Origin of the sequence: Nostoc sp. LEGE 06077, assembly GCF_015207705.1 — a bacterium.
Classification (GTDB): Bacteria; Cyanobacteriota; Cyanobacteriia; order Cyanobacteriales; family Nostocaceae; genus Nostoc_B.
On record NZ_JADEWI010000015.1, the window covers coordinates 57,672 to 115,342 of the forward strand.

General features: G+C 41.0%; 47 protein-coding genes. 27 read left to right on the forward strand and 20 right to left on the reverse strand.

The features are described from left to right. Positions 1-195: 195 nt before the first annotated feature. Positions 196-885: an S-layer homology domain-containing protein gene (locus IQ244_RS12760; protein WP_193894501.1), complete on the reverse strand. Its 690-nt coding sequence runs from the start codon at positions 883-885 to the stop codon at positions 196-198. Positions 886-1,080: 195 nt separating this feature from the next. Between IQ244_RS12760 and IQ244_RS12765 the strand changes: the two genes are divergently transcribed. After that, positions 1,081-2,139, forward strand: a complete 1,059-nt coding sequence (locus tag IQ244_RS12765; RefSeq protein ID WP_193894503.1) for a glycosyl hydrolase — start codon at positions 1,081-1,083, stop codon at positions 2,137-2,139. Between the two features lie 175 nt (positions 2,140-2,314). Beyond that, positions 2,315-3,175: a TauD/TfdA dioxygenase family protein gene (locus IQ244_RS12770; RefSeq protein WP_193894505.1), complete on the forward strand. Its 861-nt coding sequence runs from the start codon at positions 2,315-2,317 to the stop codon at positions 3,173-3,175. A 111-nt stretch (positions 3,176-3,286) separates the two neighbouring features. Here the strand turns inward: IQ244_RS12770 and IQ244_RS12775 are convergent, their stop codons facing one another. From IQ244_RS12775 to IQ244_RS12790, 4 genes are all read right to left on the reverse strand, one after another. Beyond that, the gene (locus tag IQ244_RS12775; protein WP_193894507.1) at positions 3,287-4,546 is read right to left on the reverse strand and encodes an alkaline phosphatase PhoX; all 1,260 of its coding nucleotides are present in this window, start codon (positions 4,544-4,546) and stop codon (positions 3,287-3,289) included. A gap of 175 nt (positions 4,547-4,721) precedes the next feature. Beyond that, a complete protein-coding gene (locus tag IQ244_RS12780; protein WP_193894509.1) occupies positions 4,722-6,056 on the reverse strand; it encodes a hypothetical protein in 1,335 nt (444 codons plus the stop codon). Between the two features lie 456 nt (positions 6,057-6,512). After that, on the reverse strand, positions 6,513-7,247 hold the full coding sequence (locus IQ244_RS12785; RefSeq protein ID WP_228058893.1) for a hypothetical protein: 735 nt from the start codon (positions 7,245-7,247) through the stop codon (positions 6,513-6,515). A gap of 128 nt (positions 7,248-7,375) precedes the next feature. Beyond that, positions 7,376-9,463 (reverse strand): S-layer homology domain-containing protein, encoded by a 2,088-nt coding sequence (locus IQ244_RS12790; RefSeq protein ID WP_193894513.1) that lies wholly within the window; start codon positions 9,461-9,463, stop codon positions 7,376-7,378. Positions 9,464-9,763: 300 nt separating this feature from the next. Here IQ244_RS12790 and IQ244_RS12795 point away from each other — a divergent pair, with 300 nt between their 5' ends. From IQ244_RS12795 to IQ244_RS12820, 6 genes are all read left to right on the forward strand, one after another. After that, positions 9,764-10,114 (forward strand): type I restriction-modification system subunit M N-terminal domain-containing protein, encoded by a 351-nt coding sequence (locus IQ244_RS12795; protein ID WP_228058894.1) that lies wholly within the window; start codon positions 9,764-9,766, stop codon positions 10,112-10,114. A 62-nt stretch (positions 10,115-10,176) separates the two neighbouring features. Then, positions 10,177-11,421, forward strand: a complete 1,245-nt coding sequence (locus IQ244_RS12800; RefSeq protein WP_228058895.1) for a type I restriction enzyme subunit R domain-containing protein — start codon at positions 10,177-10,179, stop codon at positions 11,419-11,421. A gap of 312 nt (positions 11,422-11,733) precedes the next feature. After that, positions 11,734-12,381: a histidine phosphatase family protein gene (locus tag IQ244_RS12805; RefSeq protein ID WP_193894515.1), complete on the forward strand. Its 648-nt coding sequence runs from the start codon at positions 11,734-11,736 to the stop codon at positions 12,379-12,381. Positions 12,382-12,515: 134 nt separating this feature from the next. Further along, complete coding sequence (locus tag IQ244_RS12810) at positions 12,516-13,541, forward strand: glucokinase (RefSeq protein ID WP_193894517.1); 1,026 nt, start codon at positions 12,516-12,518, stop codon at positions 13,539-13,541. Positions 13,542-13,584: 43 nt separating this feature from the next. Continuing rightward, on the forward strand, positions 13,585-14,184 hold the full coding sequence (locus tag IQ244_RS12815; RefSeq protein ID WP_193894607.1) for a hypothetical protein: 600 nt from the start codon (positions 13,585-13,587) through the stop codon (positions 14,182-14,184). Positions 14,185-14,335: 151 nt separating this feature from the next. After that, positions 14,336-14,704 (forward strand): DUF6464 family protein, encoded by a 369-nt coding sequence (locus IQ244_RS12820; RefSeq protein WP_193894519.1) that lies wholly within the window; start codon positions 14,336-14,338, stop codon positions 14,702-14,704. Between the two features lie 7 nt (positions 14,705-14,711). Here the strand turns inward: IQ244_RS12820 and fmt are convergent, their stop codons facing one another. Further along, positions 14,712-15,707 (reverse strand): methionyl-tRNA formyltransferase, encoded by a 996-nt coding sequence (gene fmt / locus IQ244_RS12825; RefSeq protein WP_193894521.1) that lies wholly within the window; start codon positions 15,705-15,707, stop codon positions 14,712-14,714. Between the two features lie 865 nt (positions 15,708-16,572). Here fmt and IQ244_RS12830 point away from each other — a divergent pair. Then, positions 16,573-17,913 carry a hypothetical protein gene (locus IQ244_RS12830; RefSeq protein ID WP_193894523.1) on the forward strand — a complete coding sequence of 447 codons (1,341 nt, stop codon included), beginning with the start codon at positions 16,573-16,575 and terminating at the stop codon, positions 17,911-17,913. 122 nt (positions 17,914-18,035) lie between these two features. Here the strand turns inward: IQ244_RS12830 and IQ244_RS12835 are convergent, their stop codons facing one another. Together IQ244_RS12835 and IQ244_RS12840 are read right to left on the reverse strand one after the other, a co-directional pair. Beyond that, positions 18,036-18,332 carry a hypothetical protein gene (locus IQ244_RS12835; protein ID WP_193894525.1) on the reverse strand — a complete coding sequence of 99 codons (297 nt, stop codon included), beginning with the start codon at positions 18,330-18,332 and terminating at the stop codon, positions 18,036-18,038. A gap of 119 nt (positions 18,333-18,451) precedes the next feature. Next, positions 18,452-20,179, reverse strand: a complete 1,728-nt coding sequence (locus IQ244_RS12840) for a S8 family peptidase (RefSeq protein WP_193894527.1) — start codon at positions 20,177-20,179, stop codon at positions 18,452-18,454. A 656-nt stretch (positions 20,180-20,835) separates the two neighbouring features. Here IQ244_RS12840 and IQ244_RS12845 point away from each other — a divergent pair. Together IQ244_RS12845 and IQ244_RS12850 are read left to right on the forward strand one after the other, a co-directional pair. Next, positions 20,836-21,360 (forward strand): hypothetical protein, encoded by a 525-nt coding sequence (locus IQ244_RS12845; RefSeq protein WP_193894529.1) that lies wholly within the window; start codon positions 20,836-20,838, stop codon positions 21,358-21,360. A gap of 60 nt (positions 21,361-21,420) precedes the next feature. After that, entirely contained in the window at positions 21,421-21,978 is a 558-nt protein-coding gene (locus tag IQ244_RS12850; protein ID WP_193894531.1) for a DUF3124 domain-containing protein, read from the forward strand. Positions 21,979-22,204: 226 nt separating this feature from the next. Here IQ244_RS12850 and IQ244_RS12855 read toward each other — a convergent pair whose 3' ends face one another. Beyond that, the gene (locus IQ244_RS12855) at positions 22,205-22,882 is read right to left on the reverse strand and encodes a Mo-dependent nitrogenase C-terminal domain-containing protein (protein ID WP_193894533.1); all 678 of its coding nucleotides are present in this window, start codon (positions 22,880-22,882) and stop codon (positions 22,205-22,207) included. A gap of 197 nt (positions 22,883-23,079) precedes the next feature. Between IQ244_RS12855 and IQ244_RS12860 the strand changes: the two genes are divergently transcribed. Beyond that, positions 23,080-24,180 (forward strand): glutamate--cysteine ligase, encoded by a 1,101-nt coding sequence (locus tag IQ244_RS12860; RefSeq protein ID WP_193894535.1) that lies wholly within the window; start codon positions 23,080-23,082, stop codon positions 24,178-24,180. Positions 24,181-24,347: 167 nt separating this feature from the next. Here IQ244_RS12860 and IQ244_RS12865 read toward each other — a convergent pair whose 3' ends face one another. Then, positions 24,348-25,178 carry a D-alanyl-D-alanine carboxypeptidase family protein gene (locus IQ244_RS12865; protein ID WP_193894609.1) on the reverse strand — a complete coding sequence of 277 codons (831 nt, stop codon included), beginning with the start codon at positions 25,176-25,178 and terminating at the stop codon, positions 24,348-24,350. Between the two features lie 261 nt (positions 25,179-25,439). Here IQ244_RS12865 and mnmG point away from each other — a divergent pair, with 261 nt between their 5' ends. Both mnmG and IQ244_RS12875 read left to right on the forward strand, forming a co-directional pair. Beyond that, positions 25,440-27,362 (forward strand): tRNA uridine-5-carboxymethylaminomethyl(34) synthesis enzyme MnmG, encoded by a 1,923-nt coding sequence (gene mnmG, locus IQ244_RS12870; RefSeq protein ID WP_193894537.1) that lies wholly within the window; start codon positions 25,440-25,442, stop codon positions 27,360-27,362. A gap of 225 nt (positions 27,363-27,587) precedes the next feature. Next, complete coding sequence (locus tag IQ244_RS12875; RefSeq protein WP_322746063.1) at positions 27,588-28,925, forward strand: hypothetical protein; 1,338 nt, start codon at positions 27,588-27,590, stop codon at positions 28,923-28,925. Between the two features lie 314 nt (positions 28,926-29,239). On the opposite strand, the gene IQ244_RS12880 is transcribed toward IQ244_RS12875, so the two are convergent. Beyond that, positions 29,240-29,926 (reverse strand): hypothetical protein, encoded by a 687-nt coding sequence (locus IQ244_RS12880; protein WP_228058896.1) that lies wholly within the window; start codon positions 29,924-29,926, stop codon positions 29,240-29,242. Positions 29,927-30,314: 388 nt separating this feature from the next. Here IQ244_RS12880 and IQ244_RS12885 point away from each other — a divergent pair, with 388 nt between their 5' ends. The 7 genes from IQ244_RS12885 (at position 30,315) to IQ244_RS12915 (ending at position 36,638) form a co-directional block, all read left to right on the forward strand. Further along, the gene (locus IQ244_RS12885) at positions 30,315-31,295 is read left to right on the forward strand and encodes an aldo/keto reductase (RefSeq protein WP_193894539.1); all 981 of its coding nucleotides are present in this window, start codon (positions 30,315-30,317) and stop codon (positions 31,293-31,295) included. A gap of 360 nt (positions 31,296-31,655) precedes the next feature. Continuing rightward, on the forward strand, positions 31,656-32,246 hold the full coding sequence (locus IQ244_RS12890) for a TetR/AcrR family transcriptional regulator (protein ID WP_193894540.1): 591 nt from the start codon (positions 31,656-31,658) through the stop codon (positions 32,244-32,246). A 24-nt stretch (positions 32,247-32,270) separates the two neighbouring features. Further along, entirely contained in the window at positions 32,271-33,557 is a 1,287-nt protein-coding gene (locus tag IQ244_RS12895) for an ABC exporter membrane fusion protein (protein ID WP_193894542.1), read from the forward strand. A 64-nt stretch (positions 33,558-33,621) separates the two neighbouring features. After that, positions 33,622-33,957 carry a DUF2834 domain-containing protein gene (locus IQ244_RS12900; RefSeq protein WP_193894544.1) on the forward strand — a complete coding sequence of 112 codons (336 nt, stop codon included), beginning with the start codon at positions 33,622-33,624 and terminating at the stop codon, positions 33,955-33,957. Between the two features lie 19 nt (positions 33,958-33,976). Beyond that, positions 33,977-35,143 (forward strand): ABC transporter permease DevC, encoded by a 1,167-nt coding sequence (devC, locus tag IQ244_RS12905; protein WP_193894546.1) that lies wholly within the window; start codon positions 33,977-33,979, stop codon positions 35,141-35,143. 13 nt (positions 35,144-35,156) lie between these two features. Then, on the forward strand, positions 35,157-35,909 hold the full coding sequence (locus tag IQ244_RS12910; protein WP_193894548.1) for a DevA family ABC transporter ATP-binding protein: 753 nt from the start codon (positions 35,157-35,159) through the stop codon (positions 35,907-35,909). Positions 35,910-35,999: 90 nt separating this feature from the next. Next, positions 36,000-36,638 carry a MotA/TolQ/ExbB proton channel family protein gene (locus tag IQ244_RS12915; RefSeq protein WP_193894550.1) on the forward strand — a complete coding sequence of 213 codons (639 nt, stop codon included), beginning with the start codon at positions 36,000-36,002 and terminating at the stop codon, positions 36,636-36,638. A gap of 14 nt (positions 36,639-36,652) precedes the next feature. On the opposite strand, the gene IQ244_RS12920 is transcribed toward IQ244_RS12915, so the two are convergent. The 6 genes from IQ244_RS12920 to IQ244_RS12945 form a co-directional block, all read right to left on the reverse strand. Next, positions 36,653-37,147, reverse strand: a complete 495-nt coding sequence (locus tag IQ244_RS12920; RefSeq protein WP_193894551.1) for a DUF3368 domain-containing protein — start codon at positions 37,145-37,147, stop codon at positions 36,653-36,655. Beyond that, positions 37,140-37,391 carry a UPF0175 family protein gene (locus IQ244_RS12925; protein ID WP_193894553.1) on the reverse strand — a complete coding sequence of 84 codons (252 nt, stop codon included), beginning with the start codon at positions 37,389-37,391 and terminating at the stop codon, positions 37,140-37,142. The genes IQ244_RS12920 and IQ244_RS12925 overlap by 8 nt, the downstream gene beginning before the upstream one ends. Positions 37,392-37,432: 41 nt before the next feature. Then, positions 37,433-38,329, reverse strand: a complete 897-nt coding sequence (gene rsmH / locus IQ244_RS12930) for a 16S rRNA (cytosine(1402)-N(4))-methyltransferase RsmH (RefSeq protein WP_193894558.1) — start codon at positions 38,327-38,329, stop codon at positions 37,433-37,435. 181 nt (positions 38,330-38,510) lie between these two features. Beyond that, the gene (locus IQ244_RS12935; RefSeq protein ID WP_193894560.1) at positions 38,511-40,424 is read right to left on the reverse strand and encodes a M48 family metallopeptidase; all 1,914 of its coding nucleotides are present in this window, start codon (positions 40,422-40,424) and stop codon (positions 38,511-38,513) included. A 225-nt stretch (positions 40,425-40,649) separates the two neighbouring features. Continuing rightward, positions 40,650-41,348 (reverse strand): nuclear transport factor 2 family protein, encoded by a 699-nt coding sequence (locus IQ244_RS12940; RefSeq protein WP_193894562.1) that lies wholly within the window; start codon positions 41,346-41,348, stop codon positions 40,650-40,652. A gap of 380 nt (positions 41,349-41,728) precedes the next feature. Further along, on the reverse strand, positions 41,729-47,158 hold the full coding sequence (locus tag IQ244_RS12945) for an ATP-binding sensor histidine kinase (protein ID WP_193894564.1): 5,430 nt from the start codon (positions 47,156-47,158) through the stop codon (positions 41,729-41,731). A 628-nt stretch (positions 47,159-47,786) separates the two neighbouring features. On the opposite strand from IQ244_RS12945, the gene IQ244_RS12950 reads away from it, so the two are divergent. From IQ244_RS12950 to IQ244_RS12975, 6 genes are all read left to right on the forward strand, one after another. Beyond that, entirely contained in the window at positions 47,787-48,971 is a 1,185-nt protein-coding gene (locus IQ244_RS12950; RefSeq protein WP_193894566.1) for an NAD(P)H-quinone oxidoreductase subunit H, read from the forward strand. Positions 48,972-49,129: 158 nt separating this feature from the next. Continuing rightward, positions 49,130-49,375 carry a hypothetical protein gene (locus tag IQ244_RS12955; RefSeq protein ID WP_193894568.1) on the forward strand — a complete coding sequence of 82 codons (246 nt, stop codon included), beginning with the start codon at positions 49,130-49,132 and terminating at the stop codon, positions 49,373-49,375. A gap of 457 nt (positions 49,376-49,832) precedes the next feature. Beyond that, positions 49,833-51,134 carry a cytochrome P450 gene (locus tag IQ244_RS12960; protein WP_193894570.1) on the forward strand — a complete coding sequence of 434 codons (1,302 nt, stop codon included), beginning with the start codon at positions 49,833-49,835 and terminating at the stop codon, positions 51,132-51,134. Beyond that, positions 51,112-51,432 carry a hypothetical protein gene (locus IQ244_RS12965; protein WP_228058897.1) on the forward strand — a complete coding sequence of 107 codons (321 nt, stop codon included), beginning with the start codon at positions 51,112-51,114 and terminating at the stop codon, positions 51,430-51,432. The genes IQ244_RS12960 and IQ244_RS12965 overlap by 23 nt, the downstream gene beginning before the upstream one ends. Before the next feature lie 75 nt (positions 51,433-51,507). Next, positions 51,508-53,862, forward strand: a complete 2,355-nt coding sequence (locus IQ244_RS12970; protein ID WP_193894572.1) for an arylsulfatase — start codon at positions 51,508-51,510, stop codon at positions 53,860-53,862. A 121-nt stretch (positions 53,863-53,983) separates the two neighbouring features. Beyond that, entirely contained in the window at positions 53,984-54,844 is an 861-nt protein-coding gene (locus IQ244_RS12975) for a bile acid:sodium symporter family protein (protein WP_193894574.1), read from the forward strand. Positions 54,845-55,045: 201 nt separating this feature from the next. Here the strand turns inward: IQ244_RS12975 and IQ244_RS12980 are convergent, their stop codons facing one another. The 3 genes from IQ244_RS12980 to tyrS are packed head-to-tail and all read right to left on the reverse strand — an operon-like array spanning position 55,046 to position 57,638. Next, on the reverse strand, positions 55,046-55,672 hold the full coding sequence (locus IQ244_RS12980; RefSeq protein ID WP_193894576.1) for a hypothetical protein: 627 nt from the start codon (positions 55,670-55,672) through the stop codon (positions 55,046-55,048). 31 nt (positions 55,673-55,703) lie between these two features. Continuing rightward, positions 55,704-56,414: an orotidine-5'-phosphate decarboxylase gene (gene pyrF / locus IQ244_RS12985; protein ID WP_193894578.1), complete on the reverse strand. Its 711-nt coding sequence runs from the start codon at positions 56,412-56,414 to the stop codon at positions 55,704-55,706. A gap of 27 nt (positions 56,415-56,441) precedes the next feature. Beyond that, complete coding sequence (gene tyrS, locus IQ244_RS12990; RefSeq protein WP_193894615.1) at positions 56,442-57,638, reverse strand: tyrosine--tRNA ligase; 1,197 nt, start codon at positions 57,636-57,638, stop codon at positions 56,442-56,444. Positions 57,639-57,671: the final 33 nt, after the last annotated feature.

The window sequence follows — 57,671 nt, forward strand, 5'->3', positions numbered from 1 at the left end:
AAGAATTAGAACTTACGTAATCAAACTCTCTCAGAACTTACTTACACAGATAGCTGTTGAAATTTGGGTGTAAGGGTGGAAGGGTATAGGGTGTAAGAGTTGTACATACCTATATGCCCCGGCACCATTGCCCAAAGCCTTGATTTTGCGTTGAATTGTGTCAGCCCTACGAATATGGGTAAGTTACCTTGGTTACTAAGGGGAAACTGTATTATCAGGCACACTTGGAACTTCTGGTGTATCTGGTAGTTGTCTTTGACGTTGCAAATATTTACTCAACACGTAGGCCATATCTCCGCGTGTCATAGGTTGTAATGGAGAAATATTGCCTTGGCTATCTGTGTTGATCAATCCTTCGGAGACGACTGTGGCGATCGCTTTTCTCGCCCAGGTGGGAATTGATGTAGCATCAGGATGAGATGAAAGAATTTCATTAACAGAATCATCATCAAATTGAAATACACCGTAAGCCTGGGCAAATATCGCTAAAGCTTCTGCCCTGGTTACTCTTTGGTTGGGAAAAAACAAATTCCCCCGATAGCCTTTCATAATGTCTGTTTTTAAGACTACCTGAATATCGTTAAATGCTGGATTAGATTTGGGGACATCTGGAGTGGGAAGGTTTTCTTGACTAACAGTTTGTCGTTTATCAAGTCGAAATACTTTGACCATAATTGAGGCTAGTTCTGCCCGACTCAGCAATCTTTCAGGATAAAAATTGCCATCGGCAGAATTTGTCATCCATTGGGCTTTAATTACCTGTTGAATGGAATCTGGGCTTGTCTGAGAAGGAGTTTCTGTTGATTGTGCCTGAACAGTTAGGGGAACACTTTGGAGTAGCACAACTAAAGAAATAGCACTGAAGCACTGGCTGATATTTCTCATTATTTTCAGATACTCATTTATGAATACAACAAACTGTCAAACAATTTTAGATTTTGGATTTTACCCATCGGATGATGACGCAGAATAGTTAAGAAATGTTGCGAAGCTGAGTTGAAGATTACAGCATTATGGAGCGATCGCTAATCTAAGTACCAGCAAACTGTAGGAGTTGAGATTTCAAACTAAATTATATATATGAATCAAGCAACAACACCGCTCAATCAACCCGGATTAGTACTAACACCAGGCCCAGAAGGCTGGTGGGACTCTGAACGAATTTCTTCGCCACAGGTCTTGCGCTGTCTTGATGGGATTTGGAGGATGTGGTACTACGGTCGAGACGCTTCTTTTGACCGACAAATCAATTTGCCAACAGGTCGCTGTGGTTTAGCAATTTCTGCTGATGGAATTCATTGGCAACGTGTTCAAGGTTCTTTAACTGGAGGGGCTGTCTTTGAACCGCATCTAGATTCCAATCGGTTTGATTCAGCCCATGTTGGTGTTAGCAATGTTTACTTTCGAGATAATCTTTATTGGATGTGGTACTTTGGGGGCGATCGCACAATAGTCGAGATGGGAAAATTTCAAGCAAAGGGCTTAAATATGCGCCCCGGCTGTGCGATTTCTCGTGATGGCATCAATTGGGTACGCTTAGAAGGTAATTATCAAGGCGCTTTTCTCGGTTTAGGCAAGCCTGGAGAATTTGATGCTTTATTCTGCGCCTGGCCGCAAGTGCTGCCTGATGATGATGGCACTTGGAAAATGTACTACCACACCCTCAACCCTGACAAAGGATTTTTAGTTGGTTTAGCTGTATCTACTGACGGTTTACATTGGGAAAAGGTAGGTCAAATTTTAGCAGCAGGTGAGTCTGGGAGTTTTGATGACAGAGGTATTGGGACTCGCCATGTGCTGAAAATTGAGGGACAGTACGTCATGTTTTACGAAGGTGTCAATACCAGTGGTTATCACTCCATTGGTTTAGCTATTTCGGACGATGGAATTCATTGGCAAAAAGAAACAGGAGACCAACCAGGAGGTTCTGTCTTTTCTCATGCCCAAAAGAATTCTGGTCTTTGGGATGCAAGGGCGATAGGTACGCCTTGTATCGTACCAATGGATGATGGCAGTTTTTGGATGTACTATATTGGCGCGAATGAAGGTGGCTACGATGAACTATCTTCACAGCATCAAATTGGTTTAGCTGTTAGTGACGGAACTAATTTTCGCCAGTGGCATCGCTGGGGCGAATAAATATTATGCAGCAGATCTATCGCCACGCCGATAGAGTGATTATCACGTCTGCTGTTTGGGAGATGGATTCTTATAAGACAGTTAGGCAATATGGAATTAATTCTGATTAAATAAAAAGAATTTTGGTGGAGGAGTAAGGTATTCAAATCTATATGTATAAAAAGGATTATTTAAAATGCAGCAGCAGATAGTTAAGCAGCATCCTAGACTAGGTACAGAAGTATTGCCAGGTTGTAATCTGACGCAACTAACAAACCAACAAATACAGGAATTTAAACAGTCACTTTGGGAGAATGGTGTGATTGTCGTCAGAAACCAACATTTGACGGCATCGCAATTGAAGGAATTTACCGATAAAACTTTTGGTGACTTAGGTTTTAAATATCTACCTAAACCCCTAGACCCAGATATTGATCCAGATTTACAAAGTTATGGTGTATCTATTTTAGGGAATCCTAAAGAAAATACGCAAGAAATCATCGGACAGTTTGCTTGGCAATGGCATCATGACAAAGACTTTCTACCGAGAACAGAAGGTCTAGATATGAATTCTTTATATGTGGTGATGTTGTATGGCGTAGAAATACCAGCACAAGGAGTTGATGGTCAACCCCACACAACTGAATTCTTAGACATGGTAGAAGCCTATAACAATTTTGACCCTGAATATCGGCAGCAATTAGAGCAAATGTCTATGTATCATCTGCCGCCAAGAACCTATCAGCCAGGGCCGGATGTGCCGATGAAAAAGCATCCTATCGTTTCAACTCACAAGGTAACGGGGCAGAGAGGATTATATCTTGGTTCAGATACATCAATACCTGTGGGGATGGAAGATGAACTAGATTTGGCAAAACAGTTTTGGCGAGAACTATTTCAAAGGATTTTAGAACATACACCCGTTTACGCTCATGTTTGGCAGCCGGGAGATTTGGTGGTTTGGGATAATTCCCAAGTTATGCACGCTGGCATTCCTTATGATGCCAGTAAGTATAAGCGTGTCGCATTACGTGTAGCAGCTGTAGATAAAACCTAAAGGACAAGGGTGCAAGGGTGTGTAGAGATGTAGATATTCAAAACCTTACACCCTATACCTTTATACCCTTACACCTAGTCTCAATAGATAATCTTTGTGCGTAAGTTCTGTTTACCAGGGGCCCCAAATAGCAAAAGTAATTCCTGGTGTTTGAATATTCGCAAACATGGTTTGTCCATCAGGTGAGAAACAAACTCCAGCAAATTCATTGCTATTCAAGCGATTACGAGCAAATTTATAGAGGGAACCGGTTGGCGTGATACCCACGATGAAATCAGTACCATCGCCATCTTCACAAAGAAAGATGTCTCGATTGGGAAAAACGACAATATTGTCTGGATTGTCTAGCACACCAGAATTATTAGGTTCAATATATAGCTCAACAGTATTGTTAGTGGGTGAATAACGCCAGATTTGCCCATCTCCAGAACTACCTCCACTTTTACAAGTGAAGTAGACATAACCACTGCCATAAAATATGCCTTCCCCACCGGAAAATCTGGCAGCACCGCTGTTATATCCTGCTGTTCTGACGGTATCAGAGGTGGGATCAGGATTAATAATCTGTACCCAATCCACTGCCCTAGGCGTATTTTTTGGGAAACCAGTAGCAGTGTTGATTCCAGATGACCCGATAATTCTTAAGGCGTATAACGTACCACCAGAACTTAGATTGTTAATGTTATTGGGAATGAAGCGATAGAACAGTCCATTTGGCTGGTCTTCCGTCATGTAAATATACCCGGTGTTGGGATCTACAGCGGCAGCCTCATGATTAAAACGCCCCATAGCAGTTAGAGGAACGGGGGTAACAAAAGTATTGGCACTACTGGGAACTTCAAACACATAACCATGCTTCTTGCTGTTATTGGTTTCAAAGGTTTCCTCGCAACTTAACCAAGACCCTGAAGGTGTAGGGCCACCAGCACAATTACGAATAGTTCCGGCAAGGACTCCCCGATGTTCTACCAAGTTGCGGGAGGAATTAACAACCAATTTAGTACAACCGCCCCTCGCACTAGAGTTGTATTTGCTGCCAGTGGGAGCATTCAAACCATTGCTAGAAGTTGGAGTGAGTTCATGGTTACGAATGAGAATTGTATTACCATTGGCTCCAGGAAAAGCTGCCATACCATCGTGTCCACCGGGAACTCTGTAGCCGTCGGTCATTGTTTGTCCTGTTTCTGATAATCTCCTGTAAGAGAATCCAGCAGGTAAATCTAGCACACCTAGAGGGTCGGTTTGCAAAGCACCGTAAGGCCCGGCAGCTAATGTGCGCTTGGCGTAAAAAGCTTGTAATGGTGATAAAAGTACAGCACCAGCTGTTCCAGTTCCAGCTAGGGTGAAAAATTTCCGCCTTGATAAAGTCACTGTGTTCTCCTGAATTTTGAATGAAATTTACTAACTGCTTAATTGCTAGTCGTTACTCAGGAGTTTTAAGTGATTAATGTTAAGAGACAGCTAAGATAACCTTATAAAAGCTAGATAAAATACTGTGAGATATTATCAGCCCGCGACAGACGGGCTGATTGGATATTTTGAAGATTTATACGGTCACGAAATAGCTGGCACTCAGGCTGAGGCTGGTTGAGCCTTGAATTATAGCCACTAGTTCTAGACTACTTTCATTGAAGAATAGGGCTGTACCTGTAGCTAAACCAGTGGGTACAGATCCCAAGCTATAGCTAGATCTGGCGCCAGATAATTGGATTGTGTCTTCTAAGGCATTGAAATCAGTAATTAGGGCGTAGTCGCCTAGACCAGAAGTGCTGGTATTACCATCGCTGTAGAAAACTCCTGTGGTAGTACCAACGACAAAGCGATCGCCTCCAACATTGCCAGTTAAGCGGTCAATTTCGCCAAAACCCCTACCTACTGAAGCATCAGCGCCTGTTAGCACGTCGCTACCATCATCACCAAACAAGCGATCGCTCCCAGTCCCACCAAAGACAGAATCATTACCTCGTCCACCATTGAGGCGATCGCTCCCACTATCTCCATACAGGAAATCATTGCCATCACCACCTGTAATCCGGTCATTGCCGGCATTACCTCGGATGGTATCACTGGCTGCACTACCAGACAAAACATCATTACCAGTAGTACCTAAAAGATTGAGGGCAACAATTACCTGATTATTTTTAGTGCTGTTATAGTTCTCACCCAGAAACCCACCATTGAGGATTGTATTTAAGTTCAAGAGAGTGCCGTTAGACTGAGTAAAGCTATTGCCTTGAAGTAATTGTGTATACAAAGTGTGGGCATAGCTATGATTGCCCACAAAACTAATTTGTCCTGGTTGGAAAAGGTCATTCCAGTTGATATAGAGGTCTAAAGTGGCTAACCGCGCATCATAACCGAGGGTTTCACTGGTATGTATAGCTGTCACGCGAGTCGCATCTGTGGGATCTAAGCGATCGCCTGTTGCGGCGCTTTCAAATTCTGGCCCGGCTGGATCTAGCCCGACTATTTGTCCTAGAGAACGCCCTGTAGAAGCACGATAAGCAGAGCCAGCAAACCCCGCTACGTGCGCCCCTAAACTGTGACCGATGAGATTAATATCAGTTGCATCTACGCCACTATTTCTTAAGTAGGTAGCTAATTGATTACCTACATCTCGCGTGTTGGCAGCAGCAGTTGGATAATACAAGGAACTAGCGCCTGCTTCCCAATCTACCAAAATGATGTTTGCATTCGACTCGCGTTGTCGAATGGTTTGGGCAATGTTTACTACCCAATCTGCGGGTGTATAGTTATTACCAGCATTACCAGCAGTGCTTTGATAGCCATGAATAATCGTGTATGTGGGTGCATCGGCATTAATCCGCCCTGAACGGTTAATCGCACCGTTACCCCAAATATTAAAACTGACTTGAACCATAAGAAAAATGTTTGTTTTTTGGGCATAAATTTTTTCACAGCAAAAAATCACTTATTTTTATTGCGGAGATATCTGCAATAAAATAAATGTCAGATCACAAATTATTTAGTGCTACTGAATTTATTGATAAAAAGGATTTTACTTATGATGAAAATCTTTGTAGAGACGTGATGGCGCAACGTCTCTACACGGATTCATATCTCAATTCAGCAATATTCAGAAATTTAAATAATTGAAAAACTGATTTTGCTATAGCCAAACTAAACTGATTACTTAATTTTTTAGTAAAAATCAGTATAAGTTTAATTTAAAAATAAATAAAATTTTATTTATGGTTACAGATGCGATCGCCTGTTGAATATTCAAAATCACACAAAAAACTTATACCCACAATTTTATCTATGCAGGTTCACAAGCACAGGAGAGACACAAATTGAAAATCTCCTAGTGTGAGATTTACCAACTTTGTTCAAGTTGTCTGTGAGGAGAAACGTTTTGGGGCTTTTCGTGAGAAATCGCTTTGAGTTTGGAGGTGAATGACTCGGAGCGATCGCTAGTTTCGGGAGTAAAGCGCCCAATTGGAGGATGATTGACTGTAGATGCCAGTAACTTTGGCTGTTTGTCAGGGTTTGGTGATGAAAGATTGCTGGGTAGCATCGGTTGTGAATTCAGCCTGGGTTTAACATCAGCTGGCGGAAGACTCAATGTCGAAGATGCCAAAATGTTTTTGACGCGTTGACTATCTACTCTCCTCGATAGTGTCTCTGTGCGTTTGTGGCTTTGCTGATATTCAGCATTCACCGTAGATGATGAATTTGTTGCTGCCAAATTGGCAACATTCGCTACATTTTCTGAGCTAACATCTTCCTGAGCAGGTGGTAAGGCTGGTGTAGTCAGTGCCGTTAATATTTCCGGGAATTTACTACAAACTAGCCGTTCAAATTCCATATTGAAATGATATATCGGCTGCTCTCGCCGTTGCCAAAATGCGAGGATTTGCTGTACGGAAATGGCTTTATAGCGACCTTGATACAAGGCTTCTATGACTGCTAGGTGCAGCCAATCGAGAGGATATTTATTTTGCCAACGGTTAACAAGCTCAGTGGCATTATAGCCAGTGAGATCGAAACTGTAATGAATTAGTAGAGCAGCTGCCAATTCGGCAGAAGTTTCTGGCGTTTTAGTGAACATGGGACTATTGGCTTGAGGCAACAGGTATAAATTTTCGACCCATCGCCTATAGCCTAGCGTGTTTTTAGCTATAGGGTTGATAACCAAGAGTTTCCAAGTTTATAAGCAGTGTTTTTCATTTTACTTGTTCAACTGTTGGCTGTCGAAACAATATAGGGCGAATTAATATTTGGTGTGCGATTAATTGCTACTAAAGCTTGATAAACCATTGCTGCGACTTCCGCCCTTGTGGCTTCTCGCGTTGGGGCGAGTAAATTGGGCTTTGGATAGTTGACAACGATTTTTTGTTGTGTAGCAGTTGCCACTGCTTTTTGGGCATAGTCAGGAATAGTATTACTGTCAGTATAGGGCAGTGATATATTGCTTTGGGCTGCGGGTAAGCCGAGTCCATTGACTAGAGAAACAATCACCTGTAGTCTTTGCACATTTTGATCAGGGCGAAAGGTGCGATCGCTAAATCCACTCACAAAACCACCACTGGCGGCAATTTGTAAAGCTTTGTATGCCCAAAAATTCTGGGGAACATCAATAAATTCAATGGCTGGGCGTTTGGGTGCGGGGTTAAAAGCCGCCGCCACTAAAGCTGCATATTGGGCGCGAGTCATAGGTTTATCTGGCTGGTAGCTACCATCAGCAAAACCGTGGGTTAAATTCAGGCTGGCTAAGGTGCGGATAAATGGTTCAGCCCAGTGTCGGTTTAAGTCGGCGAAGGTGGGAACTTCGGCATCGGGACTGACTATATAAGGTGAAGCGATCGCTTTTTCTTTGCTGTTGGCGACTAATGCTTGATATAGTAGGGCGGCAATTTCACCGCGTGTAATCTCCCGCAGTGGTTCTAACAAGTCAGATTGGGGATAGTTGACGATGATTAGTTTTTGCGTGGCCACGGCGACTGCATTAGTAGCATAACTGGGAATTTGGGCGCGATCGCGGTATACACTCAACACATTTGGGGTGCCGCCGCTAAATTTTAAACCATTCACAATAGATACAATCGCCTGTACCCTGGTGAGGTTGTTGCCTGGGCGAAATGTCCCATCAGGAAAACCGCTGATAAATCCGGCTTCGGCTGCACTAGAAATAGCCGCTGCTGCCCAAAAATCAGCTTTGACATCTTTAAATTGGTTAGATTTGCTGCTGCTGGGCAATTGAAAAGTTTTCGCCAGCACCGCCGCATATTGGGCGCGGGTAATAGGTGCATTTGGGGCAAAAGTGCCATCAGGAAAGCCACTAATTGCGCCGCGACTGACTAACGCTTGCACAAACAAAGCCGCCCAATGTCCCACTAAATCAGGAAAACTGCTACTCCCGGTAACAATTCTCGGACTATCTTCTGTCGCAGCGATGAAATTTACCTGCCCTTTGACTAAAGTCGGATTTAACTGATTACCAGCAGAAATTAAAGGTTGTGCGCCAGCATTTTGTAAATCAAACTCGCCATTATCTTTAAAGATATTACTGCCAGCATCTTGACTGCTACCTAAATCTGGCACAGCATTAGCATTGACTAACAACCCACCTTGGGCATTTTTGATGATTAAATTTTGCCGCAATACCGGACGAGCATCACGAGAAAGCGCGATCGCTGTTCGGTTCTCTGATAATTTGTTATTGGCAATTAATGGGGCGGCTGAGTCAGTTATTGCTATCCCTAGAGGATTCTTTTGAAAAGTGTTGCGTAACACTTCCCCTTTACTATTGCGCGCCATAAACAAACCACTGGCAGCATTTTGGACAAACACATTATCTAAAATGGCTGGTTTGGCATTACCTGTGGTAAATATTCCTTCCCGTCCACAATTAAGCAAAGTATTGTTAGCCATGTAGGGAATTGATGATTCTATCCACACCCCAGTACCTTTGGGGATAGGATTAGTCACACTCACACCCATCAAACTGGCATCACCGAGCAACAACAACGTGATATTCTGCACACTAAAACTGGGGCTTTGATATTCACCACCTCCAGAAATGACAATTCCTGCACCTTTATTAATTTCGTTCCCAATCACTGTTACCCCCGCAGTCAACACCAAGGGAAACTGTTCACCATTGGCGGCACTATAAGTGCCAGGTGCCAGCTGAATAATTATCGGTGTTGTCGTTCTTAAGGCACGGGTGAGGGTTTTAAACGGACTCAACCGTGAACCATCATTAGTATCTTTGCCCGTTACAGGGTTGACATAGAGTGTGGCCACGAGGGTGGAGTTTACCATTGGTTGTCGAGATGCAAGTATTTAAATGTCACGGCATGAATAATAACTTATCCCAGGAGGCAGAATAATTTTAGATTTTAGATTTTGGATTGGTTAATGACAAATCTCCAATTTAAATTCATAAATCCAAAATTGAATCGGCTGTAGGGTGGAACGTCCCTACTATTGTTCTTAACATTCATCCGGGCTAAATTTTTTAACTTATGGGGCTACAACCATAGTTTGTCCTAAGAAAGGGGTAAACTGAATATTCTTTCCAGAGAGTGCTAAATAAATTTAAATTTATTACTAAAAATCCCTATGGTTGCCAGTATAGAAAATTCTCATAATCAAGAGTTAGTCGGTTTTATTTGGAGCATCGCTGACAAACTCTGTGGCCCTTACCGTCCACCCCAGTACCGCCGGGTGATGTTACCTCTGATTGTACTGCGGCGTTTGGATGCTGTCTTGGAACCGACTAAGCAAGCGGTACTGGAAGCGAAGGGGAAATACGAGGCGATGGGTTTAACGGGGGATGCTTTTGAGAAAGCGATCGCTATTACGAACTTGTCCACACCTCAAAAGATGACCCTAATTTACCACGTCGTCAAGCAGCCAAGGCGATCGCTCGATTTGTCGAACTTCATCCCTACAACATCGCCCAAAAAGTAGAAATCATCATCGAACATTTCCGCAACCATACCCGCCACAAAATTGGGGGGAGAGCAAAAGCAATGGTTGTTACCAGTTCCCGCGAACACGCCGTTAAATATAAACGCGCCTTTGATAGATACATTAAAGAAAAAGGCTATAGCGATATTAAATCTCTCGTCGCTTTTTCCGGTTCTATTACCCTAGATGAATTACCCGGAGAAACATTTACCGAAGTCAACATGAATGGCGGAATTAAAACTTCCGAAATTCCTGATAAATTTGCTAGTGATGCTTATCAAGTCTTGCTAGTTGCTAACAAATTTCAAACCGGATTTGATCAACCATTACTCCACACGATGTTTGTTGATAAACGACTCGATGGCGTGCAAGCCGTCCAAACTCTATCCTGCCTCAACCGTACCACCACAGGGAAAGATGACACTTTCGTTTTAGATTTTGTCAACAAACCAGAAGACATCTACCAAGCCTTTAAACCCTACTACGAAGAAACCCCGGTGGGCGAAACCGCCGATCCGCAAAAATTAAATGATTTATCTTACCAACTTTATCAATGGCAACTTTTTAGCCAAAACGATGTAAACCAATGGTGTGAAATTTGGTTCCGCCCGAAAACTTCTCTTACGGGAATCGAACACAAAAAATTAAATACATTATTAGACCAAATTATAGAAAATTATCAAGCTTTACTAGACGCAGAAAAAGAACTATTTAAAAGTCAACTTACCAGCTTCCGTAATCTCTATTTATTCCTTGCCCAAATTATCCCTTACCAAGATTCAGAATTAGAAAAACTTTATGCTTACGGGCGTTTTCTCCTGAAGAAATTACCCCGCAGTACCCAAGCCCCCAAAATAGATTTATCTGGAGATATCGAACTAAAATTTTATCGCCTGGAAAAAATCAGCGAAGGGAAAATTGATTTAACCCCAGGAAAAGCCGAACCATTACAAGGTGCTACATCTGTCGGAACTCGTCAGCCAGATCAAGAAGTCCCTCTATCCCAGCTAATTGACACCCTGAACGAACGCTTCGCTACTAACTTCACTGTAGCAGACCAACTCTTTTTCGAGCAAATCACCGAAACTGCGATTGCTAATGACTCAATCAAACAAGCGGCGCAAGTAAATACCAAAGAAAACTTCGCCCCAGTGCTAGAAAAGCATCTGGAAAATTTCTTTATTGAACGCATGAATGGTAACGAGAAAATCTTTATGCAGGTGATGAATAGTGAAGAATTTAAAGCAGTTGTATTTGAGAAATTACTATCCAGTATTTATGAGAGTATTAACGGTGAACATTCATAATTAGTGGTCGCGATCGCAGTTAATAAATCTTCTGTCTCTTCTGATAACTCTAGAGCATAGATTCAGTCACCAAAAACCCCCCAGCCCTTAGCTCAACTCCCCTCTCCGCGTCGGAGAGGGGTTGGGGGAGAGGTTCAGGATGACTGAATTGATGTTTTCATACCGCCAGCAGCCCCACCTTGTCTTCAAGAGCAACGCCGGAAGTATGTCACATTGTAAACATATTTGTCATAATATTGGGTTTGCACCGTTTTTTAGCACTCCTATTTTTCTGTAGGCGTGAACTTTATTTGCATTTGCCGTAAAAAACCCATGAGTCAAATAGTCTGGATCGCAAGACACGCCAACCGCCTCGACTTTGTAAATCCTGATTGGTTCCTCACCGCTGAACGACGCTACGATCCACCTTTATCTGATGATGGTTTCGTACAGGCAAAACAATTAGCCCAACGCTTAAAAACAGAAAAAATTACCCATATTTTTGCTTCTCCTTTTTTGCGAACGGTGCAAACAGCTAATGCCGTTGCCGAAGCCTTGGATTTATCGATTAAATTAGAAACAGGCTTGAGTGAATGGCTGAATCCTGAATGGATGACAGAAGAACCAGAAAGACTGTCTGTTTTAGCCTTAAAAGAACTATTTCCCCGGATTGATCTTAGCTACACACCGCGCATTGCTGCTAAATACCCAGAAACTCACGAACAAGTACGCGCACGTTCAGGACAAACTGCCAGATGTCTAGCAACAGAATTCTTTCCAGCGCAGATTTTATTGGTAGCGCATGGTGCTTCTGTTCTTGGGGCAGCAATGGGATTAGTCGGTGAAGTTGCCAAAACGGAAGTTAAAGCTTCTTTATGTTCTTTAGTCAAGGTTGTGCTAGAAGGCCCAGAATGGTTGCTAGAACTAAAAGGGGATACTTCTCATCTAACTCAAATAGAAGAAGTGATCCGATTTGCGTAAATTCCTCAACAAGACACAAGACTAGACTTAAAAGCCAAGAAAAGATTAAGTATTAATCCAGTCTCACCCAACTTTCTTCCTCAAGCTCGAATTGACTCTACAACAACAGCAACTAAATTACTAAGTATTGATTTATGACTTTGTTACTAGCAGGAGATATCGGCGGCACAAAAACCATTCTGCGATTGGTTGAAACCTCAGATTTACAAGAGTTACAGACTATTTATGAGGATAGTTATCGTAGTGGGGATTTTCCTGATTTAGTGCCGATGGTACAACAGTTTTTGCTGAAAGCGAATACAGCAACTCCCCAAAAAGCTTGTTTTGCGATCGCCGGGCCAGTAGTTAACAACACTGCTAAACTCACTAACCTAGCTTGGTTTTTAGATACCGAACGTCTGCAACAAGAATTGGGTATTGCGGCAATTTCTCTAATTAATGACTTTGCCGCTGTGGGTTATGGTATTTTCGGTTTAAGTGCAGAAGATTTACTGACTTTACAACTAGGGAAACAAAAACTAGAAGCACCCATCGCGGTGATTGGTGCAGGTACTGGCTTAGGACAAGGCTTGTTAATGAAGCAGGGAGATCATTATAAAGTATTTCCTTCCGAAGGTGGTCACGCCGACTTTGCCCCCCGCAACGAGTTAGAATTTCAACTGATGAAATACTTGTTGGATAAACATGATATCCAACGTGTTTCTGTAGAACGCGTTGTGTCTGGTTTGGGTATTGTGGCGATTTACCAATTTTTACGCGATCGCAAACATGCAACTGAATCCCCAGAAATCGCCCAAGCTGTGAGAACGTGGGAACAAGAAGCCGGACAGCCAGAAAAAAGCGTTGATCCTGGTGCAGTGATTGGTAAAGCCGCAGTTCAAAAAAGCGATCGCCTCTCGGAACAAACTCTACAACTATTTGTTGATGCTTACGGTGCAGAAGCTGGAAATCTGGCGTTGAAACTTTTACCTTACGGTGGCTTGTACATCGCAGGTGGAATTGCCCCGAAAATTCTGCCTTTAATTCAAAACGGCAGTTTCTTATTAAACTTCACGCAAAAAGGCCGAATGCGTTCGCTTTTAGAAGAAGTACCAGTATATATTATTCTCAACCCCCAAGTAGGATTAATAGGTGCAGCTTTGTGTGCAGCTAGGTTATAACACTAACATCATCAGTGATATCTGCATCAGTCAAGCTAAAACTATGACATTCAAAAAATTCTTACCATTCATGGCTGCTACACTCGTTTGTGGTAGCTGTTTTATTGTGGAAGCACGTCAACCCCAGCCATCAGCGGCGAAAAAGCCAGAAACTACGACGCAACCAGTCCAACCCAAATGGAAGTTATTTCGTGCGCCTGATGGACGTTTTACAGTGTTAATGCCGGGAACACCTAATAAAGAAACCCAAACCCAAAAAACTTACATGGGGGAAATTGACTTAGAAATCTTCGTGGCGGAACCACCAAAGCAGCAAGTTGCTTATGTAGTGGTGTACAACGATTTTCCCCACAGTTACGGTAAGTTGACGAATCCGCAAACCATATTGGAACAAGCACAGTCTCTAGTTTTAAAAACTACGAAAAGTAATCTAATTCGTCAGCGAAATATTCGCAGTTCCAATGGTCATCCCGGCAAAGAAATTGAGTTTGTGAATGCCGGAGGTAAAATTACCAGAAGTCGGATGTATGTTGCGGAAGGTAGACTTTATCAAGTTATGGCAATCACCACGAAAAAGCAACAGCCAACTCTCAGCAAAACTATTACAGGTTATTTGAATTCCTTTCAAGTCGTTTTGAGATAGCTAGATCATCTTCGCCTTGGGCTTCTAGTCTGAGGCGATCGCTTGACTCTATCCACAGTAAAGCAAATCGTTAATTATAATCGAAGTCAGATAAGCAAGAGTAGGCTCCTGCGATACTATTTTTATAATGTAAACCACATCACATAAACTTATGGAGCCAGACTCTCTACCAACCGAGGTGATACTGACGCACCCGCGTCAGTCCCTCGGTAAAGTGCAACTTGACTGGACACCCCAACCAGGAAACTATCTTGATTTTGACGGTAAAACCTACGCTGTTCTAGAGCGTCGCCATCGATATCAATTTAAATCAGGGCGTTATCGACTTTATAATATAGCTCTCTACGTGCAATCGGCTCAAAGACCCGCAGAAAAAACTCTGGTCGATGGACGCTGGGTGGTTGGTGATGCAACTTGTGTATATAACGCTAATTCGGAAATTGTGCGCTGTGCAGTCAATCCCCACGGCCCTTGCCAGGATTGTCGCTACTATGAAAGTATGAAGTCGGAAATTTTGTAATTCATAATTATTTCAAAACTTCGCCTATTGTTAAACGCGTCCCATTAACAAAATCCCATCCCGACTGGGGACGTTTACCAGCTAACTGGACTTCCCGTAATAATAATAAACCTGCACCAGTTTGGGCGATCGCTCCTATTCCCTTGGCAATGCTGACTATTTCGCCTGGGCTACCAGATATATTGGATAAATCAGGCAATTTTTGACATATTTTTGCTAAATCTGGTGGTATTTCTTCCGCGTAAGCAGAACCAAGGGGAAGGGTGGCTGTAATTTTGAGAGTCTGGTTGCGAAAAGTGGTCAAACAGTTAGGATAAAACCCGCGAATTTGATTGTGTAATTGTATAGCACTCTTTGACCAATCTAACTCGTAATCTTGCTTTTGAATCAAAGGTGCGTAAGTAGCTTCTGCGTTATTTTGCGGAACTGGTTGAATTTCTTTTAGCTTCAGTTTCAGCAAAGTTTCTATTAATAAATCTCCTCCAATTGTGGCTAGTCTCTCAGCTAAATTATCAGCATTATCTAACAATCCAATGGGTGTGGTTGCTTTAAGTAGCATATCTCCTGTATCCATCCCAACATCCATTAACATTGTGGTAATTCCCGTTTCTGATTCACCATTACAGAGACACCATTGAATCGGAGCCGCACCACGATACTTCGGTAAAATTGACCCATGTACATTAATGCAACCCAACTTGGGCATATTCAAGATTTTTTTGGACAAAATCTGCCCATAAGCTACCACAACAAATACATCGGCTTCTGTTTGTTGCAGTTTGGCTAAAGTTTCCCGATCTTTTTTGATTCGCTCTGGTTGCCACACTGGCAAATTATAATTGAGAGCAAGTGTTTTTATCGGGGAGGGAGTAAGTTTGTTTCCCCGTTCTCGACGTTTATCTGGTTGCGTAACTACTGCCAAAATTTCTAATTCTGGATGATTCAGTAATTTTTCGAGGGTAGGAATAGCAAATTCAGGAGTACCAAAAAATACAACTTTCATTAATCAAGCATCAATTGTTAATAGTCAATAGGTAATAATTACTTAGCTATTTATTATTATCCTCTTTACTCCCTATTTTCTACATAAAGTTGGCGAAACTGAGTTTTATTGATAAACTAAGAATAATTTAACCCAATATGTTGATAACCTGATATCAACTTGATATTTTGTCAGTAGGCTGATTCAGCTAGAAACAAAAACGGGCTTTGCCAGGTTTACTCCAGCAAAGCTGTTTGACCGGTCTTTCCAAAATGCAGGTACAATTCTAGCTGCGCTTTTGCAATTGTTACAGTTAGATATTAATTTACTCCCAGGGGTGGATACTAACTCTGTTTTTCGAGTATCATATGTTGTGCGTCAGCTTTCCCAGCTTTTAAAGTAACGCCTCACTCACTGTCAACGTTACCGGGGTCTGCACTGTTGTAGCAGGGATACATAGGGGAGCCTCCTGCGGCTTGGCAGTTGCTAAAGTCTATCCCAACAGTTCAGCTATTTGCTCTACCTGTAGGCTGCTAGTATTTGTAGCCAACACAATGCGTCTAATACTTTTAATCAATGACCAGTTTTCTGGTGTGGTTAATTATGTATTGAAGGCGTAAAAATTAAGTTTATGCAGTAATTTTGTCGTGAATCTGCATGAATTTTGTGCTGGCAGAACTGCGTTAGATAAAGAGTAATTTATTAAGCAAAAGGTGTAGGTAATGATAATCAATTTTTGTAACACTGTGCAAGTTTAAAAAAATTATTTCTCACAACTCGTTAAAACTGTGAGTTTGTTGTTATACCTGTATTCATCACCTTTCTTCTTGCTACATAGACATCGATTGCTCCTCACACAGCACCCGCACTTCTAGAGAGTCCACACATGCTCAAACCCCTCTTGCTGTCAGGATGGTTCCGTGTGCAACCATTTCTTAATTCTGTTGTTGTAGTGATGCTGATTGCTCCTTTAATTGCCGCATCAGGTCACTCTACCTCTGCTAAACAATCCAAAGTAGTAGCTAAAATTGCTCCTGACGCTGGAGAATCTGAAGCTGTACCTCAAGAGACGGCTAATTTTGGTGAACCTGATTTAGCAGAAATGTTTCAAGATACTCCAAACAACTCCAGCACCGGAGAATCTACTTCAGTTCCACAGAATCTGGCTGTCGTTGGGGAACAGCCATTTATCCAAGCACAAAAAATCGAGTCTTTAGTAGTAGCAGATTATGCAATTAAAAATGGCTCTCATACAAGTGGGGATATAACTACTGCCGATCCCTTCGCATCTGTAGAACTGGCTCCTAATCCCAACATAACTATTAATGATCTCAAGTTAGCGACAAAACTCCAAGCTGCTGAGATTGAATCGTTAATGCGAGCAGATCATTTTGCATCAGCCAAAAATTCTCTTGTCGGATCATCAGCATTAAATCGAATTCCAGGAATTGCACCACTCCCCGAAGAGCCAGAAACAGAATTTACCAATGATGCACCTGCAATGGAAATACCTAACGAGGAGCAAGCAGAACAAGTAGATCCCATTGGTAGTCCCCATCCAATTCCCTGGAAATGGATTGTGGCGACACAGGAGGCGATTGGTGCAAAAGGTAATTCTGGAGTGCGTTATTACCGCAGTGTACCTGTGGTTTCGCCTGATGGAAAGTATGCTATTTACAGCCGGGTGCAAATGGAAATTAAACCGGAAATGTATAACAGTCGTGTTAGCAGTACGATGTTTGTTGAAGATAGACAAACTAAAAAATTGCGGGTGATGGCTTCAACGTCGCAAGTTAAAGATCCCCTATTACATACTAATGTTGCGCCTCCAGAACAGATCCAAGAAAATGGCAAAATTGGGGTATTGGTTCCTGTTAGCTGGTCAGAAAAAAGCGATCGCTTTTTAGCACGTAAGTTTGAGGGTGTATTCAATACAGGTGACGCTACAGATCATGCAGTCATCTGGGATCGACAAAAAAATCACACTAACACTGTTGCTCCAACTCGTCAGGACGAAGAGCATGAAAAGATTGCAGTGCTTCTAGGTTGGAGTAAAAATCAACCAGATCATGTACTGTTCCGCGAAGGAGAAATGGGTGAAGAGAACTGGCCTCTGGTAAAAGTTGCTACTGATGGCAAGACAGTAGATACAACAGATGCTGATCAGCCTGTTACTTTTGGTGATCAGACAGAAGTGTGGTCAGGGCCACAAGTGGCTACTCGATAATTGCTAAAGTTTATAGAAAATTTTATTAATTCCCGTTATTACTACAGCTAATAACGGGAAATTTTTTGCTTTATTCGGACATAAAACTTCTCGCATAAGCTGCTATAGCTTTAATTCACTTTTCAAATTTTAAAACTCTGCATTCTTTTTCCACCATTGAGCAAATGTAACTGTTGGGAGAGTTGTAAGGATGTTACCCAAGGTTGTTCTGATAGCTGCGAAATCGCGTTTGCTGATAATGTGGCAGTAAAAGTATCTTTATCGCTAGTAACATCACTAATATCGAGACTTTGTAAAACTGCGATCGCCTCTTCCGAAATTGGTTCAGTATGAATGAATACCGTTAAACTTGGTGTGGCTGGATCTTGAACATCATTAAGTGCGCCTGCCAGTGCTGCGCCTAGCTTCTGATAGTTCATAAGTATTTCCTTGGTAAAAGGGTAGGCAGTTTAAGACTGGCCTAACACTAAGCTATCAAATTTTGAGGTTTTGATTACCTACCCTTATACAGACGTAATACACAAATCTATACGCCTTATTACAGATTCTCAGTATTGATTAGCCCATAACCCCATTTTTGATCAAATGTTCCGGCTGGTTTGCCAGGAATTGAACTGTTTTTGCGGAATAACTCTTTGATGGCTTGGGGATCTAAATTGCGATCGCGCTGCAACAATAACGCTACTAACCCTGTAACAAAAGGAGTCGCCATACTAGTGCCAGCCATCGCTAGAAATTTAGAATTAATCGTCATCGAACGGTCAGCGTTAGCATTAGAAGACAGCGCAGACACAATCATTGCGCCAGGTGCAGCAACATCCGGTTTTTGGGCATCATTGCGTAACGGCCCTTCACTACTGAACTCAGAAATGCAATTGGGTTCTAAACCCATTTCGCGCACTTGGTTATCAATATCTGTGTACTTAACTTTGGTGGTATAGGCAGCAACAGTAATTGCACTATCAGCACATCCAGGCGCACCAATTTTAAGGGAATCTTTAACACTAGTACCCGTAAAAAACACTGAGGAAGTATCATCTAATGTCCATACATCCAGACGGGTATCGTTAGAAGATGTGTTGCGGACGCGTAGCTGCCAAATACCTCCCATCACTGGCGAGGGGCCGTTGCCGCGAATCTGCACGAAGAAATTATAGTCACCGTTGGCGGCATCTGGGCCAGGCGTGACAATTTCCACCCTTGCATCAGGGAGTTGATGATCTACTGTTGGGTTCCCGTTAGGAATAATTTTTTGGAAAGGAGTGACAAAACCGTTAGGACTGCGTAAGGAAACTTCTAATTGGCTGTCTTTGGAATACCAAGCATTCAACCAGACAATATTGACTTGATTTAACGGCACATTAAACCGCATTCCTTTCATTCGTCCACTGGTTATGGTGGCTTGACTATGAATATTATCGTTACCTTCGTTACCAGCTGCACAGCAAACAATTCTGCCAGGGCCTGTCTCTGCGTCAATAACTTTAGAGAGGGAGTCGCTACCATCATGGGCATCAGCGTGTCCACCCAAGCTGAGATTGACAACTGCTGGCCGTCCTAACTCACCAGCTACCCGAAAAACATAGCGGACAGCATCAGCAATGTGGGCATCCTGTAAGTCAGATTTGACAATGACTAATTCTGCGTCTGGTGCGACACCACCGTAGGTAGCATCAGCACCAGACGCGATACCTGCAACGTGAGTACCATGAGCATCAGTATCTTGGGAAACGGTCAATAAGGCATCTGTTAATTCTGCACCATAGGCACCTTCTTTCACTCCTGGCCCTGGTAGGGTTTGATCCCATAAGCGTAAAATCCGTCCAGCAAAAGCCGGATGTTTTGGGTCAATACCACTGTCAACTACACCGATAATCACACCCTTGCCAGTCAGTCCAGTTTTGTTCTTAAATTCTGGTAACTTCACGGCTTGGGGTGCCACATCCATTCGCAGTTTTAGTTTGCGCGATGGTTTAATCCGCTGGATTGCCGGTTCTTCAGATAAAGCATCTAAACTTTCAATGGGGAGGAAAGCTGTACGTACATGACCGACATTCTGATTCACTTCTATGCCATATTGTGCCAAGTGGCTTAAATCTGCGTCATCTTCGCAGTAGATAAAAACCAGACTTTTGGTAGGCTTAACAATACTTTTGGGTGCCATGATCCCCAGCGATCGCTTGTGTGTCATTAAAGCTGGCAGCCCTTCATTTTGATAATCTTCAACTGCCAACAGCAGCCCAGGAGAAAGTTTTTCGTGTCTCATTGTGGTTTTAACCTCTATTCTTTGGGGACAATATCAATGATTATTTTAAGTAATAGCTAGGTCATTTTTGTTGCTTTACTTCGGGGAAATTTATGCTTACTATCGTTTTAATAGATAAGCGTAAATAAGTTTATGAATGAGTCAATAACTCATAAATTTTAATGCGGAAATTTTGATTTATCACTAATTTTCATGAATTCTTTCTTTCTTCATTTGAGTTGTTGTAGCTGGTGAAATATCTTAGTGTCAATAGATTTAAGAGAAATTATTAACTGAATTCATTGGTTATGAGTATCCCAATTAACTACTTGTTCAGAAATGCTTTTTAGTAATTCAGTGTCACTACCAATGATTACGGAAAAAATTATAAATTTGCGCGTTTTCGTGAGATGTATATTGTTGTGGTGAGCAGCAAGAGTTAAAAGTATACTTGATGTAGTTACTAAATGTTGTAAATAAAAGTCAATAATTATAAAGCTATTAAATATTTAATGAATTAGTAGTAATTAATACAAGATTCTTTGTCAGTAACTTTTAAAGTTTTCATCCTATCAAGTACTTACTATTGACCTATAGATAGTCATTTTGTGGTCATATTTATTGCTAATACTAAAAACAAATCCAGCACATCCATGTGTTTGTTTTTAGGAGGTAAAATGGCTTCAGGTCAATGCCAACACGCTATTGGCATATTGCGCGATCGCCAAATTACGCTACAGGCACTCGAAGAGTTAAAAAATACTGGCTTTGCGATGGATAAGATTTCTGTCATTACTCGCCAGCCTGAACTTGATGATACCAATACAAGAGAAAGTAATATTACTCAATCGGAAGGGGCGGCGATCGGTGCATTAGCCAGTGCGAGAACAGCAGGCTTACTTACCTTAGTCGCAGGTTTTGGCATTTTGTTCATTCCTGGGTTTGTCCCAGCACTAGCTGTCGAATCTGCTTTAGCCACACTTTTAGGAAGTGGTGCTAGTGCAGCGGCGGGTGGAATGATAGGTGCGTTACGAGGTTGGTTTATTCCTGAAGAAGCGGCGCAACTTTATAATGATCAAGTATTCCAAGGCAATTATTTGGTAACGATAGAAGGCACAGCAGCAGATATTCTTCATGCTGAACCAATTCTTCAGCGTTGGGGTATTCAAGATTGGCGTGTTGTTGATGTGCCTCAGAGTTGAAAATATCAAACAAGCTGTACATCCAGTTATTGGCTTTCTCGAAGGTTATCAATAGTTTATATGAAGTTTGATCCCCGGATTTATTTAGTAATTACTGTTATTTTCCTGGCTGCTTGTCAAGCATCTGAAAATTCTCTTAAGTTACAAACAAAGCCGATTCAAAGTAGTCAGGCACACAAAATAGTGACGTTAGATAAAAATTTTCGGATAGCAACGGGTCAAACTATTTACGTTCCTATCTATTCTGAGATATATCATCATAATCGACAGGAAATTTTTAACTTAGCCGCTACACTCAGTATTCGGAATACAGATGTGGCTAATCCTCTAATTATTACTTCTGTGCGCTACTATGACTCCAACGGCAAATTAATTGAGCAATATTTAGAAAACCCGATTCAACTTGAGGCGCTGGCTTCTACAGAATTTTTTGTGAATCGCAATGATAGTCGAGGTGGTGTCGGGGCAAATTTTATTGTCGAGTGGGTGTCATCAACAGAAATATCTGAGCCGATAGTTGAAGCTGTGATGATTGGAACTGACTTTCAGCAAGGAATTTCGTTTATTAGTCCGGGAAAAGTTATCAGAAATAAAAATAATGCCAAAAACTCATTATGAAAAAATAAATTGATAATAGGACTTACGCAACTATCATAATGCGATTGCTAGTTAGCAGTAAATTAGTATTAATTTGATCTGATGTCGATGGGAAAACCAAGATAGACAATGTGAAAGACATACGGCAAAACCTTGTATATCATCAGCTTTTACCATTTGATACTGTTTTGATGGACACATGGTATGCCGTACACAGAGGCTTTATCGTGTTACAGGTAATAAAGCATCAAATATATGGTGTGACATCCTCACCGCAATCATCTGCTAAATAGGAGAGGGCGCGGAAGCGTAAACCTACAAGTTGTTCATAAAGTGGATTAATCTTACACAAAGGTGGTATGTGAACAATTTTGCGTCCAAATAAAGTAACATCTCGTTCAAAGGGACACTGAGAAGGAATCATTTTACATAAGAACCGGGCAACTCTGGGGTCTTGTACATCTAACCCATCTAACCACTCGCGTAGAGAGTTGAGTGGTAAATGAGGCGGTAGTTGAGATAGACCTGGTGCAGAAACCAGATGGTCGTGTACTTGTACCTCTAGGGTATGACGCAAGGCTTCAATGATGTCTTCTGGTTGTCCTAAAGCTTGGCAAAATTGGTGTAGAACTTGATCTTCGCTAGAAGAATATGTACCATCAGCGATCGCTACCATCACAGCTGTACGTAAAAAATTTTCGGCGGCTGGTGTACCTTTACCTAACGCGGCGGCTAAGTCCTCTGGAGTAATTACCTCTAAAGACTCCCATTTTAAGCTAGGTGCTAATTCTTCTTTAGTGAAGCTGGCAATGAATTGCTGTTCATGGTCATCAAAGTTGCCATCTGCCCAAGCAATTGTCAACAGTCCACGTAACCAAGCGGCAATTTGTTCACTACTATATGGGGATTTCACAACACTAGTCATACACTTAAGCCTCAAACTTCTCCCAGTGAATACTAGGCTACCCTTGAAGGTAGCTGATTGTGCCGTTAACTAACAGGCTTTTAAGATTTGCTATTTTCCTAACTACAAGTTATACGCGATCGCTTCCTGATGACGCTGCAAGTTAAAATACTCTTAATTGAGAATTTTTTCTAATTAAACTTATCCCCATATAAGCGATGTTTTATTTTGGCATTGAACATGAAGTGGCATTCTTAAACCAAGAAGGAAAGTTTGCCGATTTTACTCACACTAAGTTTGCTGATTTTGCTCAAATTGTAGAAAAATTGCCTACCTACCCCAGCGACTATCCTCAACTGCGAGTAGGGGATGCGGGGATTAAACAGAAAAGATGGTATATCGAAGGGTTTGAAAGATTTGCTGACTCTGATCAACCAATCGATTGTTCAGCTAAAGGTATCGAAATTAGAACAACTATACATACTACTATTCAAGGTGCCGTCAAAGAATTATCCGAAAGTTTTCATTTACTGCGAGAGGTAGCAGAGAGTTTTGGATATATACCAGTTTTAGCTAGTTTTAACCCTTATAAAACTGTTTTTTCCCCTCAACCCCCATTAAATGATTACGAAATTAAACAACTACAAGCTTATCCTGATGAACAAACGGCTAATATTTATATGGTTAGCTACGGGCCAGATTTAAATATTTCTGTAGCAGATATGTCTACTGAACGTTTAATTGATATTGGTCAAAAGTTAACTTATTACAGTCCCTATATTGTCCCTTTTACTTATAGTTCTCCTTTTTACGATGGAAGTTTATGGGAAGGACTTTCGGTGAGAACTTTTATCAGAACAGGAAAACGTTCAGCAACTCTAGTGTTTGTGGAAAAGGCAGAACAATTAATTCTTAGTGTCCCATCATTAACAAAAGTCGCCCGCATTCCCGCAGAAATCGGACGCATCGAATTTAAAGCTTTTGATAGTTGCGATGATTTTAATATTTATGGGGCGTTATTAGCATTATTAAAAGGTTTGATATTAGATGAAACTTTACAGGGTAGAGTGACTACACCCGACACAGCCTTACATGAGCTTTCTGCCAAAGAAGGCTTTGACAATGAAGATATTTTTAACAACGCCAAAAAAGTTATTCAAGCTGCTGAACTTGCCTTGAATAATGACCCTGATCTTAAGTTATTAACACCCTTAAAAGTAATGTTAGAGCAGCGCAATAGCAAATCACATAAATTAATAGAGATGTTTCAAAAGTTAGGTTCAATAGAAGAAGTACTACGAAAAACTTATCAAGATTAGACCTCTTACATGAATCAGATTGTGCCTACTAAGCAAGTGAATTTTCCGTAAACCTTTGCGTCTTTGCGCCTACCGCAAGCGGAACGCCTGGCGGCGAATGTGTGAGGTTTTAAATTCGCGTTTTATAAAATTTGTGCAAGAAGTCTATTAAAAATCCTGTTCCCTGTTTAAAGAGGTGTTAACCAATAAGTAATTCCTTTAATAACTTGATTTTTAAAACCCAACTTCGGCAAATCTTCTGCTGCTACACCAAGATAAGTCCAGTGAGGTACATCTTTGACTACAGTTTGGAACCAACCATTTTGATTTAAAATTTGTCTTTGTTGAGGATTAAATACACCTAAATCAATTGCCAATCCCCAAAGATGCTGTGATGTCCCTGGTGGTGCAACTAACCCCAAAATTGCAGTTTCTTTACCTTCTTTTACTTTTTCTAAAGTTTGGTTATTCGCATATTTATGCCAAAATCTTAAGTTCGTGGCAAAACTTCGCAGACAATCACTAGCACCATATCCAGACTTCAAAGGAATATTCAACTGTGTTCTGGCTTTGTTTAAAGCGTCTGCTGCTGATTTTTGTAAATAACATTCATTTGTTCCCACAACTTTCTCTAGTGTTAGTTGTGATTGGAATTCTTTCGTATCTTCTTCATTATCAAAAATCAATTTTGGTGGCAATTTCACATCATCGGCTGGATTGATGAATGCAGCCCCATAGGAACGTAATAAAGTATATTCAAAACTTCCAGGGGCGGGCATTACTTTTAATTTCGGCATAATTGCCGCAACAAAACGCTCTTCCTCAGTTACAGGCTGGCTAGGAATACTTGGTTCTTGAGCATTAGCACTACAGCCAGTCACTGCTGCAACTAAGCATTGATTTGTTGATGGATCATTTGCAACTATTTGATTGTGTTGGATACTATTACTAGCTACCAATGCCAAACAAATAAAAATAGCAGTTAAAATAAATCTTGCTTTTTTAATTAGACGTTTCATTAATTCTTTAAGCTTGTAAATATATTTCATTAGTATGCTCTGCATAAGTACTATAAAAGCAGTCGCATTTGAGACAAATAAGCTAAAATAAACTAAATTTGTTTCTCCGAACTTAGTTAATAATTATAATTTCTAAATTTGAGAAATTCACTACTACTATATAACTATTTCTTTTGATAGCTTTTTTATTAACAAGGCGCATCCTGGAAAGCACTCGATCAGCTAAAATATCAATGACTCTTAGCTCTCTGTTGTATAAGTATGACCATGCACAATTGTGTTGAATTCCAAGACGCTTATGATGTCATTGTCGTCGGTGCAGGTCACTCCGGTTGTGAAGCCGCCCTGGCCGCTGCCCGTCTTGGTTGTCGGACTCTGCTATTAACACTTAATTTAGATAAAATTGCTTGGCAACCTTGTAACCCAGCGGTGGGTGGCCCGGCTAAATCTCAGTTAACCCATGAAGTAGATGCCCTCGGTGGGGAAATTGGCAAAGTAGCAGACCGCACATATTTACAAAAGCGTATCCTCAACTCTTCACGGGGACCGGCTGTATGGGCATTACGCGCCCAAACAGACAAGCGCGAATATGCGGCGGTGATGAAAGCTATTGTCGAAAATCAAGAAAATTTGAGCATCCGGGAAGGGATGGTGACAGATTTAGTTTTGGGCGCTAACGATGAAGTTGTTGGCGTAGAAACTTATTTCGGTGTGACTTTTCAATGTAAAGCAGTCATTTTAACCACGGGTACTTTCTTAGGCGGCAAGATTTGGGTGGGTAACAAATCAATGGCGGCGGGACGCGCAGGAGAATTTGCGGCTGAGGGTTTGACACAAACCTTAAATCGCTTGGGGTTTGAAACAGGAAGATTGAAAACTGGGACACCCGCACGGGTAGATAAGCGATCGGTAGACTACAGTAAAATGGAAATCCAGCCTGGAGATGCGGAAATTCGCTGGTTTAGTTTTGACCCAGATGTATGGGTAGAACGGGAACAAATGCATTGTTACATGACCCGTACCACTGCCGCCACCCACCGCTTAATTCAAGAGAATTTGCACTTATCGCCTGTTTATGGTGGTTGGGTAGAGGCGAAAGGCCCTCGTTATTGTCCCAGTATTGAAGATAAGATTGTCCGCTTTGTTGATAAAGAAAGTCACCAAATATTTATTGAACCAGAAGGGCGTGATATTCCCGAACTATATATTCAAGGTTTTTCTACTGGGTTGCCAGAAAATTTGCAGGTGCAAATGCTGCGGAGTCTCCCTGGTTTGGAAAACTGTGTAATGCTGCGCCCAGCCTATGCAGTCGAGTATGATTATTTACCAGCGACCCAGTGTTATCCCACAATGATGACAAAGAAGATTGCCGGGTTATTTTGTGCTGGGCAGATTAACGGGACAACAGGATATGAAGAAGCCGCAGCCCAAGGAATTGTAGCTGGAATTAACGCGGCGAGGTTGGTTCACGGTCAGGAAATGACTGTATTTCCCCGTGAGCAAAGTTACATCGGTACATTAATGGATGATTTATGTACGAAAGACTTGCGAGAACCTTACCGGATGCTGACTAGTCGTTCCGAGTATCGCTTGCTGTTGCGTTCTGATAACGCTGACCAACGCCTAACACCCTTGGGGCGGGAAATTGGCTTGATTGACGATCGCCGTTGGGAATTATTCACCAGCAAACAAGCCCAAATTACTGCGGAAAAAGAACGGTTATACGCCAGCCGCATCAAAGAACATGATGAAATTGGCAAAGCGATCGCCACTAATACCCAACAAGCCATCAAAGGTTCTATTACTTTGGCTGACTTGCTGCGGCGACCAGGATTTCATTATGTTGACCTAGAAAGATACGGTTTAAACAATCCCAGCCTGACCATAGCGGAGAAAGAAGGCGCAGAAATCGACATCAAATACTCTGGCTATCTCGCCAGACAACAAAACCAAATTGAACAAACTGCCCGTCAAGCACACCGCCAGCTACCTGCGGATTTAGATTACGCTAAAATTGATACCCTTTCTAAAGAAGCACGGGAAAAATTAACTAAGGTAAAACCACTGACTATTGGCCAAGCCGCCCGTATAGGGGGTGTGAATCCTGCGGATATTAACGCACTGTTAATATATTTAGAATTGCGTAAAACAAAGCGCCAGAAAGACTTTCCAGCGTTAACGTAACTTAAAGTTTTAACAAGCGTGAGTATAGTAGAAGGGAGGAGATTGGTATGATCGATGACACGAATTCATAACTGGCATCACTAACCATCTCCAGACTACAGTTGAATTTAATACCACATAAAAATAAACTCGTCAAGTTTAGGCTGGCAGTTTGATATCTTTGCAAAACCCTGATTTCCAGGTGTTAAGAGCATTACTTAATCCTGGCAAACGAAACCCAAAATCATGCCTATGTTACAAGAATTCAACACCCATCTCATCGTTCCGGAGCCATCAGAAGAATTAATTACCAACGAGCCTTGGTCAATAGACATTTATGCTGATGGCTTGATGGATGATCTGTTTGCCGATATTGACGATATTTTAGATGGCAGTGGCACTTTGTCTTCCCATACTGTCAGGTATGGTGGTCGCATCCCACAGCGTTCTAGAGAAGAAACATCTGTAAACGATTGGTATTACTCAGACTACGAGCCTCTGCAAACACTGAATATACCGCAGATTGTCTTGCCAAATGCGTTGAACCACACTGTCCAAAGCGTTCCCCAAATTAGAAATCCCCACGCCAGTACAGTTGTAGTTGATACCCCGGCGATGGCTACCGGGATCAGAAGACCGAAAAAAATCAGACTTGCTTTTCGCAAACTGGTGATTTTAGGAACTGCCATTGGAATAGCGATCGCTGGTACGATTTATCTACTACGCGCTGAATTTCTCTCTTTTGTGACTGGCAAAGTTACCCAGCAGAACTTCTTGGTTTCAGGGGCGCAAATACCTACACGCGCAGATATTGAGGCAGATTTAGCTGACTATATGCTGGGTTCATTAGCCATCATCGATCAGCAAAGCCAAACAACCAATCAAACATCTTTTCGCACTGGAATCAACAACCGGATAACTTCTAACCCTAATTCGGTTGCCTATGCTGGTAGTTCACCAATTGGTAACTTACCATCTCCCCTAACATCCAACAACACAGCACCTACCCCTAACCGTTCTGCAAGTAACGTTGTCGAACGCATCTATATTCCCGTTTATCAAGCGCCGTCACCTATGCGCTACGGGCTACCAAGGCTCCCTGGAACTCCCATAGCTTTACCGCCCATAGCCAATGCTCAACAAACAACTCAGCTTAATGCTGTCAAAACTGCTTTAAATACTGTCAAGCAACCAGCTAAACCTGTCAGTGTCAATATGTTGGCTGCTGCTGTGCGTACAGACCTCAAACCCGTAGCTGTGCGTACCGCCCCGATTACTGTACGACAATCTGCAAATCCAATTCCCGCATTACCAGTTGCACCACTGCGGGCTGCATCACCTCCTGTCGCCAGTTTAGCTGCATCACCAAGCACCCAACCGATTCCAAGTCATACCTTAGAAGGTGTACTAGAATTAGGGAAGAAATCTGCGGCGTTATTTCAAGTTGATGGTGTGACACGGCGCATCAACATTGGCGAAACTATTGGTACTAGTGGCTGGACATTAGTAGAGGTCAATAACGGAGAAGCAATTATTCGTCGTAACGGTGAAGTTCGCTCAATATATACAGGACAGAAGTTGTAATAAGTTAGCGATCGCTTTGACTTCTAAAACAAAGTTGGTTGACTAAAAATATCACAATTAAATGCTGACTAAAATGCTCATAGATATTAAGAGTAGATTAAGGGTCTTTTCTGCTCTAATTTGCTTATGGCAAAAATCTCTACGCTTTACTTAGCTTTAACTAACCTAAAAGCCTGCATACGCAGGTTTTTTACTTTATGTAATCCTGCTTAGACAGCATAACACATTTTTTTGCTTATTTAGTAATATTACCGGAATATATTTTTATGTAATGCGGAGTGCAACCCTCATCATTCGGGTAATACTTCATAACTTTAAAAAATTGAACTATTATCTTTGCGGCGAATATTGCCTTTGATTCGTAAAGCAATTCCAATTACAGTCATACCAATGAAGGTTATACTTGCATTTGGTTCTGGAACTGGCTGAGAAGTTTGCAAATTAAAGTTCAATTTAGCCAACCCTTGAGAAGGCGTTCCGGGTGGATTCAGCCTGTCTTGCTGGGTAAAAGTTATCGTCCCTTTAGCATTCTTGAATAAGCCTTTACCACCAGAAATAGTTATAGTACCACCACCCCTGATAGTACCTTCCGCAAAGTTAATTTCCGCGCTGTCACTGGCTGTTCCAAATAATTCATTAGTACCGCCATAATACCTATCAGCAAGTATTGGTTCTTCATCTAAACCAAATACCCTAGGATCAGAATTAAAGGTATATCGGTTGATTGCTGGGTTTTCAATAGGGTTAAGTTTACCGTAGGTATTGCTAATAAAAAAGTTTAATTCATAAGGAACAGGTTCTACACTTTCACCCGTAATGGTTGCTCTGACAATACCTAACTCTGGTCTAAAGCTTGGATCAATGATAACTGAAGTAGTGTAATCTGCACTAAATATATAAGATTTATCTGAACTCTGTGCTTTTACAGTTTGTAAGTTCGACCCTAAACTAACTATAGTTAAAGCTACAGGCAACAGCCAGTTGATTTTTGAATTAAACATAATTGTTTCTTAAATTAGGTAAGCAACTAAAATAAAGATTCACTAATTGAGTAGTTTAAATTTCCTCAAGTAGTAAATGTAGGTTGCAGAAACTATTACAAATCATCTTAGATTTAGTGTCTCATTATTGCAATATTTATTATTTGAAATTAAATGAATTATTTTTAGATCATTCCGATAAATTAGATACTATAAAAATCTAGCGTGATTACCAAAAATACTTGTGTAGGGAGGAAACAGCAAATAAAGTAGATAAAAATGTACTGTTTTTTTCAACCATCAAACATGAGTCCTATATTGAAGACTAAGTATTTCTTTGGCTAGATGACTGGATGAGTAAAATACTGCTAAATAGCAGTGTTTTGTTTAACCAGAAGGATATATTTTTGTGAAAACTCGAAAACTCGGCAAGCAAGGATTGGTAGTTTCTCAACTCGGACTTGGTTGTATGGGGATGTCTGAATTTTATAGTGGTCGTGATGAACAAGAAGCGATCGCCACTATTCATCGAGCCTTAGAACTGGGGTTGAATTTTCTCGATACTGCTGATATGTACGGGCCGTTTACCAATGAAAAATTAGTCGGCAAAGCAATTAAACAGCATCGTGATCAAGTAGTTTTAGCAACCAAATTTGGTAATGTTCGGACTGAAGATGGCGGTTGGAAAGGTGTTAACGGTAGCCCAGAATATGTTCATCAAGCTTGTGATGCTTCTCTGCAACGCTTGGGAGTTGAGGTTATTGATTTGTACTATCAGCATCGGGTTGACCCTAATGTGCCAATTGAAGACACTGTAGGCGCAATGGCAGAATTAGTCCAGCAAGGTAAAGTACGCTATTTAGGACTGTCTGAAGCGGCTCCTGCAACAATTAGACGGGCGCAAGCAGTTCATCCCATTAGCGCACTACAAACAGAGTACTCCCTCTGGAGTCGTGAACCTGAAGACGAAATTTTACCCACTGTCCGCGAACTGGGAATTGGATTTGTGGCTTACAGTCCACTAGGACGGGGATTTTTATCCGGTGCGATCACTAGCCCTGATGATTTGGCTGCTGATGACTATCGCCGTAATGCTCCCCGTTTTCAAGGTGATAATTTTTACAAAAATTTGCAATTAGTTGACCAAGTAAAAGCGATCGCCACAGAAAAAGGCGTAACACCCAGTCAACTTGCTCTAGCTTGGTTGTTAGCTCAAGGCGAAGATATTATTCCTATTCCTGGTACAAAACGCCGTGTTTATTTAGAAGAAAATATCGCCGCCACTGAGATTAATCTGACACCAGAAGATTTAAATCGCCTTGAAGCTGCGGCACCCAAAGGCATAACAGCAGGAGAACGCTACTCTGATATGAGTACTGTTAACCGTTAAGGAAAACAGCCCCAAAATCGTTAGTATGTTGGGTCGTTAAATGAGGCACAACATACTATTTGTGCAGCCTTTGAGCCTTGTAAGGCTACAATTTTACTTTTGTCTAACTGCATCTTTATTTCTCCTTGACAGGACTGATATTAAAGAATACATTAAGAAGTGTATACCAGTATAAATTTAGTAATTACAGCTAATAGTCTTCTTGCACTAAGCAATTCGCCTATTTCAACAACACTGCATCAGATTAGGAACGGTTCATTTTTTTTGGAGTAGTGCTTGTTTTGATGAACGTCTTGCCTAAGCATACCTTTGCTAGTAAATTATAAATAACGAGCGTTCGATATAAATAATAATTGACCCATGCCCAAGATTGTTGACCATGACCAATACCGCAAAGAACTTCTGTGCAAATGCTTTGATTTATTTGCTCAAAAAGGTTATGGCTCCGTTACTATGCGCCAGATTGCTCAAGGAATGGGGGTTTCAACGGGGACTTTGTATCACTACTTTTCTAGTAAAGAGGCGTTATTTGAACAATTAGTAGAAGAGATTTCGCAACAGGATGTAAGTGCAGCTTTAGCGGAATTAGAAGGGAAGGAAACTCTATCAGAAGCAATGGCAGCTTTAGGCAGATATCTCGTTAAGAACGAAGATTATTTTATTAAATGGACGTTTGTTTGGGTTGATTTTTGCCAGCACCAAGATTACAAGACAATGCGGCATCAGAGCAGTGTTTTTAAGGGTGCTAATCAGCGTTATCAACAAGCTGCCTGTAAGTTTCTGGGAGTTCAAGATCAAGTTTTAGCCTCTTTTGTCTTGAGCTTTATTAATGGGTTAATTCTGGAGAAATTATGTGGTAACGAAACAATTGATTTTGTTGAACAATGCGCTTTACTAGGAAAAATGTTGACTGTTTATTTGCAACAAAATATCACTAGTTCTGTTAATTAGATATTTCATTTTTTAGAGGGGATTATGGGACAAAATCTATTATTGAAACCAGCCAATAAAAAATTACTGGGTTTAGTCATTGCGGCTACTGCAATTACAGGTGGAATTGTAATTTATGGCATTTCCCAGTTTGGGGAAATTGGGCGAACTGCGTCTCAGGAACCGACAGTAACGACATCTGCACCAAAAGTCACAGCTTTAGGCAGACTAGAACCAGAAGCAGAAGTAATTAGCTTATCTGCACCATTGGTTTTAGATGGCGATCGCGTCCAGGAAATGCGTGTCCAAGAAGGTGATATTGTTCAACCTGGGCAGATAGTGGCAATTTTAGATTCACGCGATCGCTTAGAAACTGCGGTATTCCAATCTGAGAAACAAGTGCGTGTGGCTCAAGCCAAACTTGATCAAGTCAAAGCTGGTGCAAAAACTGGAGAAATTCTGGCACAACAAGCCAGCATCGAACGCTTACAAGCTCAATCTGTAGGAGATTCCATTGGACAACGAGAAGCGATCGCCCGCATCGAAGCCCAATGGGAAGGTGATAGAATCGCCCAAGCAGCCGCAATTAGAAGGCTAGAAGCAGAATTAAACAACGCCCAAGCCGAATATCAACGTTATCAAAAACTATATACCGAAGGCGCAATTTCTAACTCAGCCTTTGACAGTAAACGCCTGATTGTCGAGACAGCAAAACAACAACTAGACGAAGCCAACGCAATTTTGGCGCGAATTAACTCCACAGCCAGCAGACAACTAGCGGAAGCTAAAGTTTCCCTGGCGCGGCTGAACACCACGGGTAACAAGCAAGTCAGCGAAGCCAAAGCCACACTCACCAGTATTGCGGAAGTCCGCCCTGTGGATGTGCAAGCCGCCAGAATGGAAGTTGAAAATGCGATCGCCTCACTCAAACGCGCCCAAACTGACTTACAAGCAGCTTATATCAGAGCGCCAATGACCGGACAAATACTCAAGATTCATACAAGAGTTGGCGAAAAAATGAGTGATAACGGTATTGCAGACTTAGCGCAAACCCAACAGATGATTGCAGTTGCCGAAGTCTATCAAACAGATATCGGCAAAGTCAAACTCGGACAAACAGCAGTAGTAACTAGTCAAGCATTTAACGGTGAACTGCGCGGCGAAGTTTTCTACATTGGTTTACAGGTAAACCGCCAAAACGTTTTTAGCAACCAACCCGGAGAAAACTTAGATAGCCGAGTTGTGGAAGTGAAAATTCGCCTCAACCCTGAAGACAGTAAAAAAGTTGCAGGTTTCACTAACTTGCAAGTGCAAGCAGCAATTGAATTGTAATTTTGCTTGTTTTTCAAGAATAAATTTTTAAATTTCACCATCAACATTTTAGGTCAATTCAATTATGGTTAAAGCTACTTACATTGTCCTTTGTGTTATGGGAGCCATATTACCTTACTCACAGTTTGTCCCATTCTTATGGGAACATGGTCTTGACATAAAGCTGTTTTTTGAACAACTTTTTGTAAATAAAATTTCTGGCTTTTTCGGCATGGATGTTTTGGTTTCATCCTTTGTATTATGGCTATTCGTATATGCGGAAGGAACAAAGCTGAAAATGTCAAATCTTTGGATTTATATTGCCTGTAATCTTTTAGTAGGTGTTTCGTTAGGTCTTCCTTTATTTTTGTTAATGCGCCAGCGCCAGCTTGAACAGCGGATTGATACGGTGGGTTATTAAGAAGCGAATCTGTATGTATATGTTATCCAAACTATTCCTCAAAACGCCATTAGCATGGCGGCAATTATTAAAAGAAAAAACTCGCCTATTAGTAGCAGTTGCAGGTATTACCTTTGCCGATATGCTGATATTTATTCAGATGGGATTTGAAGGGGCGTTGTTTGATGCGGCGATCAAACCACATCGCAGTTTACAGGCAGATTTAGTATTAATTAATCCCCAATTTCAAACGTTATTTTCTGTTAAGAGCTTTTCGAGAGAGCGACTGTATCAAACATTAGGTTATGAAGGTGTACAGTCGGTGAATCCGGTTTACATCAGCACTGGACAATGGCGAAATCCTGAAACTCGCTTAGAACGCGCCATTTTAGTTTGGGGTATTGATCCAGCAAAATCTGCATTTAATTTTCCCGAAATTCAACAAAACCTAGACCCCATCAAACAATTGAATCAAGTGCTATTTGATCAAGCAGGTCGTCCAGAATACGGGGCTGTGGGGGAAATTTTTCAGAAAACAGGAAATTTTGCCACGGAATTGAACAATAAAAATGTCACTGTCAAGGGCGTTTTTAGTAATGGTGCGTCTTTTGCGGCGGATGGTAATGTTATCACCAGTGACTCTACTTTTTTACAAATCTTTCCCGAACGGAAACCAGACCGGATTGAGGTTGGATTAATTACTCTCAAACCAGATGCTAATCCCTTGCAAATACAAGCACAACTAGCTACTGGATTACCCAAAGATGTTATAGTTTTAACCCCAGAAGAATTTGCCCAAATCGAAAAATCCTACTGGTCTAACGGTACAGGGATTGGCTTTATTTTTGGGTTAGGTGTGGGAGTTGGTTTTATTGTTGGTATCGTCATTGTTTACCAAATTCTTTATTCCGACGTTTCTGATCATTTGCCAGAATATGCAACCTTAAAAGCGATGGGCTACACCGATCGCTATCTGTTGATAGTCTTATTCCAAGAAGCCTTATTTCTCGCTTTTTTAGGTTTTATTCCGGCATTTTTCTTGTCTATAGGTTTGTATCAACTCGCCTATACTGCCACTATGTTGCCCATCTTTATGAACTCACAACGGGCAATCACGGTGTTTATTTTAACAGTAATCATGTGTACAGGGTCTGGCGCGATCGCTATGCGTAAACTCAGTTCTGCTGATCCTGCGGATATTTTCTAACCATTAAAATTTTATGTTAAAAGAATCTCTGCCCGTAAATTCATCCGAACCATCTGCTAATTTAGAACCTGTCATTACAGTCCATCAATTGAATCATTACTTCGGGGAAGGTAGTTTAAAAAAACAGGTTTTATTTGATATTAATTTAAAGATTAACGCTGGGGAAATTGTCATTATGACTGGCCCCTCTGGTTCGGGTAAAACTACTTTGTTGACCTTATTAGGTGGGTTACGTTCTGCCCAAGAAGGCAGTTTAAAAATTTTAGGACAAGAAATATGTGGCGCTAGTAAAAGAAAACTCACAGTACTACGTCGTCAGATTGGCTATATTTTTCAGGCGCATAATTTGATGACATTTCTGACAGTAAAAGAAAATGTGCGAATGTCATTAGAATTGCATGATGAACATCTTAATGAAAATATGAATGCCAAAGCGATCGCCATGCTGGAAACAGTGGGCTTAGGCGAGCGTGTAAATTATTACCCAGAGAAACTTTCCGGCGGACAAAAACAACGGGTTGCGATCGCTCGTGCTTTAGTCAGTCATCCTAAAATTGTCTTAGCAGATGAACCCACAGCCGCCCTCGATAAAAAATCTGGACGCGACGTTGTGGAATTAATGCAAAAACTCGCCAAAGAACAAGGCTGTACAATTTTGCTAGTTACCCATGACAACCGGATTTTAGATATTGCCGATCGCATCATTTATATGGAAGATGGAATACTCAAAAGTGATGGTGTAGATGTAGCCACAAAAATGCACTAATTATTGGGTAGAAGTGTAGAGGAGAAAAACTAATGACAAATGACCAATGACAATTGACAATTAAAAATTGACAATTGACTCTTGACAAAAATGCAGATTAGTAATTTATTCGCGGCTGGTGGCGTGGTTATGTGGCCGCTGCTGGGGTTCTCTGTGTTAGCAGTGGCGCTGATTATTGAACGTGTTCTATTTTGGATCAGAATTACCAACCGACAAAATCGTATTGTCAAAGAAGTACTCAAGCTTTATCGTTCAGATAATGTAGTTGGTGCTTTAGATAAATTACAGCAAAATACAGATTTACCCATCGCCCGAATTTTTCTCGCAGCTTTAGAATTGGAAGAACCAAACCCAGAGGAATTTCGTTTGGCGCTAGAAAGTGAAGCACAAGCCGAAATACCCTTACTTAAACGCTTTCAAAACATTTTTGATACGATAATCGGACTTGCACCATTATTAGGTTTGTTGGGTACAGTTTTAGGATTAATTGCGTCCTTTGCTTCTTTAAATATTGGTGATGTGGGTGGTACAACAACAGTCGGTGTCACTGCGGGGATTAGTGAAGCTTTAGTATCCACCGCATCAGGATTAGTTGTGGCTATTTTCACCCTGTTGTTTGCAAACACCTTCCGCGGACTTTATCAGCGTCAACTTGCACGGATTCAGGAGTATGGCGGACAGTTAGAATTACTCTATCGTCGCCGTTATGAAAGAAGAGATAAGTTTTAATTATTAGCTAAAGATTATTCGAGTTCTCCAACATCTTTTAGAACTGCATCAATGAGGCTAGACCGAATATAAATTCCATTGGTGCGTAACTGCTCAATATATACTTTAACCTCAACAATTAAGCCTGCTTTTTTCGTCTTACGCAAAATTCCCAGCATACCAATTCGCCGAATTCCTAGACGTTCTGCAACTCTTCGGGCTTGAGCATCATCCAACAGTACAGTACTATCTGGGATGGACTGAGCTAGAGCAATGGCTTCAGCTTCTCCACGATCAACTAAGATTGATAATGGTTCTAATATCAACGTATCAGGGGTTTGAATTTCGATCCAAGTTAATTGGCTAACTGCTAGGGAACCAGGTAAGCCTAATCCTTGAACAGTTACTTCATCCCATACAGCCGGGGGAAGCAATATTCGTTGATACAGTTGAGGTAAAAGTTCGAGTTGCTCGATAATTGATAAAGAGATCAGAGGACTGCTATCAGCAACAATGGCAGAGTTAGTCATCACTCAATTCGTCAGCGATTTGATCATCATCAAGGTTAATCACAGGAACTTGTAAACGTCCTAGTTCGTACATAAACTGAGGTTTGCTCATACTGCAAAAAGCAGCGGCTTTACCGAGTGAGAGTCGCCGTAACTCAAATAGTTTAACAGCAAGCAAAAACGTGAGTTCTGCTTCTAAGGCTTGCGGCGATTTACCAGAGGTAATAAGTAAGTCATCAGGATATTGCAGGGAGAGGATGTGCATTGTTCCTAACTCGGTTTTTTATGTTAATTATGCTTGAATTTTCAGTTAACTCTTTCTGCTATTCTCAGTTTGGCAGAACGCGATCGCGGGTTATTGGCAATTTCCGATTCTTGTGCTGTGATTGGCTTTTTCGTAAGCACTCGCAGTAAGGGAGAATTACGTAAACTATGTTTAACTATGCGGTCTTCTAAACTATGAAAACTAATTACAGCAATTCTCCCACCAGGAACCAGGGCGTTTGGTGCTTTTTCTAAAAAAGTTTCTAAAGACTTTAACTCATCATTGACGACAATTCGCAAAGCTTGAAAGGCGCGGGTTGCTGGGTGAATTCTACCATAACGGTATTTGGGGGGAACAGCAGATGCGATCGCTTCAGCTAATCCTGTCGTCGTAGAAAACGGACGGCGTTCCACAATGCGTCTAGCAATACGTCGGGATAGTCGTTCTTCACCGTATTTAAAGAAAATATCTGCAAGTTCCCGTTCATCCCAGTCATTAATCACATCAGCCGCACTAAGTAAACCTTGCTTATCCATCCGCATATCTAAACTTGCAGTATGGCGAAAGCTAAAACCCCGTTCTGGAGTATCTAACTGATAAGAACTCACTCCTAAATCGGCGAGAATCCCGTTAAAAGTTGCTGTAGGAAACGGATAAACAGCAAAGTTACTTTTAATAAATTTTACACGTTCACCAAACTCAGCTAATTCTTTTCTAGCTGCGGCTAAAGCATCCTCATCTTGGTCAATAGCCGTTAACTGTACATCCGGCGCAGTTTGCAAAATTAAGCGACTGTGACCACCACCGCCTACAGTTGTATCCAGATAATGACCTCCCGCAGACACCGCTAAACCTGCAAGTACTTCTTGCGGTAACACAGGTAAATGAGAAAATATCTGTTCGTCGATAATCAGCGATGGGGAAGAATCAGAATTCATTAGACTTAGATAAAAAATCTGTAGTAGTTCTAAATCATTTGTGAAACTTTTCTTAGCGCCCTCTGCGCCCTTTGCGGTTCGTTAAAAATATGTTCACAAATAAAATAGAATTTCCCTACAATAGTACCATTTAATCTGGATAGAAATTTACTTCACGCAGAGGTCTGAATAACCAGAGTGATCATTTTTTGATTTTCTGTTGGTAAATTGCTGCGGCTGGTATTTGTTTGAATGTCTTCTCAAAATTGAGATTATTGTTCAAAACAAAGCAAAATACTCCCCCAGGTAATTCAACTTCTTTTAACAGAGCGTCAACAAGTTGCGCGTTGTCAGCGTCATGATTATTTTCCCAAAAGCTGAACTTGCGCATAACAGCCAAAACATAAAGTGGTTTTTCTGGGAAATATTGCACAACTTTTTGAACTAAGTAAGCAGTTGTGATATGTGGATAACGAGATAACTGCTGATGCAGCTTATTTATCTCTGCATTTGAGAGATTATGAGATTTAAAATTGTCACTTGCTTTTAAACTAGAACGTTCTTCCTGACCGCGTATGATCAAATCATAATGCTTTTCGGCACGCTCTTGATATAATTCGGCTCTATCATTTTGCCCATGTTTTTTCAGGAAGGAAAAAATTATCTGATAACCGTCAATGCCTATGTCTATATCTTGAGCGATCGCTCGTTCAATATGTTCAATTCCGCTGGCATCTTCTTGCTTTAATAATATTTGTCCCAGCAAATAATTGGCTGAAGCATGATTTTTATCTAAATTAATAACTTCTCGGAGTAATGGCACTACAGCTTCTTCACCTTCTAACTCAAATGTGAGCAATGCTCTTGTCGTCGCTTCTCCTAGAGATAACTGTTGTCTCTCAGCCTTAGCATTCAACTTATCTAATATAGCTAATGATTTTTGAACATCAGCGTATTTTTGTCGCCAAGGGGTTGCTATTTTTTCGCACCACGCTTGACTAAACTCATCTCTAAATTTTTCTAAGGAAGTACCTAAATATTCTTGAGCCGCACTGAGTCTGATTGGTGCAGAGACAGATAATTCTTCCTGAACACCGGGAGTAAATCCTAATGCTTTTAATCTATCTGTTAAGCAAGGGTGAGTATCGGCATTATCAGTTTTTTCAGCCAATGCTTGAGCTAAATAAATACTCGCTTCTTTCAGAGGTATTCCCTGATTTAAAGCTGTTTGCATGGCTGTATAACTTGTTTTTGGTGGTTCAACCTCTGTCTGTACTTGCTGATAAATATCAGACCAAAAGTAATTTTCTAAGAATCTAGCTTTTACCTTGACATTCATCAGGGTTTTAGCAGAATTTTCTACTCCTGCTATCTCAACAGCACATCTATCAGCTTCGTATTCATTCAAGCGTGCTAACACAAAAGAATAAGCATAAAAAAATGGAATGTACCACTCTAAAAATCGGTTAAACATAAACCATGATGATTCATTACCACCTTTTCCTAGTCCTTCTTCAATGCGATACCAAGTTATCCGTTGGCGATAAATCCAAGCACTGAAACGACTGTGATTTCCCGAAATATGTCCCATTTCATGAGCCAGAACAGCCCGAAATTGTTCAGGAGGTAATGCTAACATCAGCGGTAAACCCACAATCAGGTAATTTTGATACCAGCCAAATAAACCTAAGCGTGGTCTTTGGACTACACTGGCATTAAAATCTGTGGTGAGTAAGATGTGATGAAACTTTGGAGCCTGGAGTTTTGATGAGATGTCATCAACTAGGCAAAATAGGCTAGCTACATCTTTGCGGCGCAATGCTAACCCTGTGGGTGGGGGAAATGATACCCAAAGCGATCGCAGCAGTATAATAGCGATCGCTAGTAAAAAAATCACAGCTTTAACCGCTGCAGTCCCAAATGATGATTTAGTGGTAAGCATCAACCAGACAATACCTGCTAGTAATGTCATCGTTACAGCTATGATCAGTAATATATAGGCGTAGCCCAACACAGCCAAAAAAGCAACGTGCAATCTATAAATCGGCGGCTGTTGACTAGCAAAAGCTTCTAATCTCTGAATCAACCTATCAAAACGCTGTTGATCGAAAGCCATAGATGTATACTAGCTTGTTCAATTTGCAATATAACTGAGATAATATCTGCTTGACTTACGTAAAAATGCAGAAGTCTGGAGTCATTTATTCCTTGTTTCATTCTACGTAAACATATAATTCTCCTCAACGATATATTTGCCTGAATTTGGTGCCAATTTTTTAGGACAGGTACAATACCTGTCCTAAATGTTGACTAATTTAAAATTAAATTGTGTGTAGCATTCTTAGTTAGAGTTAGGAATATACGGTCTGTGTGATTTTTTAGATTGATTAGAAACATCAGAAGCAGAACGACTAGAAGCAGAAGTACTAGCTGTTGAAGACACTTCTGCTTCAGGAGAACCAGGAGAAGCAAGGTTTAAGAAATCGATAAGTGTCAGAACACGTTTACTAATTTTCCAGTTGCCATTTTGTTTGATAACTGTATCGACATAAGTCCCATTAGCAACATCAATACTAGTATCTGAAAGCTTATGAGTTGCATGAAGATAAGAAGACATCCTTGCTTGATTATTATTTTGGATGTTAACCCTTATCGAACCGAGTAAATGCTGAGTAGCTGTATATCCATTACCTTGAAATACGTCTGCGACGAAATCTGCCCAAGCATTTGCACCATACTTTGTTACACTAACGCCACTGGGAAAAATCGCAGTTATCTCAGCATCTCTAGTAAAACAATCGTCGTAAATATTTTTTCCTCCTAGAACATCACCGCGACCAATAGCATCAGTGCCATAGGCGTAACAAACAGCTAAGTCTTCAATTTCAGATTCTGTATTCGGTTGTGATGCACTTGCCACATCAAACTTGCTTCCTACTACCAGAACCATCACAACAGCCATTAAAATCAAGCTCAACCGCTTTACAAGTAATGAAAATAGATTTGATGCTACTTGCTTAATTTCTCTGCTTTTTTTCATGGAATTAACTGTTGATACCTAAGTTTATTTCTGGAATTTCACTATCATTTTTTAATGCAAACAGGTGATCGTCTAACTAATTGAAATCACAATTAGCTAAAACTTGTTTATTTCACCAGTGAAAACTTATCCCTCAAGATGTATTTAATAACTTTTGGGCATATAAATATTCATAACAGTTTATACATGGGATGTAACTGAGGATTTTAACTAATTCATCGTGATAAAAATAGTGTCAAACAGATTTTAAATTATTAAATAATAGTCAGTAAAACCACTTCTATTCGATAAAAAATTCATAAACCAAATATGAAAAAAATAATACCCGTCTTCTTGAGGAGGACGGGTATCTAAATTGAAGTGTTATCAATAGTTAATTCTCAACCAGAGATAGGAATAGAAATTATAAATTCTGTGCCTGCTCCTAAAACCGACTCACAATTTAAACTCCCACTATGATTATCGACAATAATTTGCCGACTAATAGATAAACCTAACCCTGTGCCTTTACCGACAGTTTTAGTAGTAAATAAATGATCGAAAATACATGCTTTAACTTCTTCTGGCATACCTTGTGCATTATCTTTAATTTTAATTACTACGTGTTGATGAACATGATCCACTTCTGTTTTAATAGTAATTATGTTAGTAATATCTGCTGAATTGTCAGCCATTTTCTGGGCAGAATAAGCTTCTTCTAAAGCATCAATGGCATTAGCCAAGATATTCATGAACACCTGATTAAGCTGGCCAAGGTAACATTCTACTGAGGGAATATTGCCATACTCTTTAACGACTTTAACACCAGGATGATCATAGTTAGCTTTTAAGCGATGTTGTAAAATCATCAATGTACTATCAATACCATCATGGATATTCGCTGATACTTTAGATTTAGTATCGGCGCGTGAAAAGGTACGCAGTGAAGTACTGATTTCCCGAATACGTTTTGTACCTGTTTTCATCCCATCAATCATTTTGGGTAATTCATCCAACAGAATATCTATATCTATTTCTTCAGCTTTATCTGCAATTTCATCTCCAGGGGTAGGAAATGTTGCCTGATAAAGTTGTAGATATTCAATTAGATCATTAACAGCATCTTTGGCTAAGTCAAGATTCCCGGAAATAAAGCCCAGTGGATTGTTAATTTCATGTGCTACCCCAGCAACTAAATTACCTAAAGACGACATCTTTTCACTTTGGATAATTTGTAATTGTGCTGTCTGTAAGTCTTGTAGAGATTGTGATAATTGTCTAGATTTATCTTGTTCGTTGGCATATAATCCAGCATTTTCAATGGCGATCGCCATTTGAGAAATCAAGACTTTTAATACTTGCACTCTTTCGGGAAGAAATGCCCCAGTTGACAGTTGATTTTCTAAATAAATAATTCCCGTGAGTTTTGATTGATAGATAATTGGCAAACAAAGCAATGATTTTGATTGCGATGCTTGGATGTACTTATCGAAGTTAAAAGGTTCAGTCGCGATCGCATCATTTAAGATCAGATTTTCCTGAGTGCGGAAAACATAGTTAATCACCGACACAGGTAAATCTTGATAACTCTCAATAGGCATTGAGTGTAAAACTGTGGCTATATCATCTACAGCATTACCCGCAGCTTCGATATATAGCTGATTTTCTTTGACTAAAAGTAATACAGCTTTTTGGGCAGCAGCATTTTCTAGTAAAATTTTGATTAACTTACCCAACAAATTTTCTAAAACAATTTCATTGGTAATTGCTTGAGAAACTTTAACAAAAGTATTTAAGTCCAAGAAATCACTTAAACCACTACTGGTAGTAGTGGTAGTTGTCATGTGAGTGACATCTGGTTTGAGAGGAAAAGTTTCGGTAGTCGTAGTTTGTTTGACGAGAAAAGGATATTTTACTTCTAAGTGTTTAACTTTAGCGATCGCACCCCAACGAATGCAGGCATAATAAGCTTTAGTGATATAAGCTTGCTGAATTAATTCTTTCCCTAGAGACTGATAAAATTCTCCTGCTAACTGGTATGCTAAAGCTTCATCTAACAGATAACCATTGGCTTGTGCTTTTTGAATAGCCAGGTCATAGTAATCCATCGCTTCTAGGTGGCGCTGTAAAACTCTAGATATTTCTGCTTCCACCAAATAAAATTTATGCAGGTGATTCATGGGTGCATGAGTCGCCCATAGTTCCATTTTTTGCTGATTACTGCGGACTTTCTCTAAAATTTCCGCCTGGGTTGGTTCTAAAGCTGTCTGATAATTTGCCAGTTGGGCTAAAGAATCATAAAAATAAAATAAGGTAACTACAAATAACCCTGTAACACCGCCCAAAGATTTTTCCGCCATTGCTGCATATTCTACAGCTTGCTGATGTTCTCCAAATATATAAGCCAGCATCAGCTTATTAATAAATAGGTGGTTCATCGTGTACAAGTCATTCACCTGCTGATGCACTGGTAACATTACTCGTTCATCGTAAGCTTCACCCATTAAGCAGCAAACATTCTCTGGACTGCCTTTCAAATTTAATACTGTTTGCAAATATATTGAATTCCAAGTAAAGGCGACTTGTTGCTGAATTTTTTTCAGTGATTCACAATAAGCAGCCAGTTCTTTTTCTAAAATCCAGAGTTCTTTACCCAACCAAAATGAATGATAAGGATAGATATATCCACAATACCCAGCATATTCTAAATCCCCTGTTTCTAAACCACTAGCATATCCTTGTTTAGCTGTAATGAATGTCTCTTGAAGGTGGTCTTGCCAGTGCATCACATGGGCGCTAACAACTGTGAGAATTTTTGCTTTTAATTCTGAAGAATTAAATTGCGAGACTAAATTTAATGCCAGTTTACCAAATCCATAGCCAATATCAATTTTTCCTTGGACTCCGCAAAGCAGTAATCCATATAAACTGTAACCGTAGGCAGAAACAGATGTATTGCCATATTTTAAAGATAAAATCACCATTTCATAGGCAATCAGAGGCATTAACTCAGGCGCAGTTTGGAAAGCAGCGGGGAGAACACCCATGAGGATTCTCATGGCTGCTATTTTTTGCGGATCGGTCATTAATGGTAAGTTAATTAAATCTGCGATCGCTCTCCCTTGTAAATTAGCTGTAATCTCCTCTATCCTTTGTTCATACTCAACTGCTGTTGGTTGATCGGGAATTTTAATTCCTAGTAATTGTAGAACTGATAATGCTGTTTGAATTGCTCTGAGTTGTTGGCGTTGGATAATCGAGGCAATAATTTGCACTTCATATACTTTCACTTTATCTAGTAAAGTTTGCGCCTCTAGCAGCACTACATCCGCCCATTGCTGCATCTGGACAAAATTTCCCCCCAGATAAGCGACTTCCGCACCGCCTTCATATAAACCTATCGCCAAATTATATTCAGTTTGCCAAGCATCTACGCTTAAAAGTTCTATGCCTATTTTGTAATACTTCAAAGCTGCTTCATAAGCTGTCGATGCTTTTGCCTTACATCCAGCAATTAAATTTAAGTTTGCTAATTCAGTCTTTTGCCATTGCTCAATTAATGAATTAATCCCTACATTTAACTGGTTAACTATATCAAAAATATTAGCTTCTATTTCTTCTTTTGGTGTGTTTTGGACAAGCAACTGTCCTATTTTTAAATGAGTAGCTTGCTTTTGCGATTCAGGAATTAATGAATAGGCAGCTTGTTGTACTCTATCGTGTAAAAATTTATAACTAATTTTGGCAGTCTCAAATTTTAACTTTACTGCTTCTTCTTGATTAAATACTAAAGGAATACGGTAACTTTCGTTTAAAGGTAAAATTAACCCAGCTTGCAAAGCTGGGTATAATTCATTAGCTGTAACTGATGGCGATTTTTCATTGATAATTGTTAGCACATCTAGACTAAATCTATCACCTACACAAGCTGCTAATTTTAAAACTTCTTGAGTAACGTGCGGCAGTTTCTCTAGACGACTAGCAACTAGTTCTACGACATTTTTATCAGTGATGCCAATTGCTTGAATCTTTTCTAAATTCCACTGCCATTGTTTACTATTAAAATCAAAAACTAACAGATAGTCTTGATAAAGTACTTGCAGTAATTGAGTCAAGAAAAAAGGATTACCACCTGTTTTATTGAAAATCAATTCTGCTAATTGACTAATTTGCTGTTCAAAATCTGTAGACGTTATATCTGTCTCTTTAATATAGCGGCTTGCTTGTAAAGTTTCAGCAATCAGTTGCTTAACATGATTTAAATCTAAAGGTTGTAAGACAAGATTATTGACAATTGTGCCAGCAATCTGAATTTCTTCGATTGTTTGGATTAAAGGATGTGTGGGGCTGACTTCATTATCTCTATATGCCCCAATGAATAATAAATATTGGCTTTTAGTATTGGTAGTGAGCAGTTTAATTAAGTTTAAAGTAGCAGAATCCGCCCATTGTAAATCATCTAAAAAGATAACTAATGGATGTTCTTTTTGCGTAAAAACTTGAATGAAATCTTCAAAAACACGATGAAAGCGATTTTGTGACTCTGTTGCTCCTAGCTCTGGAACTTCTGGTTGTTTACCAATAATTAATTCAATTTCGGGAATAACGTCAGTAATAACTTTTCCGTTACTACCTAATGCTGTTAATATTTTTGTTTTCCAGATTGCTATTTTATCTTGATTTTCAGTTAACAAACAGCGCACTAAATAGGTAAAAGCTTGAATTAATGAAGCGTAGGGAATATTCCGCTTTAGTTGGTCAAATTTCCCGGAAATAAAGTAACCTTGGCTCTGGGTAATTGGTTTATTGACTTCATTAACTAATGCAGATTTGCCAATACCAGAATATCCAGAAACTAGCATAATTTCACTAGTCCCAGAATTAACTCGTTTAAACGCAGCTAAAAGCTCATTGACTTGTGCTTCTCGTCCATATAACTTTTGCGGAATTAATAACTGACTTAAAATATCTAAACGACCTGGAATAAAGTTAGCAATCTCTCCTGTAGTTTCTAACTCCTCAAGACAGGTTTCTAAATCAACTAATAATCCTGTTGCACTTTGATACCGATCTTCAGCATTTTTGGACATCAGTTTCATGACAATTTCTGAAACTGCGTTAGGAATTTCGGGATTTAAAGACTGAGGATTTATTGCTGGAACTGCAATATGTCGGTAAACAACTTCTAGGGGATCTGAGCTAAAAAATGGTATTTGCTGAGTGAGCATTTCATATAAAGTTACACCCAGGGAATAAAAATCGCTCCGATAGTCAAGAATACGATTCATTCTCCCTGTTTGCTCAGGGGACATATAAGCTAGTGTCCCTTCAACACAGTTAGGATTAGTAAATTGGGGAGTTTCTTTATTTAAGCGAGAAGCTATACCAAAGTCAGCAAGTTTAACCAGATTTAGTTGAGAGTTAATAATGATATTACTTGGTTTAATATCTTTATGAATAATTTGATGTTGATGAAGATATTCTAAAGCTTTAGTTAATTGAATAGCAATTTTTAAAGTTTGGATTAAGTCAAGTTTTTGTGTATGGAGGATTTGGGCTAAAGACTGTCCACCAAAGTCTTCTAATAATAGTCCTACACGATGATCAAATTTTTCTAAACAGATGGACTTAATAATATAAGGAGAATCTAAAGTTTGCTGAATTAAATGTTCATTCTTCAGGCGAGTAAAAGCTTCCAGGGTGGGATATTCGTTTTTCAGCAACTTGAGAATAACTTGTTGCTTTGTTTCTGGTATTTGGGTGCGATAGATAATCGTTTGAATTCCTTCATGGAGAGTAGATGTGATTGGATATTCTGTAAGATTTGCCATTGCTGTTTAATTTGAGGGTGACAAAATTGAAAATAAAATCTTCGCAAGTTATGAAAGATATACTCATTTAATTATTCCCATTGCTCCAGCAATTATCACAATCATGTATCTGATTAATGCTTCATATCAGTTTTTTGAGGCCAAAAATGTAGTTAAAACTGATAGAAATATACAAAGGCATATTTCAAACACAACACTTTGAATCATGGGGAATTAATTAAATTCAGTCAATTACCAAGCTCTTTGACAAGATGACCCATACGCTTATTCTAAGTACAGTGCTGCTTTAAAAACTACTGTGCTTGTACTTAAAATAGATGAAGGTTTGCGATCGCACTTGAGGAGAAAAATTTCGATTCACTAAAAGGGAGTTGAAAAAATTCCGATGCCGCAATTTCCGGCATCTCAAGCTCCATATAATAGTTGAAGAAGTGAAACAAAAAGAAACATCCTAAAATCCCTCTGCTGCCACCTCTTCTCCAACAGACTTCTGTATTGGCAATAGATGTAGGGTTTACCCTCAAGATGTTGCCCCTACAAACTTGATTTTGGCAGACGCGATTTTATCGGTCTGGTTGGCATCTACGCGGTTCCATTCAATTTTTGATCATGGGAGAACACGGAATTTATGGCAAGACTAGAAACCCGTACTGAACCAATGGTGCTGAATATGGGGCCACACCACCCCTCAATGCACGGGGTTCTGAGGCTAATTGTCACATTGGATGGCGAGGATGTCATTGATTGTGAACCGGTAATCGGCTACCTACATCGAGGTATGGAAAAAATTGCCGAGAACCGCACCACAGTCATGTATGTCCCCTACGTTAGCCGATGGGACTATGCAGCGGGAATGTTTAACGAAGCTGTCACAGTTAACGCCCCAGAAAAATTAGCTGGGATTGCTGTGCCTAAACGCGCCAGCTACATCCGCGTCATCATGCTGGAACTAAATCGCATCGCCAACCACTTGCTGTGGTTCGGCCCGTTCCTCGCTGATGTTGGCGCACAAACTCCCTTCTTCTACCAGTTCCGAGAACGGGAGATGATTTACGATTTGTGGGAAGCGGCTACAGGCTACCGTATGGTAAATAACAACTACTTCCGCGTTGGCGGTGTGGCTGCTGATTTGCCTTATGGTTGGGTAGATAAGTGTCTGGAATTTTGTGACTACTTTTTACCTGTAATTGATGAATACGAAAAGTTAGTTACCAATAACCCCATCTTCCGCCGTCGTGTTGAGGGTCTTGGCACAATTACCCGCGAAGAAGCAATTAACTGGGGGCTATCTGGCCCTATGCTACGTGCTTCTGGCGTAAAGTGGGATTTACGCAAAGTTGACCATTACGAGTGCTATGACGATTTTGACTGGGACGTTCAGTGGGAAACGACTGGTGATTGTTTAGCTCGTTACATGGTGCGGATGCGAGAAATGCGCGAATCCGTGAAGATTGTCAAGCAAGCCATCAAAGGATTACCTGGCGGCCCCTACGAAAATCTAGAAGCTAAACGCCTAGCTGCGGGTAAAAAATCTGAATGGGATGCTTTTGATTACCAGTTTATTGGTAAGAAAGTTGCTCCCACTTTCAAAATGCCTAAAGGCGAAATTTACGCCCGTGTCGAAAGCGGTAAAGGTGAACTAGGCATTTATCTAGTTGGTGATGATAATGTCTTTCCTTGGCGCTGGAAAATTCGCCCCGCAGATTTCAACAACCTGCAAATTCTGCCTCATTTATTACGGGGTATGAAAGTTGCCGATGTTGTGGTGATTCTCGGTAGTATTGACGTAATCATGGGATCTGTAGACAGATAAGCGATGATTCTTTTTGGGTAGGCATCCTGCCTGCCCGAAAATACAAAGTAGTTGCAACATAAGCGACTCCAGACACAATAAATGCGATCGCAAAAACAATAAATGCGAAAGCAAAATCTATTTATGCGACTTCATTTATCAAAAATACGATCGCAATTATGGTGATTGCCTCTCTAGCAATTGGACAGGCTTTAGGCAGACTCGATGATGATACGCGTTCTAGCTTGCCGATTTTCTATATTGCTCGCAATTTTGGTTTAGCTTTGTTTATCGCTATTTTGAATCATATACAACAGCAAGTGATATTAACGCTGGTGGTTTATGTAATTTTGGGAGATTTTGCAGGTGTTCTTTATTCAATCTGGAATAAACGCAGATTAGCCGGATTATCCCAGGAAAACTAATCCGTTATGAGTCAGCCACCCGTCAATCTAGAAAATTTTCTTTTGCATCGTTTATACACCAGCCTTGTGTCACAAAACAATAAGTCGTACATCGAGTAAAGACTACTATAAAAAATTTCTGCCCAAATCATCCCACAAGTAGAAATTGTATAGCAAATATATCTTTTGTTCGGCAGAGATAAATTATTTATCAAACTTTTACTCTGGGGGGATCACCAACTCTAAATTTAGGAGAAAACCATTCATAGTTTCGTTGAAAGACTTTTGGGCATGGAAAAAATTCAAAATGCCTAAATAAATTACAGCGTTACTGTTAGCGCAGCTTGGTGTTAGCCATATTATGGGATGATTTCGCCCAATTTTAAACGTATTTCCAATGGTTTCAACAACCAATTCATCCCATACTTATGCAACCCTATAAATCCTACTCCGCAAACCTCGTCATCTCCTACTATTTATGCATACACCTATTACCCTATTAATTCCCCCAGAGCATTTAGGATTGAATGGAGAAAATAATCAAAGTGTTTTGGCAAAACCGCAATCAGTCGCAACTTATGACTTATTTGCACCGGAAGTAATTGCTAATCCTTATCCACTGTACAAACGTATCCGCGAAGAAAATCCGGTTTACTATGAAGCATCCTTGGGCTACTGGATTTTAACTCGATATCAAGATGTAGAAGCTGCCTTGCGAGATGAACGGCTGAGTTCTGAGCGACGGACTTTGTTTATTCAGCAATTGGGCAATCTAGATGTCAGTTTGATTCAAAACTTTTTGCAACTGACGGGTAACTCAATGATTGAAAAAGATCCACCTGATCACTCGCGGATGCGAAAACTAGCGAATCAAGGCTTTACAACCCGTGCATTAGAAAGCTGGCGGGGCATTATTCAAAAAACGACTGATACCTTATTAGATCAAGTGCAACATCAGGGTTATATGGATATTGTCTCTGACCTATCTGTACCCTTACCTAGCTTAATTATCGCCAAGATTTTTGGTGTGTCAGAAAGCGATCGCCCTAACCTAATTCAGTGGGCAACGGATACCAGTGCTTTCTGGGGCGCTCCATCTGGTAAGAACATAGAAGAATTGGCGCGGAAAGCTGATACTAGTGCTGCTCAATTCACGGCTTTCATTAACCAACTCGTAGCTGAACGCCGTCAAAATCCAGGAACAGATATGATTAGCTTGCTGACAATGGCTTACACAGAGCAAAACCTGGATTTTGCAGAATTACCTTCCCTGTGCATTCTCATTCTCAATGCTGGCCGTTCAACTACTACTGATTTAATCCCCAATGGGGTATCAGCTTTGCTCAATCATCCCCAACAGCTACAGAAACTCAAGGATAATCCCGCCCTTATCTCATCAGCGATTGAAGAAATCATCCGCTATGACAGTTCGGTATCCTTTGTATTCCGCACTGCCAAAGAAGATCTAGAAATTGGTGGTCAAAAAATTCCCGCAGGTAGTGTGATTGCGTTGGGATTAGCTGCTGCTAATCACGACCCAGCAAAATTTCCTCTACCAGACAATTTTGACATTGAGCGATCGCCTAATGAACATTTATCGTTTGGCCCTGGTATCCATTTCTGTCTAGGTGCAGTTTTGGCGCGGATGGAATTAAATATTTGCTTCTCTACTTTGCTGAAGCGGTTCCCAAATCTTCAGTTTGATTCGACAAGACCCCCCCTTCCCCGTCGTAGTACCTTAGTTTTTAAGGGATTTGATGCTTTACCTGTGCGGTTCTAATGAGTCAGCTACCCATAAACTTGGTATTCCCACCATTGTGAGTGCGATTGAAAATACTCGTCTTAGTCATCATCTTAACCCAGTCAGATTTTCGGTGATTGTGGGGTTGTCTTTCATTGGTACGGGAATGTTGGCAATGGTTTTAGGGTTGAGAGAACACCATCGGTTACTTAAACAAATCCAAAATAATCGCTATACCTACAAAACCTCTCACAGTGCGGAAATTATCGGAGTGGCTTTACTCATAATTGGCTTAGTTAGTTTTATTGGTGTGCTAATTAGAGCAATGAATTTATAAATTAACCTCTCCTAAAGAGGAGATAGAATTTCGGGGCTTTTATTAAAAATTACATATTCTCAAGAGGTCAGATTTATGTCTCTGCGTGAATACAAACCCGGAAATACTTTCCCCGGTGTCATCGGTCGGACAGTTGATAAATCCAGTCCAGCTTGGCCAGAACCGTTGCGAGCCAAAGAAGGTACACCAAACGTCCTATTTATCGTTTTCGATGATACAGGTTTTGGACAATTTGGATGTTACGGAAGTCCCATCAAAACACCCAACCTAGACACACTAGCTGCCAATGGCTTGCGCTACAACAATCTACATACGACGGCGTTGTGTTCACCCACCCGTTCTTGCCTTCTAACTGGGCGCAATCACCATTCTAACGCCATGTCCTGCATTACAGAAGGGTCTACGGGTTATCCCGGTGGTAATGGGAATATTCCCTTTGAAAATGGGTTTCTCTCAGAGATATTATTACAGAAGGGTTATAACACCTATGCGATCGGCAAATGGCATTTAACGCCCGCAGACCAGATATCTGCGGCCGGCCCCTACGATCGCTGGCCTCTCGGTCGCGGTTTTGAACGTTTTTATGGCTTTCTCGGCGGAGAAACCCACCAGTATTATCCAGATTTGGTTTATGATAACCACACCGTCAAGCCAGAAAAGACTCCCGCACAAGGCTACCATTTAACTGAAGACTTAGCAGACAAGGCCATTAGCTTTATCGCTGATGCCAAGCAGGTTGCCCCAAATAAGCCTTTTTTCATGTATTTCTGTCCTGGTGCGATGCACGCCCCTCATCATGTGCCGAAAGAATGGGCTGATGCCTACGCCGGACAGTTTGATGATGGCTGGGAAGCTTACAGGGAAAAGGTTTTTGCCCGTCAGCAGGAAATGGGGATTGCCCCCGCAGATGCCGAACTCTCCCGTCATGATCCTGATGTTCCGCACTGGGATTCCCTCTCAGCCGCAGAAAAACGGCTCTATTCCCGGATGATGGAAGTATATGCTGGCTTTTTAACCCACACTGACCACCATATCGGTCGCTTACTCGACTTCCTCAAAGCGATCGGCGAGTTCGAGAATACTGTAATTATAGTCATCTCGGACAATGGGGCAAGTTCTGAAGGGGGGCCAACTGGTTCAGTTAATGAGAACCTCTTTTTTAACAATGTGCCAGAATCCCTAGAGGAAAATCTCAAGGCACTAGATAAGCTAGGCAGTCCAGAAACTTTCAACCATTATGCTTGGGGTTGGACTTGGGCAGGTAATACGCCTTTCCGTCGTTGGAAACGGGAAACTTATCGGGGTGGAATCAGCGATCCCTTGATAGTCCATTGGAATCAAGGCATTGAGGCAAAAGGTGAAATCCGTACTCAGTACGCTCATGCTATTGACCTAGTACCGACTGTGCTGGAATTACTGGAAATTGAACCACCAACAACGATTAGGGGTGTTACTCAATCTCCCATTGAAGGTGTCAGTTTTGCCCATACTTTTAATCATAGTACCGTACCTACTAAGCACCTGACCCAATATTTCGAGATGATGGGACATCGTTCTCTTTACTATGATGGTTGGCGGGCGGTTTGTCCTTGGCCTGGCCCCTCATTTGCAGAAGCAGGTCAGTTTTTTGGTGCGGCCATTTCGGCCCAAACTCTGACGGATTTGGATACCCATCATTGGGAACTGTATCACGTCGACTCAGATTTTTCGGAAAATTATAATATTGCGGCTGATAATCGCCCTAAATTAATTGAAATGATTGCCACTTGGTACGTAGAGGCGGGTAAATACAATGTATTGCCTGTGGATGGCAGAGGCGTACAACGATTTGCAGAAGAACGTCCTCAGATTGTCGTCAATCGTAGCCGCTATACTTACTATCCTGATACTCAGGCAATCCCAGCCAATAGTGCCGTCAAGTTGCTCAATCGTTCTCACAGTATTACGGCTGATGTGGAAATTCCCACAGGTGGCGCAGAAGGGGTATTACTGGCTCACGGAGGTAATGATAGTGGCTACTCTTTCTATGTCAAAGATGGCAAACTGCACTGGGTTCATAATTATGTAGCGCGATCGCTCTATCATGTCGAGTCTGGGTCATCTGTGCCGGAAGGTCGTCACCAGTTGCGCTTTGAGTTTAAAGTCACGGGTCAACCAGATTTAGCCAAGGGGAAAGGAACGCCAGGACGCGCCGAACTTTATATCGATAGGAAATTAGTTGGGCAAGCTGATGTCCCTGTAACTACTCCCTTAGCACTAGGTCTGACCAGTGGTGTGACTTGTGGCATTGCCCCTGGTGCGCCTGTAACACCCGATTATGAACCGCCCTTCAAGTTTACGGGCAAGATTTATAGTGTGATAGTGGATGTTAGTGGAGATTTGATTCAAGATAAGGAAGCTGAAATGCGTACCATTCTGGCACGACAGTAGAGAGTCAATAACTCCACTTAGTTAAATCTGTTAGTTTGCTGGCTAATTTTTGTCCTGATTCAGTGCGATTTCGGAATCTTTTAGTGATTTTTAATTTCCCAGGATCAAGCATTTACAAGCCATGCAACATCCCTTATTACTGATTCTCGTTAAAGTCACTATTTTTTCTCTGATGTTTGCCATAGGGTGCAACCTCTCTTTTGAAAAGATGCGCTCCTTCTGGCGAAAACCTGCCTTAGTATTCCGTGCGCTTTTAGCAGTTGTTGTGCTGGTTCCTCTAGTAGTTATTCTCCTGCTGAAACTGTTTAACTTACCACCAGCAGTGATGATCGGATTGGCAATACTTGCAGCTTCTCCGGGTGCGCCTCTGACCACAAAGCGATCGCAACAGGCTGGAGGCAGCTTCCACTACTCAGCCAGTCTTCAGCTAACTCTGGCAATACTTGCAGTTTTTGTTACTCCTATTACCTTGGCAATTTTCACTACCTTATTTCCGAGTATTTCACAAAAGGTGGCAATTTTAGAAGTTGCCCGACAAGTGATTATGGTGCAGTTATTACCCGTCAGTCTCGGTATTTTGATGCAAAAGTTCGCGCCTACATTTACCCAACAGATTGCTAAACCCTTGACTTTGATTGCTAACAGTCTCTTTTTGGTGCTGATTGTTTTAGTGTGCATCTTAGGGCTGCCAATGTTTTCCAAAGTTGGTGAATTACCACTGGTAGCGATCGCAATTATGGTGATTGCCTCTCTAGGAATTGGACACGTTTTAGGCAGATTCGATGAGGATACCCGTTCTACCTTGGCGATTTTCTCTATTGCTCGTAATTTTGGTTTAGCTTTGTTTATTGCTATTTTGAATCATGTACAACAGCAGGTGATTCCGACGCTGGTGGCTTATCTAATTTTGGGAGCTTTTGTAGGTGTTCCCTACTCAATCTGGAATAAACGCAGATTAGCCGGATTACCCCAGGAAAACTAACCCGTTATGAGTCAGACACTTGTCAATCCAGAACATTTTCTTTTCCATTCAGGACTTACGCAAAATATATTTTGTCACAACGACAAATAAAAAGTCACTGTACAACCTGAGTTACTCTCCAAACAACTAACTAGTCCAGCAGAATATTCGTGTCTGCTTATCTTTTGATTACGAGTATACATTAAACCTAAAAATTTTCACTCAATTTCTTCCTGTCTCTCGCAGACTTCCCGCTTGACAATCTCGCAGCCAAGCTTTTACCCCTTGGGCAACTGTACCACTGCTACTATCTCGTGGTGGTGTGGGTGGTTGTTTGTTGATAAAAGAACCAGTTTGAGTCAACATCGTTACTAAATGCCAGCCGCTTTGATTTTTGGTCAAAAACAACCAATGAAATTCTTGTAATTCAATTGCTTTACTGTCTATATACTGACGTTCTAAGGTGGTAAAAAAAACTTGCTCAACTTTAGTGTCTGAACTTTTTTGCTCGTTAAAATCATCGCCAGCAGGATTTAAGGGTAGAGGTTGAAACTCTGGTCTACCTGCTAACAGCATATAGCTGAACACATCACTAATTCTGGCGCGACGACGAGCGCGTTGACTAGCGCGATTGGCATAGCTAGGTAAATCTTGCAGTAGTTGAGTAGTTAATGTTTCCAGACTGTTTTCTGTGCAAGCAGACTTTACACCCCTCTCGGCTGCTAGAGAGAGAGTAAGTTGTTGTGAGAATGCTGAGTTATCAATGCTGTTAATTACTAGCCAGAAGGCAGAAGTAACTGTGATGAAGGAGAAAATCTTCTTAAAAGAGTGTTGAGTGTCATTTGTCATGTTTTATTCTCCATCGCCTTCTGCCTCCAGCCTATTGCTCTAACTCATCAGAAATGCGCTTCCAGGCTAACTCAGGGTCAGCAGCAGCCGTGATGGGACGACCAATTACTAAATAGTTTGCACCAGCTTGAATAGCTTGGGAAGGAGTGAGCGATCGCTTTTGGTCTCTTTTTTCTGCCCAAGTTGGACGCACCCCCGGACAAACTAGCAAAAAGTCATCCCCACAGGTTTGCCGTAATTGTGCGACTTCTTGGGGTGAACATACTGCCCCATCTAGCCTTGATTCTTTGGCCATTAGTGCCATTTCTAAAGCAAATTCGGGCAACTCTAGGGGAATTTTTAAATCAAAAGCCAACTGCCTAGCAGAAATACTCGTCAGTAGGGTAATGGCAATTAATTTAGGTGGTTGAACACCTGCTTGGGCTGCGCCTGTTTGGGCTGCTTCTGTAGCGGCTTTGAGGGCATCTTTACCAGATGTAGCATGAATTGTTAGTAAATCTACACCATAACGAGCCGCACTGCGACACGCCCCAGCCACAGTATTGGGGATATCGTGAAACTTTAAATCCAGGAAGATGCGCTTTTGCCGAGACTTTAAGATTTCTAAAATTTTCGGCCCGTTGCTAGTAAACAACTCTAAACCAACCTTCCAAAAACTGACTGATTCGAGTTTGTCTACCAAAGCGATCGCACTTTCCAAATCCGGCACATCCAAAGCCACAATTATTTTGTCATTAGTCATAGTCCCACTCCCCCTACTCCCAATTTATTACGGTACTAGCCGCACAAACTTGTTTTTCCCCACTTGCAAAACTCGCCCGTGCAACTCACTAGCTTCTGAGAAAGTAGTATCAACATCGGTAATGCGATCGCCATCTAAGCGTACACCACCTTCTTGAATTTTCCGCCGACCTTCGCCTGTACTTTTACATAAGCCGGTGGCGTTGAGGATAAAAGCTAACTTTGCTGGGAACTGGGGTATTTCTGCCAGGGAAAATTCAGGAACAGCACCTTCTTTACCGCCACTTTTAGCTGCTTCTTTGGCTTCATTCGCTGCTTGTTCGCCGTGGTATTGTTTAACCACTTCCCAAGCTAAAAGCATCTGGCGATCGCGGGGATTTTCTGGCAATTTATCTAAAGGTAAATCTGTCAGTAATTCAAAATACTGTGCCAGCAAATTATCGGGAACCCCTTGTAACTTTTGATATTTTTGTCCTGGGTGTTCCGCCAAGCCGACATAATTCCCCAGAGACTTAGACATTTTCTGTACGCCATCTGTACCAATTAAAATCGGCAACAGCAACCCAAATTGTGGTGTTTGCCCAAAATGGCGTTGCAAATCTCTGCCCACCGCAATGTTAAACTTTTGGTCAGTTCCCCCTAGTTCTACATCTGCCTCAACGGCCACAGAATCATAGCCCTGCATTAACGGATAAAGGAACTCATGCAAGAAAATCGGATTCTCTTTTTTATAACGTTCAGCAAATCCTTCCTTGGCTAACATTTGCCCCACCGTCATCGTAGACAGCAACTCCAAAATCTTTCCTAAATCAAGCCGGGAAAGCCATTCGGAGTTATAACGCACCTCTAACCTTCCTGGTGTGTCAAAATCCAAAATAGGCCGCACTTGGTCTAAGTAAGTCTGGGCATTTTGCGCCACATCGGCTTCTGTTAGCTGGCGACGCACCTCAGATTTACCAGTAGGATCACCAATGCGAGCCGTAAAATCACCGATGATCAGGACTGCCGTATGACCAGCATCTTGAAACGCTCGCAGTTTTCGTACTGGTATGCTATGACCAAAGTGAATATCAGCACCCGTAGGATCAATTCCCAATTTGACCCTGAGAGGTCTGTTACTATTTGCTAGGCGTTTCTCTAAACTTTCAATTTCGCTATTAATATCAGTCGGTTGGGGGAATACTTCTACTATCCCACGATGTAGCCAAGAAAATTCTTGCGCCATAATAGGAGATTCGCTATTAACTACACTTTTTAT

Coding starts and splice junctions, on each gene's coding strand:
- IQ244_RS12915 (WP_193894550.1), top strand. CDS start 36,000: ATGCAGATTAGTAATTTATTCGCGGCTGGTGGCGTGGTTATGTGGCCG.
- mnmG (WP_193894537.1), top strand. CDS start 25,440: ATGACCATGCACAATTGTGTTGAATTCCAAGACGCTTATGATGTCATT.
- IQ244_RS12780 (WP_193894509.1), bottom strand. CDS start 6,056: ATGGTTCAAGTCAGTTTTAATATTTGGGGTAACGGTGCGATTAACCGT.
- IQ244_RS12860 (WP_193894535.1), top strand. CDS start 23,080: ATGTTTTATTTTGGCATTGAACATGAAGTGGCATTCTTAAACCAAGAA.
- IQ244_RS12950 (WP_193894566.1), top strand. CDS start 47,787: ATGGCAAGACTAGAAACCCGTACTGAACCAATGGTGCTGAATATGGGG.
- IQ244_RS12795 (WP_228058894.1), top strand. CDS start 9,764: ATGGTTGCCAGTATAGAAAATTCTCATAATCAAGAGTTAGTCGGTTTT.
- pyrF (WP_193894578.1), bottom strand. CDS start 56,414: ATGACTAATGACAAAATAATTGTGGCTTTGGATGTGCCGGATTTGGAA.
- IQ244_RS12955 (WP_193894568.1), top strand. CDS start 49,130: ATGGTGATTGCCTCTCTAGCAATTGGACAGGCTTTAGGCAGACTCGAT.
- IQ244_RS12785 (WP_228058893.1), bottom strand. CDS start 7,247: ATGTTCACTAAAACGCCAGAAACTTCTGCCGAATTGGCAGCTGCTCTA.
- IQ244_RS12890 (WP_193894540.1), top strand. CDS start 31,656: ATGCCCAAGATTGTTGACCATGACCAATACCGCAAAGAACTTCTGTGC.
- IQ244_RS12835 (WP_193894525.1), bottom strand. CDS start 18,332: ATGAACTATCAGAAGCTAGGCGCAGCACTGGCAGGCGCACTTAATGAT.
- IQ244_RS12865 (WP_193894609.1), bottom strand. CDS start 25,178: ATGAAACGTCTAATTAAAAAAGCAAGATTTATTTTAACTGCTATTTTT.
- IQ244_RS12840 (WP_193894527.1), bottom strand. CDS start 20,179: ATGAGACACGAAAAACTTTCTCCTGGGCTGCTGTTGGCAGTTGAAGAT.
- IQ244_RS12970 (WP_193894572.1), top strand. CDS start 51,508: ATGTCTCTGCGTGAATACAAACCCGGAAATACTTTCCCCGGTGTCATC.
- IQ244_RS12855 (WP_193894533.1), bottom strand. CDS start 22,882: ATGACTAGTGTTGTGAAATCCCCATATAGTAGTGAACAAATTGCCGCT.
- IQ244_RS12960 (WP_193894570.1), top strand. CDS start 49,833: ATGCATACACCTATTACCCTATTAATTCCCCCAGAGCATTTAGGATTG.
- tyrS (WP_193894615.1), bottom strand. CDS start 57,638: ATGGCGCAAGAATTTTCTTGGCTACATCGTGGGATAGTAGAAGTATTC.
- IQ244_RS12815 (WP_193894607.1), top strand. CDS start 13,585: ATGACATTCAAAAAATTCTTACCATTCATGGCTGCTACACTCGTTTGT.
- IQ244_RS12965 (WP_228058897.1), top strand. CDS start 51,112: ATGCTTTACCTGTGCGGTTCTAATGAGTCAGCTACCCATAAACTTGGT.
- IQ244_RS12830 (WP_193894523.1), top strand. CDS start 16,573: ATGCTCAAACCCCTCTTGCTGTCAGGATGGTTCCGTGTGCAACCATTT.
- IQ244_RS12975 (WP_193894574.1), top strand. CDS start 53,984: ATGCAACATCCCTTATTACTGATTCTCGTTAAAGTCACTATTTTTTCT.
- IQ244_RS12820 (WP_193894519.1), top strand. CDS start 14,336: ATGGAGCCAGACTCTCTACCAACCGAGGTGATACTGACGCACCCGCGT.
- IQ244_RS12845 (WP_193894529.1), top strand. CDS start 20,836: ATGGCTTCAGGTCAATGCCAACACGCTATTGGCATATTGCGCGATCGC.
- IQ244_RS12805 (WP_193894515.1), top strand. CDS start 11,734: ATGAGTCAAATAGTCTGGATCGCAAGACACGCCAACCGCCTCGACTTT.
- IQ244_RS12980 (WP_193894576.1), bottom strand. CDS start 55,672: ATGACAAATGACACTCAACACTCTTTTAAGAAGATTTTCTCCTTCATC.
- IQ244_RS12800 (WP_228058895.1), top strand. CDS start 10,177: ATGGTTGTTACCAGTTCCCGCGAACACGCCGTTAAATATAAACGCGCC.
- IQ244_RS12880 (WP_228058896.1), bottom strand. CDS start 29,926: ATGTTTAATTCAAAAATCAACTGGCTGTTGCCTGTAGCTTTAACTATA.
- IQ244_RS12910 (WP_193894548.1), top strand. CDS start 35,157: ATGTTAAAAGAATCTCTGCCCGTAAATTCATCCGAACCATCTGCTAAT.
- rsmH (WP_193894558.1), bottom strand. CDS start 38,329: ATGAATTCTGATTCTTCCCCATCGCTGATTATCGACGAACAGATATTT.
- IQ244_RS12810 (WP_193894517.1), top strand. CDS start 12,516: ATGACTTTGTTACTAGCAGGAGATATCGGCGGCACAAAAACCATTCTG.
- IQ244_RS12765 (WP_193894503.1), top strand. CDS start 1,081: ATGAATCAAGCAACAACACCGCTCAATCAACCCGGATTAGTACTAACA.
- IQ244_RS12925 (WP_193894553.1), bottom strand. CDS start 37,391: ATGCACATCCTCTCCCTGCAATATCCTGATGACTTACTTATTACCTCT.
- IQ244_RS12940 (WP_193894562.1), bottom strand. CDS start 41,348: ATGAAAAAAAGCAGAGAAATTAAGCAAGTAGCATCAAATCTATTTTCA.
- IQ244_RS12875 (WP_322746063.1), top strand. CDS start 27,588: ATGCCTATGTTACAAGAATTCAACACCCATCTCATCGTTCCGGAGCCA.
- fmt (WP_193894521.1), bottom strand. CDS start 15,707: ATGAAAGTTGTATTTTTTGGTACTCCTGAATTTGCTATTCCTACCCTC.
- IQ244_RS12790 (WP_193894513.1), bottom strand. CDS start 9,463: ATGGTAAACTCCACCCTCGTGGCCACACTCTATGTCAACCCTGTAACG.
- IQ244_RS12920 (WP_193894551.1), bottom strand. CDS start 37,147: ATGACTAACTCTGCCATTGTTGCTGATAGCAGTCCTCTGATCTCTTTA.
- IQ244_RS12760 (WP_193894501.1), bottom strand. CDS start 885: ATGAGAAATATCAGCCAGTGCTTCAGTGCTATTTCTTTAGTTGTGCTA.
- IQ244_RS12945 (WP_193894564.1), bottom strand. CDS start 47,158: ATGGCAAATCTTACAGAATATCCAATCACATCTACTCTCCATGAAGGA.
- IQ244_RS12895 (WP_193894542.1), top strand. CDS start 32,271: ATGGGACAAAATCTATTATTGAAACCAGCCAATAAAAAATTACTGGGT.
- IQ244_RS12935 (WP_193894560.1), bottom strand. CDS start 40,424: ATGGCTTTCGATCAACAGCGTTTTGATAGGTTGATTCAGAGATTAGAA.
- IQ244_RS12770 (WP_193894505.1), top strand. CDS start 2,315: ATGCAGCAGCAGATAGTTAAGCAGCATCCTAGACTAGGTACAGAAGTA.
- devC (WP_193894546.1), top strand. CDS start 33,977: ATGTTATCCAAACTATTCCTCAAAACGCCATTAGCATGGCGGCAATTA.
- IQ244_RS12900 (WP_193894544.1), top strand. CDS start 33,622: ATGGTTAAAGCTACTTACATTGTCCTTTGTGTTATGGGAGCCATATTA.
- IQ244_RS12850 (WP_193894531.1), top strand. CDS start 21,421: ATGAAGTTTGATCCCCGGATTTATTTAGTAATTACTGTTATTTTCCTG.